The following is a 48762-nucleotide window of genomic DNA, read 5'->3' as shown; positions in this document are numbered from 1 at the left end:
ATCCGGCTACCTTGGAGCTTACGGCGCTGTTTCATCCACGCCAGCAGGACTGGAATGATCACTTTGAAATGCGCGGCCTGTTCGTCATTCCTAAAACAGCCGTGGGGCGCGTGACGGTGAACCTGCTGCAGTTTAATGCTCCGGAGCGGATCATCGAACGTGAATGGTTTATGGCTGCTGGGGCGTTCACTGATGTTGTTCAGTGATGCGAATTGATGGATTTTCCCCGTGACGGTGTGAACAGTGACTTGTGAACGCAGCAAATGCGGTTTGAATACCGAATGTTGCTGAATCTGTTGCCATTGAAAGCCAGATGGATGTTTTGTGTCCTGGCTGGCTGCCTTTCAAGCTTGCTCATGGCACAGGTGGAAACGGTGAAGCCCGCGACTCTCGTCATTGAGCCGGGGTTGGAGCAGGCGGTCAAATGGCCGTGGAAGGTGGAGCCTTCTGCGGCGGAGGCCTGGGGCCTTTCCATCGAAGAGCCTGTCGTCGATCCCGCAGGCAACCCCAGTGAGCCAGGGATGCCGAAAAAGGAGGGCGGAGCGGTGCCTGTCGCCAAGATTGTTCCCAAAGGGCCGCCTCCGGCGATGCTCGAACACGTGGTGGTGAAGGGTGATTCCCTTACCGTGATCGCTCGTGCCCACGGTGTGACGGTGGACCAGCTCAGGATTTTCAACGATCTGAAGAACGACCGAATAGTCCTCGGGAAGGTGGTGAAGGTTCCGGGGGCGGATGACATCAAAGCAATGATTGAGATTGCAGTTGCCGCTGAAAAAGCAGCGGCCAAGGACGCGCCCAAGGCGACGCCCAAGAAAGCACCTGCTCCGTTACGGGAGGTTGCGCCGGTGTTGATTGCGACCAAGCCCCACCGTGCGCTGCCGCCTGCGGCTTGGGGAGCCGCTTCGTTGGTGCTCATCCAATCCTTTCTGGATCGCCAAGGTTTCACCATCGGTCCGATAGATGGCACAGCGGGGCCGATGTATGATGCGGCGTACAAAGCTTTTGAGAAAGCACATCCCGGAGAGCTGCACACACCCGAAGGTCAGTCTTCGGCCGCTATGAAGGCCATCGGCGGGCCCTATGTTGAGTATGTGCTCAGCGCAGCCGACATGCGCTGGATCTCACCCCATCCTGGCAGCGCAGCCGGAGGCAAGGTGAAGGGGAAGTCCATGGGGCCGCTGCCTACTTTAGAGGAACTGACCCATGAGTCCTTTATGGCCTACCGTTCCGGTTGGGAGTTTGTGGCAGAACGATTTCATGCTGCCGAGTCCTTCCTGCGCAACATCAATCCCGGTGTCAAAAATGGCAATGTTCCTGGTGCGGTGTTTTTGGTGCCCAATGTGCTGCCGTTCGAAATTGAAAATGCGCTGGCGGAGCCTCTGCAGCCTGCCGCCGATCCTGCTGCACCCATCTCCGCCAGCATGTTGGGCGTCAGTCGGCTGGTCATTCGCCGTGGAGATGTCGTCATTGCCAGCATGCCCGTTTCATCAGCGCGCCCGGGATTGCGTGGGCGTAAAATTTGGAAGATCCTTGATGTGGTTGCGCGTCCGCGTCTTGCCAGCATGGGCGATGCCGCTGCACCCATGACTGTGCCTTACCGGCTTGCTGCCGGACCCAACAATCCGGTGGGCATTGTGTGGATCAATCTGGCCAAGAGTGGTGACCCGCAGCCTCTGCCCTATGGGCTGCATGGTACCAGCATCCCTGGTACGATGATGAAGCAGGAAAGCGTTGGCGGCTTTCGCATGACGAACTGGGACATCGCCCGTGCTGTGCGTCTGCTTCCGGTGGGCACCGAGTTGAAGTGGGAGTAGTTGTCTGCCTCTGATGCTATGATCCGTTGAAAACGGGTCTGCCGACGGCGGAGGGTGGTCTTGGTTTTGCAGGTTTGGTGCGAGTGGTATAACCGTGATGGCTTAGGCCAGAGTTTTTCCCGCAGATTCAGGAAACCCGCAGATTTTTTAAATGCCCTAGCTGAGTGCCGTTGATTCAGTCCCTTTTTTCAAGGGCGCGTGGTATAACTGTGATGCTTAGGCCAGAGTTTTTCCCGCAGATTCAGGAAACCCGCAGATTTTTTAAATGCCCTTAGCTGAGCGCCGTTGATTCAGAACCTTTTTTAAGGGCGCGTGGGATCACTTTTTGTGAGCTCGTCGTTTACGGATGGCGAGAACATCCCGAGCCATGCGGATCGAATCACGGATCAAATGCACGTGGCCGCCGGGGGTTTCATGCCAGGCGATGGATACCTCTTCAAATTCGCAGCCACTGTCATGCAGGGCGGCGAGCAGTTCGACATCAAAGGCAAAGCCAAGGATACGCAGGTTCGGCGCGATGCGCTGATAGGCTGAGCGCGGAACGAGTTTGAGCCCGCACTGGCTGTCATGGATGGGGATGTGGAGCAGGGTGGAGACGAGCGTGCCAAAAATACGGCCCATGAGCCGCCGCTTCCACTGTCGTTGCACCTTGGTGCTGGTCTGATCCCAGCGGGAGGCAAATATTGCTGTCAGTGGTGCTGGTTGCTGCCGGGCCTTGCGAATGAGATGGGCGACTTCGGTGGCGGAGCAGGAGCCGTCCGCATCCACGAAAGCGAGCCAGTCCACCGGCGGTGCTTGATCCCAGCCGGCATACACGGCTCCGCCTTTGCCCAGGTTCTGGGGCAGAAAGAGCGGTGGAAGGAGGTGCTCATATTGGTGGCAGAGCGGGGTGATGATGCCGCGCATGCGTGCAGCCTCTGCCGAGTCCGAGCCGTCTTCCACCACTTGGACGGTCACAGCACCGAGTTGATGCGTCACCTCGCACAGTTCCGTGAGGAACGGCCCAATGCGCCCGCTTTCCTGATAGCAGGGAATCACGAGATGGACGGTGGCTGGTGGCATGAAAGGACTGATGACAGATGTTCAGTGGAAACAACGGTCGGTAAAAGCTAAATCCATGCAGCCAAGGCATCTTTTGTTTAGTTGCGGAGCTCTGGTATTGCGGTGCTAGCGGGTTCTGTGTCTTTATCGGGCATTCATCATCCATGCGTTTTCTGCACTCAATTTTTGCGCTGCTGCTAGTGCTGCCTGCATGCAGTTCAACGAATCGCATGCTCAAAGCGAAGCCAGTCGCGCTGTCGCCGTTTTTTGAGCAGCCGTGGCGGGCCCAGGATGCGCGTGCACAACTGGGCTTTCAAAAAATCTGGACCACTCCTGAGCCGCAGGTGCTGGCGGAAGGAAAGGCGAAACGAAAGCTCTACATCGCTCCGGTCACGCTGCATTATCTGCGTCCGCTGAACCGGGCGTTTTCCTCCGGAGAGGTCGCATGGGGTGGGGTGCGGCGTCGGGAGGCCGATGTTGCCATGCGCTTGAGGGAGGATTTTGTGGAGGCTTTTCGTAGATCTCCAACGCCGCTGTACCAACTCGTGAATCAGCCGGGCAAGGATACGCTGACACTGCAACTGGCCATCATCGAACTCAATCCCACGAGCCCCAAGGGAAATGCGGTAGTAACCGTGCTGAAGTTCGTGGTCACACCGGTGATCGGACTGGCGGCTTATTTTACCAAAGGCAACATGGCCATTGAGGGCAGGGTGGTGGACTCCACATCAGGCCGCGCCTTCTTCCAGTTCGCTGACAACGAGGCCGACAAGATGACTTTCATCAACGTGCGGGATTATCAGCCCTACGGGCATGCAGTGAATACCATGCGGTACTGGGCCATGCAGTTTGAGCAGATGACGCGGTCTCCGCGTGGCTGGAAGGTGCAGGATTCGGGCGCCATCACGCTGCGACCCAATTGAGAGCCGTCTCTATTTCCTGCCGAACAGTCTGGAGAAGAAGCCGCGCTTGGGCTGCTCCGGTGGCGGAGGGGCGGGGGCCACTGGCTTCGCCTTGGCAATAACGACGGGGCGCGGCTCAGGGGCCGGCCCCTCGATGATCACGGTCATGCCCTGCGTGATCAGCTTCACCAGCCTCACGACATCCCAGTTGGCGGTACGCATGCAGCCATGGCTGGAGCTGCGGCCAATGCTCTGTGGCGAGTTGGTGCCGTGGATGCCGATGCCCGGGCGGTTCAGGCCGATCCACATCACGCCGACGGGATTGTTCGGGCCGATGGGGAGTTCGTAAAAGTTGCTGCTACGCACGCCGTACTCGAGCACGCTTTTGTCCCAGCGGAAGGTGGGCAGTTGAGTGATGCCAAGGATGCGCCAGGTGCCGGGAGGCGTGGCGAGGTGGCCGCTGCCGGGCGTGATGGGCAGGCTGGCGAGCAGTTTTTCTCCATCCCATACATCAAGCACCTTTTCGCGGGTGTCGATCTTGATGACACGCGTGAGAAATTCGGGCACCTCCGGCAGTTTCGGCACCTCAGCGAGTTCTTCGATGAGGAAGGGTTGCACGGCGGGTACCTTCACCACATCGCCCGGCTTGAGCGCGCCCAGCTTCATGGGACGGTTGATGAACTCCAGCAGATCCGGTGCGCTGTGAAAGCGCTCGGTCAGGAACTCCAGCAGCGAGTCATAGGGGAGGTACTTCTTTTTGCTCTGTGCGGAAGGCTGGTGAGGCAGGTCCCCGACGAACTTGAGGTCTTCTGCGCGGATGGTGTAGTTGGTGTAAACCTCCGGAACGCTGGACAGATCCACGGTGTGTGTCTCCATTTCGGTCTCAGGAAGTCCATGGGAGTGCTGGTAGCGCTTCAGTGCCTTGGTGGTGAACTCACCGGGGCGACCATCCAGTTTGCCCGGTCCGAAGAGCTGTGTGTCCAGAAAGATCTGCAGACGCAAGATGTCATCGATGGGCTCGGGTGCCTTCGGCAGGGGATCAGGAAGCACCGCCGATGCGGAGACGCAGGCAAGGAAGAGCAGGGGAAGAAGACGGGAAAGCGGAGGGTTCATGGGGAAATGAAAAGCCAATCGCACCTGCGATGGCTTTTTCCTGAATTTGAGCGTCGCAAAGAGAACGGGGACACACGATCCCGCAAGTAAAGATGCGCGCAAGAAAGATGCCATGGCTGGAATGCGAGAGTCGTTCGACAAGTGTATTACCCAAGATTCAGGGCCGCACCTGACCGCTGCCATCCACTAGGTATTTGTAGCTGCACAATTCTGCCAGGCCCATGGGCCCGCGCGCATGAAGCTTGTCCGTGGAGATGCCGATCTCGGCGCCGAAGCCGAACTCGCCGCCGTCGTTGAAGCGGGTGCTTGCATTATGCATGACCACGGCGCTGTCGATTTCGTGCTGGAAGCGTTCGGCGGTGGCGCGGTCTTTGGTGATGATGCTGTCGGTATGATGGGAGCCGTAGCGATTGATGTGCGCGATGGCTTCATCCAATCCGGTGACGGTTTTGGCAGAGAGGATGAGGTCGAGGTACTCGGTGCTCCAGTCTTCCTCAGTGGCGGGTGTGGCGGGCACGCCGAGGTGCTGCAGGGCGGTGGCATCTGCATGGATTTCGACGCCTGCTTCGAGAAGGCGCTGACCGACGAGCGGATAGAAAGTGGCGGCGAGATCCTCATGGACGAGGATGGTTTCGAGGGCATTGCAGACGCCGGGTTTCTGGCACTTGCTGTTGACGATGATGTTTGCTGCCATGTCGAGATCGGCATCCACATGGACATAGACGTGGCAGACGCCGTCGTAGTGCTTGATGACGGGCATGCGGGCGGTGGCGACGACTTTCTCGATGAGGCCTTTGCCACCGCGTGGGATGATGAGGTCGAGGTACTGATCCATCTGTGCCATGTGCTCGACGCTGGCGCGGTCGGTGAAGGGGATGAGCTGGACGCTGTCGGGTGGGAGTCCGGCGCGCTCGCCACCGGCCTGCAAGGCTGCGGCGAGGGCGCGGTTGCTGTCGATGGCCTCGCTGCCACCGCGCAGGATGGTGGCGTTGCCGGTTTTAAAGCAGAGGGATGCGGCGTCTGTGGTGACGTTTGGGCGTGACTCGAAGATGATGCCGATGACGCCGATGGGGACGCGGACTTTGCGAATGTGGAGGCCGTTGGGACGGGTCCAGTCGGTGAGCTTTTCGCCGACAGGGTCGGGGAGTAGAGCGACCTCGCGCACGGCATCGGCCACGGCTTGGAGGCGCTTTGGGTCGAGCGTGAGGCGGTCGATCATGGCCTTGCTGAGGCCGTTTTGCTCCGCACGAGCGAGGTCGAGGGCGTTGGCGGAGAGGATGGCTTCCTGCCGGGCCATGATTTCGTCGGCCATGGCGACGAGGATGGCGTTCTTCTGCTCGGTGGTCAGCTTGACGAGGGCATACGAGGCGGCACGGGCGCGGCGGCCCATGTCGAGGATGGTGGACTTGATTTCGGAATCGGTCATTGCAAAAAGGGGGCAACCGGAGAGGTTGCGCTATGGGTTTTACTTGGAAGGAACGGCTCCTTCGGGGATTTGGACGTTTTTGCCCTGCAGATGGCGGGCATTGAATGCGTTCATACGCTCGAAAAGCGGGCCGCTGAGGAAGACGTGGCCGCCATCGGTGCCGGTGAGAAGGGTGGAGGGGATGTGGTCCGCCTCTAGAGCGGCATCAAACTCCGTGGCCTGGGCGTAGGGAACGAGGGGGTCCTTGTCCCCATGGATGATGAGGAAGGGGGCGTCGTCCGGGGTGATGTAGGTGACGGGTGAGGCATTGCGTGCGACGTCCTGGCGGTCCTTGAGCGGGCCGCCAATGAGCTTGGCCATCGCGCCCTTGGGATCGTCAGGGTCGATGACGCTGCCTTTGCCACCGAAAGTGAGGAAATTGGACGGGCCGCAGAAGTCGAGCACGCAGGAGACGCGGCTGCTTTGGTCCAAATGTTGGCCGAGCGTGCCTTCGAGCTCCTTCACCCCGCCGGTGACGCCGAGCATGCTGACGAGGTGCCCGCCAGCGGAGATGCCAAAAACGGCGATTTTGTCCGGATCGAGGTTGTATTCCTGTGCATGGGCGCGCAGCCAGCGGATGGCGGCTTTGCAGTCATGAATCTGCGCGGGCCAAGGGGCCTGATCCGTGAGGCGGTAGTTGATGCTGGCCCCGGCGTAGGGCGTGCCGCCTTTGATGAGTTCCGCCAGCACATCCGCCTCGTCCTTGCTGCCAGTTTCCCAGCCGCCGCCGTGGATGTAAACGACCAGCGGGTGCGGTTTGTCTGCCTTGGCGTCAGGCAGGTAGAGGTCGAGCATTTGGCGCTGATTGCCTAAGCCGACGTAGTCGAGGTTCCGCACGGCATGGAAGCCGGCCGGGAGAGTCGAAGCGCCCTGACATTGGGTTAGAAGGGGAAAGCTGAGAGCTAGGAGGGCCAAATAGCGCATAATTTGGTCTCCTTTAGACCGGGGAAACTGGCAAAACAAGGCCGGTGAATGACTGCTGAGACAACTGCGTTGCCACCTTGACGCAAGCCTATCTAGAACTTACTGTCCTCACGATGAATTTCCACCCTCATGCTCACCTGTCAGTATTTCTGGCATGTGCCGTCTCATTTCTTGCTTTGACGACTGCATCTTCTGCGCTTTGGCCGTTTTCTGGCAAGAAGGATAAAGTGGTGCCTGTGAACAGCGAGCGTGAGTCGCAGGAGCTCGCCGCCTCCGCCATGCTGGCGCAAGCCCGTCAGGCGGAGAATGCAGGCAGAGTCGGTAAAGCCCAGGGCCTGTATCAGACTATTGTGAAGAGATACGCCTTCACCCCGAGCGCTGCGGAGGCTTCCTTCCAGAATGCCCTCATCATTCGCCAAAATGGCAAGATGGATGATGCATTTGACGCGTTCCAGACCTTCATTCTGTCCTACCGTGACAGCCCGCATTTCAGTGACGCCATTGAGAAACAGTATGAGATCGCCGAAGAGGCCAAAGGCGGCAAAAAGCAGCGTGGGATGCTGCTGATTAGCATGAAGATGAACTCGTCTGAGGTGATTAAATTCTACGAGAAGATCATCAAGAATGCACCCTTTGGCAAATTTGCACCCCTTGCCCAATTTAGCATCGCAGAAATTCAGCAGGACCTGAAGGAGAAGGACAAGGCCGTCGAAGCCTATAATAAAGTGGTGGAAAACTACCCCAACTCGTCGCAGGCGGCTGAAGCCCAGTTCCGCATTGGGTCCATTAGCAACATTGCTGCTCAGCGCAGCGAAGACGCCTCCAACCTCCTGGCTGCACGTGATGCGCTGCGCACCTACATCGCCACCAATCCTGCTGGCGAGCGCAAACAGGAGACCGAGATGATCCTGAATCAGGTCAACACGGCGGAAGCCAACCAGTCTCTCAACGTGGCCAAGTACTACCAGCGTGTCGGTAAAACCCCGGCGGCAGCGATTTATCTCAATGAGGCGCTTAAGTTTGGTTCTCCAGAGGTTTCGGCAGAAGCGCGCACGATGCTGGCTGAGCTCGCCGCCGCTGATCCTGAGGGTGTGTCGAATGCCAAGAAAGGTCCGGGTCAGGACTACACGGCACTGACTGCGGGGAACTTGAAGACGCGTGATGATTATGTTGGCCCGCTGGCGCCGGAGCTGGCCCGCCTGAGCCAGAAGCCGAGAATGCGTACGGGTGACGAAGGGTTTGTGCCCATTCCTTTGCAGGAGCCGACGCTCCCGCTCCGTCCCGGAGCCGCTGCGCCTGGAGCTGGATCCTTGCTGCCACCCGTGCTTGATACTGAAAAGCCTGCATTGCTGCCGGTGCCGCCTTCCCCAAGTGCACCCTCCATGTTGCAGCCGTCTCCGAGTTCAACTTTGCCTGTGCCGCCCGCTCCTTCCACGTCGAAGCCTGCGTCATAATTCTTGCGCTGGCATGGCAGCACGCCATTACTCAGCAGGGTCACTTCTTTAACTATTTGGATGAATTCGCTTTTTCTTCTGCTGGCATCTGGCTGCCTCATGCTCTCCGGCTGTGCGGGCTACACCTTGGGTGCTCAAAAACCCACCCATCTTCGCGCCATTACCAAGATCGCGGTGCCGACTTTTGAAAATCTCACGCTGGAGCCCCGTATTGCCTCGCTCGTGACGAATGCGGTCATCAAACAGCTGCAAAACCACGGCTCGTATCAGATCGTCGCCAAAAGCGAAGCTGAAGCGGTCTTGAAAGGGCAACTTGCGAGCATCGACCGCACCCAGTTTCGTTCCGACCTTAATAACGTCCTGCGCACCTCGCAGATCATGGGATCATTGACCTGTCTGTTTAGCATCACGGAAGTGGCATCAGGAAAGGTGCTCCATGCTGGCAACGCCAGCGCTGATTCTTACATCATCCTTGAGGCGAATCTGCAGCTCTCGGAAACCCAGCTTATCGAGGATGCAGCCCAGCGTCTGGCCAACAATCTAGCGGATCAGATTTCCGAAGGCTGGTAACCCTCTGTCCGCACCATGTCGTCGGATCCGGATTCAGCCGCAGAACAGTTTGAAGGTGCAGATGATGCGTTGATTGAGCCGGTGGTGGCCACGGGTCGCTTGACTCCGGGCCTGCATCTGGTGGCCACGCCCATCGGCAACATGCGCGACATTACCCAGCGTGCGCTCGACACCCTGCGCATTGCGGACTTGGTGGCCTGCGAGGACACGCGCCATTCAGGCATGCTGCTGAAGCACCATGACATTCGTGCGCGACTCATCAGCCTCAATGAGCACAATGAAGCGCACCGTATTCCCCAGTTGCTTGAGCACATGCGGCAGGGGGGCAGCGTGGCACTGATCTCAGATGCGGGCATGCCCACGGTGTCTGATCCCGGGCAGCGGCTGGTCGGGGCCATGGTTGCGGCTGGTCTGCATGTGGAGGGTATCCCTGGCCCCAGCGCCGTCATCACCGCGCTTGCTGCGTCTGGACTGCCCACGACTCCCTTCTATTTTGGCGGCTTTCTCCCTCACAAAAAAGGTGCGCGTGCTACCGTGCTGACAGCCGCTTTGCAGCGTGACTGCACCAGCATTTTCTTCGAAAGTCCCTACCGTCTTGTCGATACGCTGGCCATCCTGGCCGAGGCTGCGCCTGAGCATCGGGTGGTCGTGGCACGGGAGTTGACGAAAAAGTTTGAGGAATTCAAACGTGGTCCGGCAAGCATCCTGCTATCTCATTACCAAACCAAAACGCCCAAAGGAGAAATCACTCTCCTCATCGCGCCGGTCGATCCACCCAAGTGGTTGACCTGGTAACCCCATTCACTACCCAGCACACTCATGGAAGCCCTCGCCAACTGCGCCGTTCTCAACACCACCGACAGTCTCAAGCTCTCGATCACCAATCACCTGCGGTTTACACTGGGAGCCTACATTCAATCGGCCAGTGAGAATGACTGGTATGTGGCCACCTCGCTGGCTGTGCGGGATCGCGTCATGGAGCGCGCCACGCAGTCGCGTCATCAGCATCGTTCGCAGGGCGTCAGGCGCGTGCACTATCTCTCGCTGGAGTATCTCATGGGCCGTCTGCTGGAAAACAACCTGCGTAATGCAGGCATCTACGACACCACCAAGCAGGCGCTGTCTGAGATGGGCAAAGATCTCGACGCCTTGGTGCAAAAGGAGCCTGACATGGGCCTTGGCAACGGCGGTCTGGGCCGTCTCGCCGCTTGTTTCATGGACTCCCTCAGCACCATGGATCTGCCCGCCATCGGGTATGGCATTCATTACGAGTTTGGTTTGTTCCGCCAGGAGTTCGTCAACGGCAAGCAGGTCGAGCATCCGGATGCCTGGATGCGCGATGGCAGCCCGTGGAAGATTGCGCGGCCGTCCTATCGTCAATCCGTCAAGCTTTACGGCCATGTCATTCAAAAATTCGACGAATTTGGCCAGCCACATCATGAGTGGGTCGAAACCAAATGCCTGCTCGGCCTGCCGTGGGATATTCCTATTGTCGGCTATGACAGCAACACTGTGAACGTGCTGCGTCTCTGGCAGGCCCAGGCGGATGAAGACTTCAACTTCAAGATCTTCAACGAAGGCAGCTACATCGAGGCCCTGCGTGAAAAGGCCATCGCTGAAACCGTTTCCAAGGTGCTCTACCCGAATGACGCCACCGAGAGCGGCAAGGAACTGCGCCTGGTGCAGCAGTACTTCTTTGTGGCCTGCTCCCTCGCTGATATTGTACGACGCTTCAAAGGCGGCTACGACTTGCCTTGGAGCGAGTTCCCCGCCAAGGCCGCCGTTCAGCTCAATGACACGCATCCCGCCGTCGCCATTCCTGAACTCATGCGCATCCTCGTGGATGAAGAGAAACTCGAATGGAGCCAGGCTTGGGACATCTGTCAGAAGACTTTCTCCTACACCAATCACACGCTGCTTCCCGAAGCACTGGAGACCTGGAGCGCGGCGTTGTTTGAGCGCGTTCTTCCGCGTCACCTGCAGATCATCTTTGAAATCAACAAGCGCTTCCTCGAAGGTGATGTTGAGAAACGCTGGCCTGGAGATGGAGAAAAGAAGCGCAGTCTGTCTCTCATCGAAGATCATGGAGGCAAACACGTCCGCATGGCGCATCTGTCCGTGCTCGGCAGCCATGCGACCAACGGTGTGGCCGCGCTGCATACGCGCCTTCTTTGCGAGCGGTTGTTCCCGGACTTTTTTGAGCTCTATCCAGACCGCTTCCTCAATCTGACCAACGGGGTCACCTTCCGCCGCTGGCTCGACGTGTGCAATCCGCAGCTCTCCGCCCTCATCACGGAATCCATTGGGGCTGGCTGGTTGAAGGACTCCACCAAGCTGATCGCGCTGGATCGCTTTGCCGATGACGCCTCCTTCAAGGAAAAATTTCAGGCCATCAAGCGTGGGCACAAGGTGCACCTGGCCAAGATCATTCAGGACACCTGTGGGGTCAGTGTCAGCCCGGATGCGTTGTTCGATGTCCAGATCAAACGTCTGCACGAATACAAGCGGCAGCATCTTAACCTGCTGCACATCGTCACCCTGTATCGCAAGATCATTGCCGATCCGAACTTCGACATGGCCCCCCGTGTCTTCATTTTCGGTGCCAAGGCTGCTCCCGGCTACTACCTCGCCAAGAACATCATCCACGCCATCAATGCCCTCGCAAACAAGGTCAATCACGACCCTCGGGTGAATGGCAAACTGAAGGTCATCTACATCCCGAACTACGGAGTCTCACTTGCGGAGCGCATCATTCCTGCGGCGGATCTTTCCGAGCAGATCTCGACTGCGGGCAAGGAAGCCTCCGGCACGGGAAACATGAAGCTCGCCCTCAACGGTGCGCTGACCATCGGCACGCTGGATGGTGCCAATGTCGAAATTCTTGAAGAGGTGGGTCCGGACAATATCTTCATCTTCGGCATGACCGTCGAGCAAGTCACCGAGCTCTACGCCAAGGGCTATAATCCCTGGGACTTCTACCACGCCAGTGAAGAGCTGCGTCTCAGCATCGACTGGCTGGCATCTGACTATTTCACCGGCAACCAGGATGAATTCAAACCGCTGCGCGACAGCCTGCTGACCCATGGCGATCCCTTCCTCGTCATGGCTGATTACGACGCATACGCCGCCTGTCAGGCCGAAGTGGACAAGGCTTACCGCGACCAGCCCCTCTGGCAGAAGATGGCCATTCACAACACCGCCCGCATGGGCAAGTTCAGCAGCGACCGCACCATCCTCGAATACGCCAAAAAAGTCTGGAACCTCCCCCAGATCAGCGTCTGAAGAGATTGCTTGCCCGACGCGCCTTGTCTTCAAGGCGCTTGGGCATCACTTCTTCAGGCTTCACCTGATCAACAGCTGAAGCCTTACATTGCTTCATGCACCGCTTTGGCAGCGCGTGCGTAAGCTCCGCTGCTGCCGAGAGTGGCGACGACCTCCGCAAGCTCCTCTTGCAGTTGCTCGCGCTTGGCTGCGTTGTTGAGCAGTTCGAGGGTGGCTTGGGCGAGCGTTTCCGCGCTGAGGTCTCCCTGCACGAGTTCTTTCACCACTTCACGTTTGGCGAGGATGTTGACGATGCCTAGGTGCTTGATACGCACCACCAGCTTGGCGATGACGTAGGTGGGCCAGCTCACGTTGTAGATCAGCGTGTAGGGCATGCCAAAGCAGGCGGCTTCCAGTGTGGCGGTTCCTGAGGCGACGGCTCCGGCTTGAGCACGCTGCATCAGATCATAGACGGTGCCGGTTTCGATCCAGCGCTTCGCCTCGGGCATGCCGTGCTCGTCGGTCATGTTGCGCATGAATCCTGCCAGCGTTTCATTGGCTGCCGAAACGACAAAGCGGGCATTGGGCATGGCTGCCTTGATGATCTTGGCCGCGTCCATCATGATGGGAAACAAACGGCGCACTTCGTTGTGGCGGCTGCCGGGGAACCAGCCAACGAATCCGGGTTCGCGCTTCCATTCGCGTTTCAGCGTCACCACTCGGTCGACCATGGGGTGGCCGCTGAATTCGGTGGGCAGTCCGCTCTTCTCATAGAAGTCTTTTTCGAAGGGGAAGATGCAGATCATGAGATCGAGCACCTGCGCCATGGTCTTCACGCGGCCTTTCTTCCAAGCCCAGACCTGCGGACTGATGTAGTACAGAATGCGCCCCTTGTATCCGGCGGTGCGCAGGCTTTTGGCCAGGCGCAGATTGAATCCGGGATAATCCACGAGGATCACCGCTTCGGGTTTTTGATCGAGGATGGAGGCCAGCACGGCATCCATCTTCTCTTTGAAATAGCGGTACATCTTCACGACTTCCCACAGTCCGACGACGCCGGCGGTTTCGACCCAGTCCTCAATGCCTGCACCGCCGGCTTCCCGCATTTTCGGGCCGCCGAGGCCGATGACCTTCATGTCGGGCTCAAGGGTTCTCAATTCACGCAGGAGTCCCGCTGCATGGGTGTCGCCGCTGATCTCGCCTGCGATGATAAAAATCCGGTTCATGACGCGCCTAGAGCGGCGTTCTTTTCGATTTGATCCGTGATTTCCAATGCGATGCGCACGGCTTCGGCGCCTTCCTGGCCGGTGACGACCGGGCGGCGACCATGGCGGGCGCATTCGACGAAGGCGGTGAGCTCAAGTTTCAGCGGTTCATCCTTTTCCACTTCAACCGCTTCGCGCACGATCTGCATGCCGTCTTTGCGATAGATCCAGCCGCTCTGCTCCTGGTAATCCAGGCTTAGATAGCTCTCGCTCTGGAAGACGCGGATCTTGCGCATCTTCTCCGGGCTGATGCGGCTGGCGGTGATGTTGGCGATGCAGCCGTTGGCGAACTTGAGGCGCGCATTGGCGATGTCTTCGCGCTTGGTCAGCACGGGGATGCCGACGGCATCGATCTGAATGAGTTCAGATTTCACCAAGTGCAGTACGATTTCGATGTCGTGGATCATCAGATCCAGCACCACACCAATATCGATGCTGCGGTTCGGGAAGGGTGAGAGACGATGGGCTTCGATGAACTTCGGGTTGTCCATGCGCTGCTCAAGCTGCAGCAGCACCGGATTGAAGCGTTCGATGTGTCCCACTTGCAGGATCACACTTTTGTCCTTGGCGAGTTCGATCAAGGCCTGTGCTTCCGCGTAGGATTCGCTGATGGGCTTTTCCACGAGCACATGGACGCCGGCGTTCATGAGCGGTTCGGCGACTTTGCGGTGGAAGATGGTTGGCACGGCCACGGTGGCGGCATCCACCCGGCTGGCGAAGTCCGCGAGATCGCTGGCGGCCTGCGTGCCATACTGCGCTGCGAATTCTGCCGCACGTGCAGGATCGGCATCATACACCGCAGCAAAGGTGATCGCGCCTTCGCTTTTCGCGGCGATCTCCGCCATGATGCGTGCGTGGTTTTTGCCAATGGCGCCGACTCCGGCGACTCCGATGCGGAAAGGGGAACTCATGATGAGGTGTGAAAAAAGGGAAGGTTAGAATTTGCCAGGGAACTTCATGCCGGGTGGGAGCTTGGGCATTTTGCCACCGCCGCCACCTCCGAGCATTCCACCCAGACCTCCGAGTCCTCCCATCCCGCCACCTGCGCCGCCGCCTCCCATCATGCCGCCCATCATCTGGGCCATCATGCCCTTGTTGCTCATGAGCTTTTTCATCATTTCGAACTGCTTGAGGAGCTGGTTCATTTCCATCACGGGACGTCCTGCTCCGTTGCAGATGCGTTTGCGGCGCTGGCCGTTGATGATTTCCGGGCGCTGGCGTTCCTTGGGCGTCATCGAAAGGATGAGGGCCTCGACGTGTTTCATGCGGTCGTCAGCATCGGGGCCGACCATGTCCTTCATCTTGCCCATGCCGGGGAGCATGCCGAGGATGCCGCCGATGGGCCCGAGCTTCTTCATCATGCGCATTTGCGCGAGCATGTCGGTGAAATCGAACTTGTTCGACTGCATGCGGGCGGCCAGTTTCATGGCCTCCTTCTCGTCGATCTCTTCGGCGGCTTTCTCCACCAGGCCCACGACGTCTCCCATGCCGAGGATGCGCTGCGCCATGCGGTCGGGATGGAAAATTTCGAGCTGCTCGATCTTTTCACCCACGCCGAGGAACTTGACGGCACAGCCGGTGACCTGGCGCATCGACAGGAGGGCACCCCCACGGGCGTCGCCATCGAGCTTGGTCATGATCAGGCCCGTGATGCCGACGGCGGCATTGAATTTTTGCGCCACGCTCACGGCCTGCTGACCTGTGGCAGCGTCTGCCACCAGCAGGACTTCATTCGGCTCCACCACGGCGCGCACGCGCTTGAGTTCCGCGAGCAGGTCTTCATCGAGATCCTGACGACCGGCGGTGTCGAAGATGGCGACTCCGCTGCCTTGTTCCTTGAGCCAGACCATGGCGGCCTTGGCGGCCTTCACCGGATCTGTTTCACCTTCTGCAGGTGCAAACACGGGCACATTGAGCTGCTGGCCGAGCACCTGCAACTGCTTGATGGCGGCGGGGCGGTAGAGATCCAGCGCGAGGAGCAATGGGCGGCGGCCCTGTTTTTTGAGCCAGTTGGCCAGCTTGGCGGAGGTCGTCGTTTTACCGGCACCATTGAGGCCGGTCACAAGAATGCGCTGCGGGGGATCGACGTTCAGCGCGCTAGCATCGCTGCCCAGCAGCTTGACCAGCTCATCATGGAAAATTTTGACGATCTGCTGCCCGGGGGAAACCTTGAGCAGTACTTCTGCGCCGATCGACTGTTTGCTGACGGTCTCGACGAGATCTTTGGCGACCTTGAAGTCCACGTCTGCTTCGAGCAGGGCCATGCGGATTTCCTGCATGGCGTCCGTGACGTTGGATTCACTGATGCGGGCCTGGCCGCGCAGTTTCTTAAAGGCACTTTCGAGTTTTTCAGAGAGAGCGGAGAACATCGGGAGAAAGAATAGAGCCTAGGATAGTCGGCAGCAGGCCACTGAAGGCAACTGCGAAGGCGGGACGAATCAAGGCGGTGAAATGAAGGCTAGGGAGGGGGCATGTAAGCCGACTCAAGGTCGATCTTGAAGCGCCAGCTCACGACTTCGGGGGGCTGGGTGGCATCACGCTGAAAGCTGAGGCTGAGAGCGCAATCTTCCCGGCGCAGTTTGTAGGGGAACTGAAAGCGTACGACCATGGTGGCCGGGTCATAATCCACGGGCACGGTGCCGAGGCCGGCGATGCGCAGCTTGATGCTCTCCGGCATGATGGTGCCGATTTTTTTCAAATCAGCCTCGATCAGGGGGCGGCGATCGGTGATGACGGCATCCGGCTTGGGCTTGAACTGGATGAGCTGTTCGCCCTGGTCGTTTTTGGCGTCAGCGACGAGGAACTTATTGGAACCCACATCACCGCGACCGCGGAAGCTGGTGGCGAGCTTGAAATTGATGTCGTTGTCACCATGAACAATGTAGCGGCCAAGCTTCCCGTTTGGGGTGTCCCAGCTGACTTTCTGGCCGTTGACAGTGACGAGAGATTCGTAGCCGATTTGCAGTCCTGTCTCCATGATGGCATCGTCGAAACTGCCATAGGGATAGGCGAAGGAGAGGCATTTGATGTGCAGGTTTTGCTCCAAAAACTCGCGCGAGTCCTTGAGCTCACGCAAGACCCACTGCTGCTTATCAGCATCCGTCTTCAAGTTCTTTGGCGGGGTCTTGAGGCTGGCATGGGAGACACTGTGACTGCCGACTTCACAGCCGTGCTGCATCATCTCTTTGATCTGCTCCCAGCTCATCGAACGGCCAGCACCGCCGATATAGTTTTTGTAGAGGTAGATGGTGAAGGGGAAGCCGAACTCACGCAGCACCGGATAGGCATAGGTGTGCACACCCTCCCAGCCGTCATCCATGGTGATGACGATGGCTTCTTCGGGGATATTCTTCTCGCCACGCTTCCATGCCATCATTTCGCTGAATGAAATGACAGGGATCTTGGAGTCCTTGATGGCCTGCATCTGCGCCCGGAACTTGGGCTCGGCTATCAGCATGGGGCTGCCGCCGCGATCTTTGAAATCATGGTAGCCAAGGATGGAGACGACGGAGGATTTGTTGAGTTCAAAGGCAGGGCCTGCCGGGATTTCCGGCACAGGTGCCGCTGCCGCCAGCAGGGCGGTCTCCTGCAATTTCTTTTCGATCGCCTGTTCTTCGGGCGTCAGCGCAGGCTCCTCGGGGGTGGGTGAAGGCGGTTTCGGGGTCACGCCGCTTTGCTCGGCAAGGCGTTGCAGTTTGGCCTCGATTCGCTTGCAGGAAGGCAGTGTGCCTAAAGCGAGGACAACAAATATAAACGGAAGGACAAAACGCATGGCGCTAGGGATTGAGGGCGGGAGGTTTTGGCCGGGTGATGAGCAGGCTTTTCACGATGAGTTGCGGGCTGACTTTGTCACCGGCGCTGAGGCGCAGTGTCTCGCCGCGAAGATCACTGGTCAAGGTGAGGCTGCCGAGTCTCAGGATGCGGAAAGACTGGGCATCTTTGGTTGCACGCTCGACAGCCAGTTCTTTTTCGAGTGTCTGGCCGTTGCATTCGATCACGATTGTCAGCGGTTCCGTTAGTTCCGGACAGGCGTAATGCAGCAAGATGTCATACGTGCCAGCAGCGATGAATTCGATGCGCCACTCGATCTCACCGATGGTGGCGGTTTGCGCATCTGCCGGAGCTTTGGGTGTGACCTTCTGTGCTAGTGCGGGTGACAGCGCGATGAGGGCTTGTTTTTGCTCGATGGGCACCGGGGCTGGCATGGGGGCCGGCATGGGCATGGTGCCGGACTGCGCCTGCTGGGTGGCGATCAAATCCAGCACCCCGCCTGCACTGATGATTTGCTGGATGCGGGCGATTTCTGCGGTGTAGGGAGACTTGTCGGTGGCGGTGGCGGCCTGCCGTTGCAATTCGATGAGATACTTGCCAAGCAGAGGAATATGCCGTGCGCTCAGCTCCTTCTGGTAGATGCCCTCCATCTGCTCCAGGCGTGCACCCGCAGCAGGGGCGGCGGGGGCGGCGGGAGAAGGCGCGGGCTGCTGGGCTGTGGTAAGGCCAGCAAGCAGCAGCAGGCCTGCGGTGATCATAAGCAGGTGCTTCATGGTGCCTTCCCTTCATGACTCTCAGCGGAGAGCGCCCATGCGCCGGGCGCTGGCCGGCGTTTTTTGGCGGTGTTTTCAATGGCGCTCAGCGTGGAGAGAAAGGCACGCTCCATGGCGTTGTGCTGTTTCTCACGCGCAGGCGCCACCACGGCTGCCAGCCCGTGATTGACGAGCACGTTTTGATACAGGCCCACATTCGGCAAAAACAGCAGCGCGGCCATGGTGCCGTCTTTGTCGGGATCCGGGCGGATCAGCAGGCGGAGGGGTTTGTCGCGCAGATAACTGGCGGTGAATTCGCGTGCGGCACGACCCACGGCTGGCACATCCTCATCCTCGATGTCGAAATGCTTGGCGAAGCGTTTCACTTCAGGTGCGGTGTTTTCCTCCAGCGGCGCGCAGTCGATCCACAGCAGACGCACCATCATTGTGCGACCTTCGTAAACCACCTTGAAGCGTTCGCCGGAGAGTGGCTCTTCATCCGCGAGGCGGGCATCGCTGATGCTTTCAAAGCCACTGAAACCACCGCCGGTCGTCGTGATCGCGTTGACGCCCGAGCGTCCTGCTTTTTGATCTTCCAAACGCTTCATTCGGCGGATTTCGGCATCGATCTGTCCTTTCAGCGCGGGCTTGGTCACTGCGAGATCATTTAAATCGTCGAGATACTTGGCGGCTGCGGCTGTCCTTGCGGTACCGATGGCGTCTTTCAGAGTCGTGCTGGCCATCTGCATCGCTGTGGTGGAGCCGCTCTGCGTGGGTGGGGGCGTGCTGGTGGCGGTGGCGTCTGTGACGGGGACCAGCCGTAGATTGCGGATGCGGATGATGTTGGCCGGATATCCATTCGCAGCGGTGAAGCGCAGCGTGGCAGGATTGCGGCTGAAGGTCAGCGGCCCCACACGCACCGTGGTGAACGTGGTTTCATCCGTGCTGCGGGTGATTTCAAAAGTGCGGTGATTTTCTGCGGCGATGCCCAGCAGCGTGACTTCATCAAATCCAAACAAGGCGGTCTGCTGCGGCTGGAACTTGGAAGAGGCATAGATGCTGCCTGCGACGGGGGCGTCACTCATGTTGGCTTCAAATTCGATGTGGTAGCTGCCCGGTGTGAGGCGGAAATTCAGCCACTCCGCCCCGCTGCCGTTGGAGCGCCAGCCGCCGAGTGTTTCGCCTGAGGCCTGGGCGGATCCCATCATTCGGGCCTGGGTGAGGGGCAGGGGCGTGGCGAGACTGGATGCTGTGCCGGCGTACAGCGCCTGCAATTGTTCGCGGCGCATGCGGATGGCGCGTGCCTCCTCATAGTCACCCGCCGTGGCGACTTCGGTTTCCACCTTTGCCAGCGCGCGTTCGTACTGCTGGGTGAGCAGTTGAGAATCCGCCATGACCTGGCGCATGAATGCCAAGCGTGTGACGGTGAGTGCGGCCGGCTCCTGGGCGGGTGTTTGCGCCAGCAATACCGCGCAGGCATGCAGAACGAAAATCAGGGCTGGCAGGGAGCGTTTCATCGGGTGGCTGGCACGAGTTCCACGGCCAGCAGTTGCATGAGATTGTCGGTGACCAGCGCCTGTGCAGAGAGTGTCAGCGTGCCTGAGCCATCGCTAATTTTGAGCGTGCCTGCGCTGCGCTCCTCCGGGCCCTTGAGCGTGGTTTCGATGTTCGTGGTGAGGGTGAAGCGCGCTTCTTTGATCAGCAGCCTGCCACCTTCCGCAGTACCACAGCGGTAACGCAGCATGACCTCATACCCCCCAGGGGGCAGCGCGGGCAGCTTCCAGGTGGCGGAGGCTCCGACCTTGGACCATCCGGTGATGGCACCGCCATCGAGCCGCAGATCGCTCAAAGTGGCAGCGTCGAGCGGGAGCTTGATGCGGTCCGGCAGCAGCGAGGTCTTGAGTGTCTGCTCGCGTGTTTGCAGCAGCAGCAGCTCCTTGTCCAGCCGGGCCAGTTCGTTTTGCAAACGCTTACGTTCATCGCGTGCGGTGATGGCGTCGTCGTAATCACGCTCGGCGGCGAACTGTTTTTCCAGTGTGCCCAGCGTGGTGATCTGCTCTTTGACCGGCGCGAGGCTCTCTTCGATCAGCTCGCGCTCGTAGCTCAGCCGCAGCAGTGCGATGTCAGAACTTGCCCCCGGATCATCCGTGCGCTTCTCCGCCATCGGGGCCGACATGGCAAGCCCCGCGCCAACGAGTGCGCAAGCGAGAACGAAACCGGATTTCAAATGGATGAGAGGAGGGGGTGAAATAAGCTGCCTCATGCTAGCCTGTGCGCACCGTGAAACAAGCCCGAACTCAACGTCTCGGCATAGGTGTTTTATTCATAGCGCGGTACGCATAAATTCAGGCTGGCGGGATGTGACAGCCTCTGTCAGCATGCGCGCATGCGCTCCCTCCTTGCACTACTTCTTCTCACCCGCATGGCATTCACGGCCGAGCCGGATTTTCCGCTCACCGAAGACTCCAAACCGCAGCCTAATGTGCCGAAGGGAACGATGCTGAAGGACAGCTACCTTGCGAAAGACGGCAGCGTCTTCCCCGGCACTGAGCGTGAATACCAGATCTATCTGCCCGCCGGTTTCGACAAAGCCAAGCCCGCAGCTTTCATGGTCTTTCAGGACGGCGTCATTTACCAGACTCCCGTCGTCTTTGACAATCTCATTGCCAAACAGGACATCCCGCCGCTGGTCGGCATTTTCATCAAGCCGGGCGTGGTGCCTGCGGCGAATGACAAGGCTCTGCCGCGCTTCAACCGCAGCTTCGAGTACGACAGCATCACGCCCACCTATTCACAGTTTCTCCTCGATGAGTTCCTGCCTGCCATCATGACGAAGCATGGCATCCAGTTGAGCACAGATCCGAATCAGGCTGCGATCTCAGGCAACAGCAGCGGCGGCATCTGCGCCTTCATGGTGGCGTGGCATCGCCCAGACCGCTTCCGCCGCGTCTTCACCGGGGTGGGCACCTATGTGGGCATTCATGGGGCCGATCAGCTGGCCGTTTTGGTGCGCAAGTTCGAGCCCAAGCCGCTGCGGGTGTTTCTGCAATCCGGCACGGGTGACAACAATCTCTACTGCGGGGACTGGTGGATGGCGAACCAGACGATGGAGCGCAGTCTCTCCTGGGCTGGGTATGACGTGAGCCACGCCTGGGGCGAGGGTGGCCACAACGCCAAGCATGCCTCCCAAATTTTCCCTGATGTCCTCCGCTGGCTCTGGCGCGACTGGAAGACGGACATGGAGATCAAAGCGAATGCGAAAAGTGAGTCGAAGTGGAAGGGCTATGAGGTGGTGGGGGAAGGGGAGTTGAGGTCGCTTCAAATGCCAGTGGATTCGAAGCTTGAAGGTCACGGATCCGATTTTCACCGTTTGGCTGCTGCTAAAGACGGGGCAGTATTCGTCATTGCTGAAAATTCGTCATCGCTCTGGACTGTTTCAGCTACAGGAAACGCCACGATCATGGCAAATAGAGTGCTCAATTCCCACATTCAATTTGATTTGGGAATCAACGCAGAAGGCCAGCCTGTGGCTCTCTTTGCGGGACCTGAAGGATTTCGCTATCTCAAAGCCCTAAATACCGATGACAAGAAGAGGCGGCCCCAGCGTTTCTCCGGTGTCTCGAGTTTTGTCATGCGAAGTGATGGCAAAACTCTTGTGAGCGTTGAAGATAATTTCGCTGAAGGTGATCCTTTCTCACCCCACAAAGGCGCAGGCATCTTCATTCTCCCTGAGAAAGAAGAACCCGGTGGCGCAGGCTCGTTTGTGCATGCTGATAGCGTGCGTGCATTTGAGAAGCTCTGTTTGTCGCCAGACCAAACTGTGATCTATGCGAGTCAGAAAGAGAGTGGTGTTATTTTTTCCGCCCAAGTGATCGATGTAGAAGCTCCTTCGGGTGGTGATTCGTTCGCTGCAAAACCTGACACGGCAGGCGTGCCCGCTATTCATGCGCTTGAGCCATTTGGTGACTTGGAGGAAATACGAGGGCAGCAACTTAAAGTTGGTGGCCTCTGTGTGGACACCAACGGCTGGCTCTACGTTGCCACCTTACTCGGCATCCAAGTGCTCGATCAAGCCGGTCGGGTGAATTTCATCATCCCGACACCCAAGCCCCCGCAAGACGTGTGCTTTGGTGGCAAAGATCTCGGCGAGCTGTTTATCGCCTGCGGTGACGCGATCTACAAACGCAAGACGACTGCCCACGGCATCGTCAGCGGTCAGATGGCTCCGATGACGCCACCGAAGCCGAAGCTCTGATTGCGAGCGTAAGGCGGCAGGTTCTCCTTTCATGGGGGACTGGGCGAAAAACTGGTGGTGAGTTACTTCCGCCTCAAGCACATGTAGGCATGACATCCTTCGATTCATTGCGCAGCCTCCTTCAGCGTCGCCTCGACCTCATCGCCGATCATGCGTTTCGGGATCGTGATGCGGCGGCACACTTGGAGGCGTTAAAGCAGGTCTCGGAGGAACTCGGGGCTGAGCATCTCAAACTGCGCGCACAGCTCCCGCCTCGGCTCAATCATTTCCTCACCCAGGCCAGTTATTCGAAAGCCTTGGAATATCTCGATAGCTCAGAGGGTTGAGTACGTTGAAGACGGTTCACCATGAACCGATTCTTTGCTCTCACGACTCTGTTGTGCCTCGCTTTCGCCGTCACGGCCAGCGCTGGCGACAAACCCAACATCATCTTCATTCTCTGCGATGATCTTGGTTATGGCGATGTGAAATGCCTCAACCCCGACGGTAAAATCGCCACACCGAGCTTTGACCGTCTCGCCAAGGAGGGCATGATTTTCACGGATGCGCATTCCGGGTCCAGCGTTTGCACGCCCACACGCTATGGCGTGATGACGGGTCGTTATGCCTGGCGCTCGAAGCTGCAAAGCGGCGTGCTCGGAGGACTGAGTCCGCGTTTGATCGAGCAGGGGAGACAGACTGTGGCAAGCATGCTCAAAGCTCAAGGCTACTCCACGCATTGTGTGGGCAAATGGCACATGGGCATGGATTGGGAGCGCACAGGCCCCACGGAGGAACTGAACATCGAAAAGGCCGAGCAGGTGAACAACGTGGACTACACCAAGCCCATCACCAACGGCCCGAATAGTGTCGGCTTCGATACCTACTTTGGCATCAGCGCCTCGCTGGATATGGTGCCGTATTGTTTCATCGAAAACGATCACGTGGTGGCCAATCCCACGGAGACAATGAAACTCGTCATGAACAAAGGCGGACCTGTGAGCTACACCCGCGAAGGCCCCGGCTCCCCCGGCTTCCGTGGCGAAGATGTGCTGCCCACCTTCACACGTGAGGCGAAAAAAGTCATCGCGGCGAAAGCAAAAGAAGGCGCGCCCTTCTTCCTCTACATGCCGCTGAACTCCCCCCACACACCTATCCTGCCCAGCGAAAAGTGGCAGGGCAAAAGTGGCATCAATGCTTACGCTGATTTTGTGATGGAAACGGACGATGCCATTGGTCAGATCATGCGCGCTACGGAAGAGGCAGGAATCGCGAAGGACACGCTCTTCATTGTCACCAGCGACAACGGTTGTTCCCCGAGCGCCGACTACCCCAAGCTGATCGCCGCAGGGCACAACCCCAGCTACAACATGCGCGGCCACAAGGCGGACATTTTTGACGGCGGTCACCGCGTGCCCTTTATTGTGCGCTGGCCTGCGAAGGTGAAGGGGGGGCAGACTTCTGCTCAAATCGTGTGTCTCACGGATTTTATGGCTACAGCTGCTGACGCCGTCGATGCAAAGCTGCCCGAGACCGCTGCCGAAGACAGCTTCAGCATTCTGCCCGCGCTGCTGGGTGAGTCCGGCAAGCCAGTGCGTCAGAGTGTGATCCACCACTCGATTAATGGTTCCTTTGCTTTGCGTGAAGGCGACTGGAAGCTCGAACTCTGCGCCGGTTCCGGCGGCTGGAGCGACCCACGGCCCGGCAGCCCTGGTGAAAAAGGCCTGCCCGACACGCAGCTCTACAACCTCAAGACAGACATCTCCGAGAAGGACAACGTGCAGGCCGGGCACCCTGAGATCGTCGCCAAGATGACCGCCGAACTTGAGCAGATCGTCACTAGCGGCCGCAGCTCTTCCGGCGCAGCGCAGCAGAACGCGGTGCCGGTCGTCCTCCGCAAGCCCACACCTGCCGCCAAGCCCAAAGGGAAGAAGAAAGTGAAGTGATCCACCGGCCCGCCTGCCGTGCTGAAATCGCGGCACTTTTTTTCGTGCTTTCCCAAACCTTCCCGCTAACCTCGCGACTCGCTTCCCAAACCAAGCAATTACCATGAGCTATTCCTCACCCAAACTTCACAATGCAATGTGGCCCGGACTCGTCGGCAAAGGCGATGGCGAAGGCCAGGAACCACCGATCAGCCTCGAAAAGATGCTGGACCTGACCGCCGCAGCCAATGTGAACGGCCAGAAGTTTGAAGGCATCGACTACTTCCTCTTCCTCCCGCACACCAATCCTGAGGCCAGTGATGACGAGATCAAGAAGATCGCCGATCTCATCGCCGGCAAGGGATTCAGCGTGGGCTCCCTCGTGGCTCCTGTGTGGCCCGGGACTGTCGGTGACTCCGCCATGGGCGACGACGCGCAGCAGGAGAAATTTCTCAGCGCTGTGAAAATGGCCTGCCGCATCGCCAAGATTTTCAACAACCACGGCGTGCGCAAATATGGCGTCATCCGCATCGACTCCGCTGAGTTCGGTGTGTCCAAGTGGCGTGAGAATTCGAAGGCTGGCACCGCCCGCATCGTGGACACCTTCAAGAAGGCAGCGCAGATCGCCGCGGACAGCGGTGAGCGTCTGGCCGCCGAAGGCGAAATCTGCTGGGCCGGTATGCACTCGTGGAAGGACATGCTCGACGTCCTCGAAGGCGTGGGCATGCCCAACGCGCTTGGCTTCCAGGCCGACCTCGCCCACACCTATCTCTACACCCTCGGCTACAATGCTCCTGAGCATGCTCTTCTCAAAGAAGGCTACAGCGAAGCTGAGTTCTGGGCCGCCTATGAGAAGATGACCGACGCGCTGCGCCCTTGGACCATCGACTTCCACGTCGCTCAAAACGACGGTACCGTGCACGGTGCTGGCGCGCACGACAAGACTGGCAAGCATTGCCGCGCTGACGATCCGAACGGCAAGCTCGACATCACCAAGGCCTCCGGCTACTGGCTCAAAGATGCCGCCGCCCGTGGCATCCAGCACATCTGCTGGGATGGTTGCATGTTCCCGAACGCCGTGCTCGAAACGCCGGACACCTGGAACAACATCCTCGCAGCGATGATCAAAGTCCGCGACGCCCACGGCTGGTAACAGCCCGTCCGTCAGATCGATTCTTCAGCGCCGCAGAGGAAACTCTGCGGCGTTTTCATTTCCGCCCATTTCGCATGCATCGTCTCCTTGTCTTGTTCGTGACGCTCGCCTCCTGTGCGCGCATGCCTGCTCCTGTGACGCTGCCCTCTGAAATCACGGCGGTCCTGCCGTCAAACTGCAGGCAGGTGCTCTACGTGACTGCGGTAGATCCGCAGGCGACGGCGGCGGAACTCAGAATGCTCGTGCGCACCCCGACCCATGACTGGCAGGCTACCGGCACCGCCATTCCAGTCCGCATCGGTCGCAACGGCATGGCATGGGGCCATGGCGAGTTCGGCCTGTCCGCTCCGGCTGGCTGGCGCATGAAAAAGGAAGGGGATAGCTGTGCTCCCGCCGGAGTCTTTCGCGTCACCCAGGCATTTGGCTCCGAGCCGTCGCATGCCTGGATCAAGCTGCCCTACATCCACTGCACCGAGCATCATTGGGGCATCGATGATGTTCGCTCGCAGCACTACAACCAGATCGTGGATGATCGCACAGTGACCCCTGATTGGACGGGTCCTGAAACCATGGTTCCCCGCATTGGCTGCTACAAACTGGGGGCTGTCATTGCGCACAATCCAGACAACCAACCGGGCCTTGGTTCCTGCATCTTCATGCACATCTGGCTGGGCGAAAACGTGCCTACGGCGGGCTGCACCGCCATGTCTGAGGCGAACCTGCGCAAGGTTCTCGCGTGGCTGGATCCTGCGACGGAGCCATGTCTCGTGCAAATGGTCCCGGGGCGCTGAAAAGGAAATGCCATAGCATATCTGGAGCTCCCCTCTTTTGAACTGCGGTGCGCAGAGAGGCGGGGAGGCTAGCCAGAATCGAAACCAACTCAGCGATGCTCAATCACATCGCTGCTTTTGAAGCGGACCTTGGGCAGCGCGGCATAGCGGTCATCTGCATGACGATAGCCTGCAGGACAGAGCACGGTCGTGGTAAATCCCTGAGCTTCGAGACCGAGAACTTCGTCGTATTTTGCGGGCACAAAACCCTCCATCGGGCAGGTGTCGATGCCTAGCAGAGCAGCCGCTGCCATGAACTGGCCGAGCGCGATGTAGGCCTGCATCATGGCCCACTCCTTGGTCATGTATCCCTGCTCCAGCGTGCCGGTGAGCATCTTGCGGAAGCCAACCAGTGCATCGGGCGTGCCGCCACGCACTTCGGCGATGCGCATGAGGTTGGCATCAATTTCGACTTCGGACATCGCGCGCTTCGTGGCCATGACGACCAAGTGCGAGCAGTCCACCACCTGGCGCTGACGCCATGAATGACCAATCAACTCCTCACGCAGTTCCTTGTCCTGAATGATGATGAATTTCCACGGCTGCAGACCGTAGCTCGATGGTGTGAGAACGAGCGACTCCTCCAGCGCAGCCCAAGTGTCAGCAGGGATCTTCTTTGTGGAATCGAAGACCTTGGTGGCGTAGCGCCAGTTGAGGGCGGAGAGGAGTTCTGCGGGGGTCATGCGGTGGAAGACTATGAAGTTACAAGTCTAAGGTTTAAAGTTTAAAGTTGGCTCGTTGACGGATGGTGGCGCGCGAACAAAATGCACCCATCACTCCGCAGATCGTGGCGTACGTATTGTAGTACCGGCTTCAGCCGGTTCTGAATTGCAGGCGCAGAAAGGAACGAGCAATACATGCACTCTGGTGCGAAATGCCTGCCTCACTCCAGCTCCGGCGGTAAATTGCCATAGTTCCATGGCAGGCTGAAAGGCGGAGCCTTCAGCGGCTCGGGCTTGGGTTCGGCGGTCATTTGTTTGGCCAGTTCGATGCCTTTCTTCGCCATCTGCGTTCCAGCGGTGATTTCGAGATTGGAATAAGAGGTGAGGCGTGTTTCATACCCGCCGCCGTGCGGACCAAAGGCCTCCTCGGTGGGGACGTAGCCGACGATGCCGTTGGAAAGTTCACAGGGAAAGGTGAAGGCATGCGGGCTCCCTTTTTTGATGTCGAGCCCGTACTGCACGAAGTATTCAGCGGGATTGGAAACAAAGCACACTGGGCCCACCTTGATGCACTGCACTTCGCAATCGACGAGGGGCTGCTTCTTGTTGAGGTGGTCAAGCATGAGGATCTCCTTGGAAAAAAGGAAGTCGGTGGCGTCTCCAGCGACTCGCGGTTTGCTCACGAGATCGAGACTTTTCTCCACCCGCTGCGGCGATGGCGGACGACGTTTGATTTTCAGAACTTCCTGGCGTGTTTCAATGGGAGCCGCTGTGATCTTGGGCTGCGTGAGTAAAACACGGATCGCTTCAGCTCCCACACTTCCGCCGACACGCTGGCTCCACTCCTCGGGCTTCGGGTTTTGATAGGGGCTGAGGTTGTCCACCTGCGTGATGTCGCCGCAGGCCCCCTGCATGAAGACCACCGGTGCATGCGTGCCGAGTCCGCCCTGAATGGTTTTTTCGAGGTATTGAATCCAGTTGGCCGAAATGCCGCCGGGGTTGGTGGTCGCATGGCAGGCATAGTTCACCACCACGCCCACCATCTGGCCCTGCATGTCCCAAGCACCGATGACACCCACCTGCGGATCAATGGGCCCCGCGTATTCCAAGATCTCCGGATTACCAGGACGCGGATGGCTCCAGCTCTGGCCGTTCTTCATGCGCAGGCGGCGATTGAAAGCCACCTTGTCCTCATGGCCAAAACCACAGCCCAGTTGTACCGGCACTTTGTTTTGGTTCGCCAGGACGACCCCTGTCACAATCTCACGCGTCAGTCGCAGCAGGTAGCCGGGGTCTGCGCAGGAGGATTGTTCATACGCGAGCTTCTTCACGAGGTCAGAGGCGCCGTCATATTCACCGGGCATGACCATGCCGACGGGGCCGGAGCTGTGCGAATGCGAGGCGCAGATCAGCACGGCGTCCCCGGTGATGCCGGTGGCTTTTTCGATTTGAGCACGGGCGTCCAGCACAACCTGCCGCGGCACCACAAGCGCGTCGAGGCCGATGACCACGGCGGTCTTTTTTCCATCATCAAACAGGGCCACCCGCACCTTGCAGGCGTCGTGAAAGGTCCGGTGGAAGCTTTTGCCATAGCCGCCGGGCTGCTCCATGCCGATGTCTGGAGTGATGTCCCGCACCGCAAATCCGGCCTTGATGCTGGAGGTGGGGGCAGGGGGCAGAGCATGAAGCGTCAGGCTGGACAGACCGACAAGGAAGGGGAGAAAGCGAAGGCGCATGGGGTGAAGTACGCACGTGCCTGGCATGTTTGAATATAAAAAACTTACAATACATCTTGGTGCGGATAATGCATTATAACGTGCTCCTATCTACCGTCGCGCCGTTCTTTTCCCTAGTGCTCGTGAATGCCACCTATTACATTGCCAAAGGCCAGAAGACACTCGGTCCCTGTTCCAAAGATGATCTGCGCAATTTTCTCGCCTACGGATCGATCCGCGACAATGACTTGGTGAAGCGTGGGGACGAGGAGCAGTGGCGTCCCGTTTCGACCCTGCTGGAACTGCATGCCCAGGGGCAGGTCGTCGCTGACGGTCTCACGGTCCTTCCCACACGCCGCCGGGTGGCACGCTACCGTGACTACAATCGTGTGCCCTACAACCAGCGCGGGGGTACGGTTCTGCGGCGCATGATCCTGGGTTTCTTATTTTTCCCGCCCCTGCTGTGGTGGGCGGCGGTGTCCTTGTATTCAGATCATATTTTCCGGCAGAAGAAGGATGAGAACGGCTACCTCGTGGTATGGGGCCGCTGGGTGGAGGTGCTGGTGACGACCATGATCATCGTGAACGCCATTGCGTGGTGGATGGCCATCTCCTATACCTCCTGGCTGCTTGGGCCGGGCCTTGCGGAGCTGATGAAGGGTTTGGGTGAAGGGGGGGACGTGATCAAGGGGATGATCAATGACATGTCCAGGAAGTAACAAAAAATCGCCCGACAGAAACCTGCCGGGCGATTCGATGGATGGACAGTCCGCTAAAGCGAGACGGCGTTAGATGTTTGCAGCGCTGTAATCCCAGCCCTGGCGGTAGGCCGCGCGGGTGATGAGCTTGTTGGCTTCCGCGTTGTCGGACTCCTGCTTGGCGGCATCCCAGTTGATGACTTTGTCGGGATTGGCGATGGCGAGGTTGCCGAGGAGGCAGAGCTTGGTCAGCGGCACGGAGTAGTCGAAATTGCTGCCGCAGATCTTGTCCTGCTCAATGGCGCGGATGAGTTCGAGCTGCGGTTCGCCTTCGGCGAGCGCGGGTTCCAGCTTCGCCACAGGGGGCTTGCCACCGAGGAATTCGGTCATCTTGGCGTTCGGGATCAGACGTGGGCTGCCGCAATAGTCGTCGGTGTTGAGGATCACGCCGGCATCACCACGTAGGAGGAAGCCGCCTTTGATCTTGTCCCAGTCGCGGTCGGCATCGAGTTCTGCCGGACGCTCAGGCTTCAGGCTGCCTTCATACCAGTGCAGTTTGACCTCGCCGTATTTCTCCGTCTTGAAGTAGAACACCACGTGGGAGGACTTCGGCCAGCTCACGTCGGTGAGTTCCTGGCATTCGGCTTCCATTTTGTAGGGTTCGCCGAGGCCGCAGGCCCAGAAAGGACCGTCGAGAAGATGGCAGCCCATGTCGCCCATGGCACCTGCGCCGTATTCGCGGTGGCCGCGCCAGGCGAAGGGATGGAGACCGTCGGTATAGGGGACGGAAGGGCAGGCGGCCAGCCAGGAGTCCCAGTTGAACAGATCCTCAGCGGTTTCGACCATCATGTCTTTGCCGTCCGGGCCTTTCTTCTTCTCTTTGATCTTCGGCACTGTGCCATGGATGTACTTGTCCTTGGCTGCATTGCCCTGTGGCCAGATGGGGCGGTTGGTCCAGACGTGGATTTCTTGGACGTTGCCCACGATGCCTTCGCTGACCCACTGCTTGAGGAAGCGGATGCCTTTGCCGGTGTGGCCTTGGTTGCCCATGTTGGTCTTCACGCCTTTTTTCTTGGCGGCTTCGTGAAGTTGATTGGCTTCCCAGATGCGGTTCACCAGGGGCTTCTGCACGCAGACGTGCTTGCCGCGCTTGATGGCTTCCATCGCTGCAGGGTAGTGAGCGTGGTCAGGAGTGGAAACGGTGACCATGTCGATCTTGTCACCCATCGTTTCAAACATCTCACGGAAGTTCTCGAACATCTTCGCGTCCGGGTATTTCTGCTGTGCCTGCTTGAGGCGTTCACGGTCCACGTCGCAAATGGCGACAATGTTGGCTCCCTTGGCGGAGATACCCACATCAGAGGCACCTTTGCCGCCTGCGCCACCGATGCCGGCGACATTGATTTTTTTGACGACACCTTCCTGACCAATCAGCAGATTGGGGAGAAAGATGCTGCCCGCAGTTGCGGCAGTGTTGCGGAGGAAAGTACGGCGGTTGGGGAAAAGCGAGGGCTTCATATGGATGGATTGGGGCCGCAAAGATAGCGGATTGCCTCAGAACTACGCAATGGGAATGTCAGCTCCCGAAAAAAACGTACTTACAAGCGGAGAAATGTGTCCGGGGCATTGTTTGTGCTTGGCGCAAAGCGGGTTTACGTTTTAAAAGGCTTCATGGACTTCGCTAAATTTGCTTCTGATCTCTCTGGATGGGTCTGGGGCGTGCCCCTCATCATTTTGCTGTTTGGCACGCATTTGTTCCTGACACTCCGCACCGGCTTCATCCAGCGCTTCCTGCCTCGGGCGATCAAGATTTCCTTTTCGCGTGAAAAAGCAGGGGAGGGGGATGTGTCGCAGTTCGGCGCACTCATGACAGCCCTCGCCGCTACCATTGGCACCGGCAATATCATTGGTGTGGCGGGTGCCGTGACCATGGGCGGTCCGGGCGCAGTGCTGTGGATGTGGCTGACTGGCGTCTTTGGCATTGCCACGAAATATTCGGAAGCCGTGCTGGCTGTGAAATATCGCGTCACCATGCCGGACGGCAGCATGGCCGGTGGACCCATGTATGCGCTGGAGCGGGGTCTCGGGCAGAAGTGGCTGGGCATCGTGTTCGCTGTTTTCACCTGCATCGCCGCCTTTGGCATCGGCAACATGACTCAGGCCAACAGCATTGTTGAAATGCTCATTGAGCAGGTGAAGCCGGAATCCGTCACCAACCTGCGCTGGATTGTCGGTGGTGTGATGGCGGCTTTGACCGCCGCAGTCATTCTCGGTGGCGTGAAGAGCATTGCAAAGGTGTGCGGCATTCTCGTCCCATTCATGGCGGTGGGCTACATCATCGGCTGCACGCTGATTTTGATCAAAAACTATGCCGCATTGCCACAGGCTTTTGCGGACATCTGGAACGGTGCCTGGAGCGGTCAGGCGGCCGCTGGCGGCTTCATCGGTGCCACGTTGAAGCAGGTGGCGCAGGCGGGGATCGCCCGCGGTTTGTTCTCGAATGAGTCGGGTCTCGGCTCCGCCCCCATCGTGGCGGCGGCGGCGAAGACACCCAATCCGGTCCGCCAGGCGCTCGTCAGCAGCACGGCCACCTTCTGGGACACAGTCGTGATCTGCCTCATGACCGGTCTGGTCATCGTTAGCAGTGGTCACTGGAAGGAAGGGTTGCCAAAAGCAGCTCTCACCAGCGCGGCGTTCAACGAACTGCATTCGATCGGGCCCTACATTCTCCTGATCGGCATGATGACCTTCGTGTTCTCCACCATCCTCGGCTGGGGCTACTACGGCGAAAAGGCGGCTGAGTATCTGTTCGGCACGCGCGCGGTGAAGCCCTACCGTATTCTGTGGGTGCTGGCGGTGCTGTTTGGCTCCGTGCAGCCAGCTCAGGCCGTCTGGGACTTTGCCGATGCCGCCAACGGCCTCATGGCCCTGCCAAACCTGATCTGCCTCATCTGCCTCAGCGGGGTGATCGTGGCCGAAACCAAGGCCTATAAACACGAGCTGACCGGCAAGGACTGAAAAAGTCTGCTGTCCTACTTGCAAGAACCGCGGTCGCCTCTATTCTCTCAGCCCGCCACTCACTGCCTCATGGTGTAATGGTAACACAGCAGATTCTGAATCTGTCATTCAAGGTTCGAGTCCTTGTGAGGCAACCACTCCTGCCACAGGCAGAGGTACCCAAAAAAAACGGCACAGGCATCTCAAAAGACGCACCGTGCCGTTTCGTTAAACAATAGGAGGAACAACTCAGGCCTTGGCCTGCGCTGCTGCAAGGATCGCTGAGTCCAGGCGTGCCAGGCGATGGGCGCTGGAGGCGGATTCAATGCCTTCGAGGGCGCGATAGGTCTTGCCCACTTTCTTCACGAGACCGCAGTTGGTCAGCTTGAGAATCTTCTCATACGAACGCAGGCGGAGCATCTCTTCGCCACCACTGACAGCATTTTTCAGCTTCAATCCTTCAAACACTTTCGAAAAGAGGGCTTTAAACTCAAAGGTTTCGCCCGTGGACAGTACGTTCACCAGTTCATCGGTGACGTGATCAACTACCCGGCGGGAAAAAGGCGCTTTTTTAGTGACTGCTTTTGTTGTGACCATCTATCCCTGTACCACAAAAAAGGCGTTCTGTCTCAGAAACCCTTCGCAAATGTCACATTTCTGCGTCGTAATGCCACATTAGGCTGCTAGATACATCTCTTTGCAAGGTCGGCTAAGTTTTTTGAAAGAATATTCAGCTCTTAAGGCGGCCGATTTGTTTTTCTGCGGCCAGGAGCGCCTCAGACTCACCGGACCCCGACCTCGTGTGTAGCGTGCGCCTTTGCCGGCATTATGCTGCGAGATCCGACGCTCAAGATCATTGGTGATACCGCAGTAGAGCGTCCCGTCTTTGCACAGCAGGACATAGAGGTGCCACTTTTTCGCGAGCTTGGCTTTGGCAGCTTTAGCTTTGGCGGCCTTGGTCTTGGCTGCGGGCAGTTTTTTTTTCTTCGGCACCGGCCATCATAGCCGGATCGGCGAGAAATCAAAACAGCTCAGTGATGGTCGAACCTTCGGTCAGTGCGATAGGCCGCCCATCCGCCGAGTGGTAACTGATCTCGCGGTAATCGTATCCCAGTGCCGAGTAGATGCTGGCATGAATGTCTGCCGGCGTGACAGGGCGGTCTTTGGGGTAGGCCCCGCTGGCATCCGAACTGCCGATCACCTGGCCGCCGCGCACGCCGCCGCCGGCGAGCACCACGCTGTAGCAGCCCGGCCAGTGGTCACGACCAGCCTCGTTGTTGATCTTCGGCGTGCGGCCAAACTCGCCCATCCAGACGACCAGCGTGGTTTCCAGCAGGCCGCGTTCTTCCAGATCGTCGAGCAGCGCGGAGTAAGCCTGCTCCATCGGTGGCACCAGGCGGTTCTTGAGGCCGTTGAAGTTGTCCTTGTGAGTGTCCCAGGTGATGGAGGGTCCGTTCACTGTGGTGACAAACCGCGTGCCGGATTCGACCAGACGCCGCGCGAGGAGGTGAGACTGGCCCCAGCTGTGCCGGCCATAACGCTCGCGTACCTTGGCTGGCTCCTTGGAGAGATCGAAGGCGTCTGCTGCCTTGCCAGATTGCAGCATCGTGGCGGCCTGCTCATTGAAAATGTCCATTTGGGCCGTATGACTGGTGGCGATGGGACGTGCGGCGGCACTCATCTGATTCAGCAGCGCGAGGCGTTCTTGAAGGCGCGCTGGGGTCAGGCTGGCATCCAGCCCCATGTTCCTCACGCGAAAGGCGGCGGCATTGGGATCATCATCGAGCACATAGGGGTCGAAGCGCGTGCCTAGGCAGCCGCCAAACTGGCCGGGCGTCAGATACACCTTGCTGTCGCAATGCGGAAACGGCGTGATGACATACGGCGGCACTCCTTTGCTGAAGCCATCGCGCTGTGCCAGCCAGCCAACGAGCGTGCCGACACCAGGCAGATCAGTCGGGCTGGGTGTGATGAGCGTGCTGTCCACACGATACGGACGCCCCGTGGTCGCCCAGTGCATGCCACCATTGTGACTGCTGTGCCCGTGATGGACGGAACGGATCAGCGCGAGCTTGTCCATGCGCTTCGCCATCTGCGGCAGCAGCTCCGTCACATGAATGCCCGGAACATTGCTGCGGATCGTTTTGAATTCGCCACGAATCTCCGAGGGGCCATCCGGCTTGGGATCCCATAGGTCGATGTGACTCGGGGCGCCGCCATTGAAGATCATGATCACCGACTTGGCCTTGCCGAGTCCGATGCTGGTCTTGCCAGAGGTCGCGCCCAGTGCGGCGAGCTGATTCAATCCCAAGCCCAGCATCCCCATGCCACCGGCATGGAGCAGGCTGCGTCGCGAAAGGCGAATATCTGGAACGGGAGAGCTCACGATGTGAAGAAACTACGGGGATAGGAGCACGATCTTGCGAGAGGTGAGAAGACAGACCCTTTGCTACATTCACACCCGCCACTTCAAGTCCACCTTCACGCCATTCCAGTCATGCTCGGGCAGATGCGTGTGCGTGGTGAAACTACCGCCCGTGGGACTGAGCCGGGCCATGGTCCAGCCGGTGGTGCTGTCCTTGGGATTGGCCACATAGGAGGTTGCCGGTGTGTTGAGGATATGAATGTCGCGATGATGAAAGTAATTTCGGTGATGGATGTGCCCATGGACATAGGCTTTGACGTGAGGCCGTGAAGCAAGGACTTCCCACAGCGGCTCCGAGTCTTCCAATCCACCGGGGAAATGTTTTTCCTCCCCACCGAGGCGCGGGTTGTGATGGGCAAAAATCAAGGCGGGTTTGTCTGCGTGCGAATCCAGCATTTTTGACAGCCAGTCACGCTGTTCCTGCCCCAGCAAACCCTGGACAACCATCGTGGCCTTGAGGGTATCGAGCAGAAACAGATTGGCACTGGCCGTCTGCACGACGCCGACGTGCTTCGATGCAACGGGCGCGTTTGCCGACTTCTCTGCGCTCAGGACTTTGTAGAAGGCATCGCGGTCATCATGATTGCCCATGGAGAGATGAACCGGAATGCCGGCCTCCCGCAGCGGCGCAATCAATTTCGCAAAGTGGGTGTAGTCCGCAGCTTGGCCGTTACTGAGAGCCAGATCACCATTGATGATCACGACGGCGGGTTGCTTGGGCAGTCCCACAAGGTAGGCCACCGTCTCGCGCAGATGAGTCGGGATCGGCGAATTCTCTGGGTGCTTGCCACCGATGTGCGTGTCGTTCAGGATCGCGATCAGGCTTTCATCCACCTCGGCGGCAAATGCTTCCCGTTGCGTGAAAATAGCAGCGGCCCCCATCTGGGCGATAAATTGTCGGCGTGAAGTGAGATGAATTGGCATGGCTTGCTATACGCGCTGTCGCGCTCGCGTATTGCTCCGCCTATGGACCGCCGCGATTTTATCAAGACCACCAGCGCCGCCGCTGCAATGACGAGTGTTCGCACCGTGCTCTCAGCACCTGCCGCCAAGCGTCAGCCCGAAGTGATCAAAACCGAAAACGCAAAGCCCGGCGCGAGTTTCCAGCTCACGCGCATGCGCCCGGACAGTGCCAAATCCTACCGCACCTCGCTCATCGAAGGCTACTGCTCACGGCAATCCGTCAAGGCAGGCGAGAAGCTCGACATCTTCGTCAGCACCAAGCCGGTGGCAAAGTTCACCATCGACTTCTTTCGCATGGGCTACTACGACGGCGCTGGCTCGCGGTTGATGACCACGCTAGGCCCCTTCGAGGGCAAAGAGCAGCCCGTGCCGGAAATGGCCGACAAGCGCCTCCGCGAATGCCAGTGGGAAGCCACCACCACGCTCACCATCCCCGCCGACTGGCCCAGCGGCGTGTATCTCGGGAGACTTTCCACCGTCGCTGAAGCCGCCGACAAGCCCTACTGGCAGAGCTACCTCATCTTCATCGTCACCGATGACCGCCCCGCCGACATCCTCTTCCAATGCAGCGACAACACCTGGCAGGCCTACAACCGCTGGCCGGTCAATGAATCCCTCTACACCGATCCCCGTGCCGCGCACGCACCCGGAGTCAGCGTGAGCTTTGACCGGCCCTACGGCAAGTATGTGCAGATCTTCGACAACCCGCTGAGCATGGGCAGCGGCGAGTTCCTGCTGTGGGAATACCCGTTGTGCTACTGGCTGGAAAAGGAAGGCTACGACGTCACCTACTGCTCGAACGTGGACAACCTGAATCCCGCCAACCTTGCACGCGTCAAAACGATGATCAGCATTGGTCACGACGAATACTGGGACCTGCGCCAATACGCCAACGTCAAGCAGGCCATCGTCGATGGTCTCAGCGTCCTCTGGCTATCCGCCAATGACGTGTACATGGTCACACCTTTCACGCCGAATGCGAAAGGTGCAGTGAACCGCCGCCTTACCCGCGAAACCTGCTTCGGCGAATTCCGCGAGGAGGAAAAGGAGGCTTATTCCAAAGTCCTCGGCCCCTTTGACAACCCTGGTCCTGACGAGCGCGACATCATCGGCGCACGCACCATCGTCCCCTTCAACGGCGGAGGCGACTGGACCTGCGCCAAGCCCGATCACTGGCTCTTCGAGGGCACCGGCATGAAGCAGGGCGACAGCATCCCCGGCCTCGTCGGCTGGGAATTCCATGGCGATCCCGACACCGCCCGCGCAGGCCTCGATGTCGTCGCCGAAGGCAATGTCTGGGCCGGCGGCACCCGCCTCGGCAAATACGCAGCCACTCTTTTCGAAGGCCCCAAGAAAAACATCGTCTTCAACGCCACCACCATCTTCTGGAGCCAGGGCCTTAGCGACCCTCCCGGCCACATGATCCCCTGGAGCCACTACTCACGCCCCCATGGCCCGGACGCACGCGTGCAGCGCATCACGAAGAATGCTTTGAAGAGGGCGCTGGCATGAAATGGGAGATCGCCATTGCGAGAGCGCTCGAAATGGCCGTCTGGTCTTTGGCGCCTGTCGCGGCGCTGGGTGCTCATCAGGCAGTCCGACAGAGAGTTTTATTTCTACACCGGCATCAGTTAGTTCTGGCCAATTCAGATGATCGCACGCTTTGGGCGGACAGCATTTGGAGGCTGGTGGAGGAACGATATGGACTTCTATGCATGGCTGCAGTTTTGATCCCTGTTATATGTAGCTTCGTTCAGCACCTAGGACTTCGCGGATGGTGGCGTACTGGCATAGGTTTCGTGGTCTGCGCACCAGCGCTGTGGTATGCCAGCATTGCTTTGCAGCTGTTTGGGAAGGTGGTCGCACCCGCGCCTTGATGGTGTTGTCGGCGTTAAGCCGAATCACTCAAACACAATCAAACTCCGCGCCACCTCACCCCTCTGCAGCGCATCATACGCCTCATTGATCCCCTCCAGCGGATAGCGCTTTGTCACCAGTTCATCCAGCATCAGCCTCCCGGACTGATGCATGTCAATGAGCCGCAGCAACTCCGTGCGCGGCTGGGTGCTGCCGTAGAGGCTGCCGCGCAGAGTTTTCTCGGCATAGACGAGCTGATTCACATTGATGGAGGCGCGATCTGCTGCGCTGGTGATGCCGACCATCACGCACATGCCGCCCTTCTTCGTCGCATCAAAGGCCTGCTCGGCGGTTTTGCCTGAGCCATAGGCTTCGAAGGCGTAGTCCACGCCTTTGCCATCGGTGAGGTCTTTGATGGCCTGCACGGGATCACCAGCGTTGGCATCCACGTAATGCGTCGCGCCGAACTGGCGGGCGTCGCCTTCTTTGCGGCTGAATTTGTCCACGGCGATGATCTGCCGCGCTCCGGCCATCCGGGCGCCTTGCACGATGTTCAAGCCGATGCCGCCGCAGCCGATCACCGCCACGGTGCTGTTCGGCTGCATTTGGGCCGCACGCTCCACTGCACCGATGCCGGTGATGACGCCGCAGCCGATGAGCGCCGCTTTCTCAAACGAGAACTCCTTGGGGATCTTCACCACCGAGGCCTGCGGCATGGTGGCGAGGGAGGAGAAGGCGGAGACGCCGGCGTAGTGGCGGATGCTCTCGCCAGCAGAGTTTTGAAAACGTGTGGTGCCATCGGGCATGAGGCCGGTAAAGCGCATCGCGGTGCCCATGTCACAAAGCGCCGGGCGTCCGCTGCTGCAGTACTCGCATTTCCCGCAGGAGCCGCGCCAGACGAGGATCACATGGTCCCCTACTTCCACCGAGGTGACACCTTCGCCCACGGCTTCAATCACCCCGCTGCCCTCATGGCCGAGGATGATCGGCATCGGCATGGAAAGGTCGCCCTTCATCACATGCAGGTCACTGTGGCACACGCCTGCGGCCTTCATCCGCACCGTCACTTCACCTTGCTGCGGGGGCAGTACTCGCACTTCTTCAATGCGCAGAGGCTTTTTCGCTTCATACAAAACGGCGGCTGGGGCGAGGGTGGACATGGCGGGATGAGAGAGCATACAGGCGCACGGGCAAGCGATACGTTGGTGGAGTTGAGTGGTGGTAGAACAGCTTGCTTTGGCTTTTGCCCCGTCTGAAAGTGTCAAGCCCGCGCGCCACTTATTGGTGGCGCGCCTTCAGTCATTAAAACCCTATGAAACGTACTCTCTGCCTGCTCGCCGGACTACTCACCCTCTCTCTGCTCCCGGCATCTGCTGCCGATGGAGCTACCTATCCGGCCAAAGCGCCTGTCCTTAAATATGAGGTGCCGGCCAAGTGGACGACCGAGGTGGACCCTGCGGATGGCAGCATCTCCATCAATTCCGATGACGAGCGCGTTTCCATCAATTTCGGCGAAACCGAGGCTGAGGCCTCGATGGAGGTGTTTAAAATCATGCTGCCAGCCATGGTTGAAGAATTCAAGGATGCCAAGGAAGTGGAAGCCGCAAAGGAGCACACTTCGGACGGCCTTACCGGCTACACTGCCACCTATACCGGAACGATTGAGGACAGCCCGGTGGTGATCATCATGGTTCTTTTCAAAGCTGGCAAGGACCGCTCGATCATCGCGAATTTCATCTTGGATAATCCAGCCTCGCTGCCGAAAGAGCAGGGTGAAAAATTTGAGGCCTTCATGAAGTCGCTGAAAGGCGTCGAGAAGTGACTAGTCAGGGCTGAGGAACTGTCAATAATGGGGGGAATCAGGCGCTGAATTGCGGTCTGTCGTCCTTGCAGCATGAGCGCTGGCAGATCATTCATCACTCCACTCCCCGGTTGCAGGTATCGCCGGTCTCGCTGAGATAGCGTCCGCATGTTTTCCAACCGCAAGACATTCCTCCACCTCGGCGCTCTGGCGCTGCTGGGCGTGACCGGTCTCCGGGCACAGGCTCCGGCAGCACCGGCGCCGCCGGTCTCCGCGCCTGCTGCTGAAACATTGCCCGAATTGCCGGCACTGCAGGCAGCGGCGCGCGCCGTCGAGGCAAAGCTGCCGTCGGCCGTTGTGCCGCCCCAGACCTATTTTGATCTTTCGCCCGTGCAGCGGGATCGCTGGCGGAAGTTTCTCCCGCAGACGCTCCTGAAGCTCACGCGGCGTGAACGTGTGCAGATCGTGGTGCTGGGAGATGCGATCATGGATGGTGCGCAGGCCGAGCCAGGCGTGGATCCAGTGCTGAAAAGCTTTGCGGGTGTGTTTGCGAAAAAGCTGGCTGCGCAGTTTTACTACACCGGCGGCGTGCGGGTGGTGCGGCCTGGTGGCAAATTGCGCGCCAAGGAATCCATGGTCATAGGGCCGGAGATTTTGATCCAGCCAGTGTATACGTCCAGCATCATTTCGGCCGCTTCGGCGCTTTCCACGGTAGGCTTTCAAGGAAAGCCGGATGTGGTGTTGTTAGCGCAGGGCTTGGAAGACGGGCTTGCGGGAGTGTCTGCGGCGGATGTGATGGTGGCTTTTCGCAGTCTGTTGGACACCGCGCGCGGAAAAAACCTTGAAGTCATCGTCGCTGGACCGATCCCCCAGGCGGCAGACCCGGAGGAGGCCAGTTTGGCGCTTACCCGTGGACCTTCCAGCGTGCTGCGTGAGGCCAGTGCCAAGGCGGAAGTCCTTTTCTCGGACCTGGGCGATTTGTCGCGGCTGCTGGAAACACCTCCCGGAACAAAAGGAGCGGGCCAAATTTTCCCGGCGCTGATGCAGGAGTATCAAAGCCTCCTGAACCTCCTCCCGTCCCAACGGGTGATGACACCAACGACTGGCATGCACGCGGAAATGGGACGCATCTTGTTTCAGGATCTGATGCAGGGCGCACCTTCAGTCCCATGGCAGATCAGCGCAGCCAAGGCGACGCTGGTGGGGGAGGGACAGCTGGCCTTGGAGTTTGAAGTTGCCAACACCCGGCGCGATAGCCTGACCGTGACGCTGCTGCCGCTGGTGCCCGCAGGACTCAAGCCCAAGGACACGAATCCCGAACTCCCGCTAGAGGCCGGCGCGAAACAGACGGTGAAGTTGAACTACACCCTCACTGCCACCCGCGATCTGCCGCTGACCGATGGCAAAATGCGCCTGCCAATTCTGGTGGTTGCGGGCAAAGAGTCGCGTATCGAGGACATCGTGGTGCCGCTGCGTCCGTTCAGCATGACTTGGAATGCACGCACGGCATTCAATCAAGAAGCGGAGTACTCGCCTCAACTCGAAATCGAAAACAGCATGGGTTCCAAGCTCTCCGCCACCTGGGAATCAAACTGGGGTGGGAAGGCTCAAACAGGTAAAGTCGAGCTGGACGTCAGCGGTTCGGAGGTGCTCAAGCTGGCTCTGCCACTGCCCGTAGATGGGAAGGCACCGTTGCGCCAGGTGCTGCCATTGAAGGTGGCTTTGAGTGCCAATGGGGTAAAGCAGAGCTTTGACCGCAACCTTGAAATCACGCGCAACATGGGACTCAAAGAAGCCGTGCCCCTGACTGCGGCGGACGGCCAGCAGAGCGCCGTGACCCTGCGGGCGGATGCTGACAGCATGAAGCTGTTTTTCACGCTCGACCTGACCGGCGTCAGTCTCACCGATGACAGCGGCGGCAATGCCTTTGAGCTGCTGCTGAACCTCGACGCACGCAGCTATGGCGAACGCTTGACTCCGGGCGCCACGGCAGCGCTGCGCATCACCGGCAAAGCGGCCGATGGTGCTGCGGTGATTGATCCGATTGCGCCCTGGGCCTTTGGCAGCGGCTATGCCGCGGTGTTCGAAGCGAAAGAAATTCAGGCAGAACTCAGCAGTTCCGCAGGTGGCGGCCGCAGGCTCACGATCTCACTGCCGAAAAGCTATCTCTACCGCCACGAATGGGCCCTGGGCAATGGCAACAGCGAGCTGGGCCTGAACCTGCGCTTCAACGGCGGCGGACGTGACTATTTTCTCACCCGCAGCAGGCATCACGGTGATGACGCGGAGAGCTTGAGCGTCTTGGAATTGACTGACAAACCCACGCAGCGCTGGACAGTGCGCGTGGAGTAGAAGAAAAACAAACATGGCTGAAGAAAGAGCGAGTAAAAAATTGTGGGACCGTGCTGCGTGGAAAGACGCGAGCTTTTTCCTGACCTACCTGCGTCCGCACTACAACGTCTTCATCCCGGCGCTCATCGCGCTGGCGATCACAGGCGGCATGACAATCGTCTTCATCAAAGAACTGGCCGGCGTGGCAGGGCGGGGGATCGGTGGTGCTACCGGACCTGAATGGATGGCTGAACTCAACCGCAGCGCCTGGTTTTTGGTAGGCATCGTGGCGGTACAGGCTGTGATTGCCTTCTTCCGCATCCTGCTCTTTGCCAAAGCTTCCGAGCGCGCTCTCGCAGCCCTGCGGCTGGACACCTTCAGTCGCATCATTCGTCTGCCGATGACGACGCTGAACCAGCGCCGCGTCGGCGAACTGGCTTCACGCCTGGCCAATGATGTCGAGGCCATGCGCGAGACGCTGGTGGTCACGATCCCGATGCTGATCCGCCACACGGTGATGCTGACGCTCTGTCTGGTGCTGATCCTGAACATGTCGGTGAAACTCTCGCTGTTCATGGTGGGCACGATCCCCGTGGTGATCGTGATGATCGCCATTTTCGGCTCACGCATTCGCAAGCTGACCAAGCGCGCGCAGGACAACCTCGCCTCCTCACAGGTCGTGGTGGACGAAAGCCTGCAAAGCATCGTCAGCGTGAAAGCCTTCCGCAATGAGGCCTATGAACTGGCCCGCTATGACAAGAACCTCAGCGAATACCTGCGCACCGTGCTGCGTGCGGCGATTCCACGCGCTTCGTTCATCGCATTCATCATCTTCGCCTTCAGCGTGGCCTTGATCCTCGTGACGTGGTTCGCCATGCGCATGCTGAACGACGGAGGTATCGGCAAGGAGGAGCTGACACAGTTTGCCGGTCTCAGCGGCATGATCGCAGCCTCGTTCGTGCAATTTCCCGAACTGATCACCCAGCTCCAGCGTTCTCTCGGAGCCACCGAGCGCGTGCGTGAAATCCTGCGAGATCAAATCGAGCCGGATGACACCGTCGGAGCCTCAAAGATGCGCTTCAAAGGCGAGATCGACATACACGATGTCAGCTTTGCCTACCCCACCCGCCCTGAAGCCGTGGTGCTGCGTGATTTTAATCTGCAGGCAAAGGCCGGGCAGCGCATCGCACTCGTCGGTCCCAGCGGTTCGGGCAAATCCACCAGCGTGTCTTTGCTCTTCCGTTTTTATGATCCGACCACCGGCGAAATTCGCATCGACGGTCAGCCAATTCGCGAAATGTCGCTCACCACGCTGCGCCGCAATCTCGCCCTGGTGCCTCAGGAGGTTCTTTTGTTTGGCGGCAGCATCAAAGAAAACATCGCCTACGGCAAACCCGAGGCCACCGAAGAGGAGATCATCAGCGCCGCGAAAAAAGCCAACGCGCATGATTTCATCGCAGGCCTCACCGAAGGTTATCAGACCCTTGTGGGAGATCGCGGCACCCAGCTTTCGGGTGGCCAGCGCCAGCGCATTGCCATTGCCCGCGCCATTCTCGCCGATCCGGCCATCCTGATTCTCGATGAAGCCACCAGCAGCCTGGATGCCGAAAGCGAACGCCTCGTGCAGGACGCACTCGACAAGCTGATGGAAAACCGCACCAGCATCATCATCGCCCACCGCCTCAGCACCGTGCGCCGCTGTGATCAGATTCTCGTCATGTCCAGCGGTGCCATTCTCGAACGCGGCACCCACGATGAACTGGTGGCGAAGCCGGGCAGTTTGTACGGCTCGCTGGCGAAGCTGCAGTTGGAGTAGCACACCGAAAACTTGGTGTGAGACGCTTGGCTTGGTTCAGGCAGGTGCAAGATCAGCCTGAACCCAAGAAGCCATGCTCTCAGCACGCTTCGCCTGACGTAGCAGATCCCTGGTGTTTTCTCATTGGCCCTGACTCTCTATTTCTAACTCTTCAGCAGTAATTTCGACAGCTCCATGCTTTAGAAATTGGGTGCAAACCGCATCAAAAAGAATTTGGGTTTCCTTCCGACCATTTAAAATAAAAACTGCAATCTGATTCAGGGCTTCGAAGTCAAAAGCGATTGGAACATTGGCTCCTGATCTATCATCAAAGACATCTGCCTGGCATTGATCCAGTTCCACTCGAAATCCATCCAGAGTGAGGTCTTCCGTGACCTTGAAGTAATCCGAGCACGGCAGCTTATAAAATTTTGCAGTATGACTCATTGTGATTCAATTTTGCCAGCAAAAGGCATCCCCCAATCCTTTTCACATCTCACCTCTTAACTCCGGAACACCATCGCCGGCTCCAGCTTGCTTACACGCCAGATGCCCATCAGAGCCGCCAGCGTGCAGATGCCCAGAACCACAGCCAGTGCGGCAAAGGGGACAAACTGAGGCATGTAGAAAGGCGGCTGCTCGTTTTTCATCGCTCCTATGGCAAACCCCGCCGTCCCGAGCAAACCAATGCCATAGCCAATGAACCCCACCGTGAACGCCTGGGCAATGAGCATCAGGCACAACGTGCCATTCGACGCACCCATCGCCTTCAGCGCACCGAGATGCCGCATGTTTTCCAGCACGAATGAATAAAACGTCTGGCAGCTCACCGCCATGCCGACGAGCAGGCCGATGATGACCGTGGTGCCAAATGAAATCGGAATGCCCGTGTTCTTCACATACCACCACACCGTCGAGACATTGAAGTTGTCCGTCTTGTCACCGCCGCGTTGGTCCCAGAACTCACCAAAGCCAGCTTCACGGTTCACGAACGCCTTCAGGCCCGTCTTGCGCTGGATGTCCGCCACCGCCTGATCCAGGCTCACGCCCTCGCGTGGGGCGCAGATCACCGCCTGCAGCATCTTGCGCTGGGACGGCACATACTGCAGCGCCCGCTCGTAGGTGGTCCAAACATAAGGACCGCCGGTGAAAGACGTCGCAGCATCGGCGATCCCCACCACACGCGCTTCCTGGTCATTGATCTCAAACATGTCGCCGACCTTCACCGTGTCACCGCGTTTCTGCGCCAGACGTGTCACACCCAGATCATCAATGATCACCGAATGCGGCAGCCGCAGTTTCATCAGATCACCCTCCAGCATCTTCGCCGGCGCTCCTGCGAGCGTGTTGGCATCAATGCCGATGAGTTGTATCATCTTGAAGCTCCCATTCTCCAACCTCACGCGCTGGATCCCTGTGTAGATCGGCGCAGCCCAGGCCACGCTGCTCAAGCTGCGCACACGGGCCACATCGGTGTCCAGCAGCGGATTCGTCTCATTGACTTGCTCCACCTTTTCCTCCACCACCCAGATCGGAGCGGGGACATTTTTCAGGGTCGATTTCGTCCAGCTCATCAGCCCGCAAAACACCGCCGTCTGCTGCGTCATTAAAAATGTCGCCACCGCGAGACCTGCCACCAGCATCAGGTACTTCGCCGTGTCACCAAACAGCATTTTGAGAGCAAGGCGGAGCATGAGCGGGATAAATCAAAAAAGGTTCATCTAAAGCAAGGTCACCCCCTCAGCTCGTGCGGCAGCGCACAAAGCACTGTCGGAGGAGAGCAATGAGCATTGCAGGCGCAATGTCAGTTCCAGATATGCCGCGTCGTACGAACTGAGCGAATGTTTTGTCGCGAGTCGCTGGATCTCAACAATGTGTGCCGTTGACTCTTCATTCATTCGCACTGGATAACCGTGAATGCAGGTGATTGCCTGGTCTCGTTCGCTCGGGTCCAGCTTCTTCCGCCGCTCACGCACCAGCAGAACATTGAGAGTCTCCAGCAGCCACAGCGGCGGCACATATACGACATCACCGTTGCCAATGTGATGCAGGAATGCTTCCGCCACCCTCTCGTCGTGGCCGGGAAGCACCGTTCCCAGAGCCGCATTCGCATCCGCCACCAAGGTCATCATGCGCGTCTTCCCGCCTCAAGATAATCATGTGCTGTCCAATCATCGGCAGTGTACTTGGCGGCGAGTTGTGCTTTTAACCGCCGCGCCTGCTCGATCTTCTCCCGCACCGGCTGCTCGGGCATGTTTGCACGCTCAGGAGTGATCCGGGCTCGTACATGCCCCTCTTTTGTGAGACAAACCTGCTCCCCCTCCATCACCTTGCGCAGGTAGGAGGCGGCGTTCAGCAAAAAGTCGGCAACGGAGGCGTTCACGATAGCAATCATGCGGGAAATCCGCTGCATTTGCAACGCGCTTTCTACTGAGTTCAGCGCCCGCCACCAAACAGACCGCCGAGTCCGCTGCTGATCACACTGGTCAGTACGCTTTGAATCTGGCCGCCATTGGGATTGTTTTCGTGGATCTGTCCCTGCGGCGTCAGTTTGTCGATGATCTGCGGTAGGAACTGCGTCAGCAGTGGCAGCACCGTATGCACATGCATGCCCACTTTGCCTCCGAGTGCCTGCAGATTCTCCGTCCCGACGGCGGCCTGCACCTGATCCGCATTGATCGGCAGGTTCGTTCCCGTTCCGACCCACGAGGAAAAAATCTCACCCATGCCAGCCTTCTCAAACTGGGCCATCATTCCATTCAAGCCACCCGCTTCATTAAGCAGCCCGGAGAGCATCGCTGCAGGGTCCATTTTGGCAGAGCCGCCGAGCATGCTGCCCAGCGCGTTTTTGGCGAGTGAATCGAAGAGTCCCATGGTGGCTGCGAGTGTGGGGGGAGGGGGGCGGAAAGTCAAGGCTGCGCCGTCAAGAGGTCCAGAAGTCAGGTGTCGTGATCCCGCTAAGCTCGACACTTGCCCCCCTTGACGGCGCAGCCGCCTTGACCACTCCGCGCCTTGACCTCCCACACCCACCCGCTACTCTCTCCACCCCCCCCAACCTTTTTACCCTAGAACCCCAACCATGAGCCAGACCCACGAATTCCAGGCCGAAGTCAAACAAGTCCTCGATATCGTCATTCACAGCCTTTACACCGACCGCGAGATCTTCATTCGCGAACTGGTGTCCAATGCTGCCGATGCGATGGAAAAAATGCGCCTCACCCAGCTCACGGAAAACGACGTGTTCGACGCCTCCGCCGCGCTGGAAGTCACCATCACCACGGATGAAGCCGCCCGCACGCTGACCATCGCCGATCACGGCATCGGCATGACCCGCGCTGAACTGGTCGAAAACCTTGGCACCATTGCCCATTCCGGCTCCAAGGCCTTCGCCGCTGCTTTGAAAAACGCGGGCAAGCAAAACGATGCCTCGCTCATCGGTCAGTTCGGCGTGGGTTTCTACTCCGCCTTCATGGTGGCCGACAAAGTCGAAGTCCACACGCACTCCTGGCGCAACGACGGCGAGCACCTCGTCTGGACCAGCGATGGCAGCACCAGCTACACCATTGATGAATCCGCCGATGAAGCGCGCGGTTGCAAAATCGTGCTGCATCTGAAGGAAGACGCCGCCGAGTTCGCCACGAAGCATCGCGTGAAGCAGATCTTGGAGAAGTATTCGAATTTTGTAACCTTCCCGGTCATCCTCGACACCGAGCGCGTGAACACCGTTGAGGCTCTGTGGTTGAAGTCGAAAGACGGTATCACTGATGAGCAATACACGGAGTTCTACCGCTTCGCCGCGCACGCCTTTGATGATCCCAGCTACCGCCTGCACTTCCAGGCCGAGTCGCCGATCGCCATCAATGCGCTGCTCTTCACCCCGACGCAGAACATGGAATCCTACGGCATGGGCCAGATGGAGCCCAATGTCGGCCTCTACTGCAAGAAGGTGCTCATCGATCCGAAGCCGAAGAAGCTGCTGCCTGAGTGGATGCGCTTCGTCCGTGGCGTCATCGACAGCGAAGACCTGCCGCTGAACATCTCCCGCGAGTCCATGCAGGACAGCGCCCTCGTGCGCAAGCTTGGCGATGTCGTCGCCAAGCGCCTGCTCAAGCACCTCGACAAAGAGGCCATCGAAGACCCGAAGAAGTACGATACGTTTTATGCGAGCTTCAGCCGCTTTTTCAAAGAAGGCATCGCCACCGATCACACCAATCGGGACGCCATCGCCAAGCTGCTCCGCTTTGAATCCAGCATGACCGAGCCCGGCGAGACCGTCAGCCTCACCGAATACGTGAAGCGCATGAAGGAGGAGCAGAAGGAGATCTATTACCAGGTGTCTACCTCCCGCAGCACCATCGAAAGCGGCCCCTACGTTGCTGCTTTCAAGGCCAAGGGCTTTGAAGTGCTCTACATGTTTGAGCACATCGACGAATACGTCATCTCCAGCCTCAGCAAGTTCGAGGACAAGGACCTCAAGTCCGTCAATGCCCCCGATATCGATCTCGGTGAGTCCTCTGCTGAAGGCGAAAGCCTCGCTGAAGGCGATGCCACTTCGCTTTGCGACTGGATGAAGGAACACCTCGTCTCTCAGGTCGAAACCGTCCGCACCGGCAAGCGCCTCGTCGGCAGCCCCGCCCTCGTGCTGACCCCTGAAGGCGAAATGAGCCCGCAGATTCGCCAGATGATGAAGGCGATGGGCAAAGACGGCGACATGCCTGGCTCGAAGGTCATCTTCGAAATCAATCCACGCAATCAGCTCGTCCGCAACCTCGCGACCCTCCGCGAAAAAGATCCTGAAACTGCCGGCCTCATCGCCGAGCAGATGCTGGACAACGCGTTGCTTTCCGCCGGTCTGCTGGACGAGCCACAGCGCATCATCGAGCGTACGCAGAAGCTGATGGAAAAGCTCTCCGCGTAAGCAGCCTCAAAAGCACAAGCGCCTGACAGAAGGGGATCATATGGATCCCCTTCTGAATTTCCGGGGGCGCTGCGCAGTTCAATAATCACGCCGTGCCCGACAGGTCTGTCATGGAGTGGTGGGCCC

The 48762-nt window shown here is 58.7% G+C and carries 42 protein-coding genes, 1 tRNA gene and 1 pseudogene; 20 read left to right on the top strand and 24 right to left on the bottom strand.

The features are described 5' to 3' along the window. Together PSV43_RS09285 and PSV43_RS09280 are read left to right on the top strand one after the other, a co-directional pair. Positions 1 to 206 (top strand): annotated as a pseudogene (locus tag PSV43_RS09285) (HNH endonuclease); the annotation flags it as partial. A gap of 150 nt (positions 207 to 356) precedes the next feature. Next, positions 357 to 1814: a LysM peptidoglycan-binding domain-containing protein gene (locus PSV43_RS09280; RefSeq protein ID WP_300196034.1), complete on the top strand. Its 1458-nt coding sequence runs from the start codon at positions 357 to 359 to the stop codon at positions 1812 to 1814. Between the two features lie 318 nt (positions 1815 to 2132). Here the strand turns inward: PSV43_RS09280 and PSV43_RS09275 are convergent, their stop codons facing one another. After that, complete coding sequence (locus tag PSV43_RS09275) at positions 2133 to 2876, bottom strand: glycosyltransferase (protein ID WP_300196031.1); 744 nt, start codon at positions 2874 to 2876, stop codon at positions 2133 to 2135. 143 nt (positions 2877 to 3019) lie between these two features. Between PSV43_RS09275 and PSV43_RS09270 the strand changes: the two genes are divergently transcribed. After that, positions 3020 to 3778, top strand: a complete 759-nt coding sequence (locus PSV43_RS09270) for a DUF3313 family protein (RefSeq protein WP_300196028.1) — start codon at positions 3020 to 3022, stop codon at positions 3776 to 3778. 9 nt (positions 3779 to 3787) lie between these two features. Here the strand turns inward: PSV43_RS09270 and PSV43_RS09265 are convergent, their stop codons facing one another. The 3 genes from PSV43_RS09265 to PSV43_RS09255 form a co-directional block, all read right to left on the bottom strand. Then, a complete protein-coding gene (locus tag PSV43_RS09265; RefSeq protein ID WP_300196025.1) occupies positions 3788 to 4870 on the bottom strand; it encodes a L,D-transpeptidase family protein in 1083 nt (360 codons plus the stop codon). Between the two features lie 157 nt (positions 4871 to 5027). Next, entirely contained in the window at positions 5028 to 6296 is a 1269-nt protein-coding gene (locus tag PSV43_RS09260; RefSeq protein WP_300196022.1) for a glutamate-5-semialdehyde dehydrogenase, read from the bottom strand. 39 nt (positions 6297 to 6335) lie between these two features. Continuing rightward, positions 6336 to 7172: an alpha/beta hydrolase gene (locus PSV43_RS09255; protein ID WP_300196019.1), complete on the bottom strand. Its 837-nt coding sequence runs from the start codon at positions 7170 to 7172 to the stop codon at positions 6336 to 6338. 263 nt (positions 7173 to 7435) lie between these two features. Between PSV43_RS09255 and PSV43_RS09250 the strand changes: the two genes are divergently transcribed. Genes PSV43_RS09250 through PSV43_RS09235 form a run of 4 tightly spaced genes read left to right on the top strand, consistent with a single transcriptional unit; the run spans position 7436 to position 12565 of the window. After that, positions 7436 to 8713 (top strand): tetratricopeptide repeat protein, encoded by a 1278-nt coding sequence (locus PSV43_RS09250; protein ID WP_300196016.1) that lies wholly within the window; start codon positions 7436 to 7438, stop codon positions 8711 to 8713. A gap of 60 nt (positions 8714 to 8773) precedes the next feature. Further along, a complete protein-coding gene (gene lptE / locus PSV43_RS09245) occupies positions 8774 to 9283 on the top strand; it encodes an LPS assembly lipoprotein LptE (RefSeq protein WP_300196013.1) in 510 nt (169 codons plus the stop codon). Between the two features lie 15 nt (positions 9284 to 9298). Continuing rightward, on the top strand, positions 9299 to 10078 hold the full coding sequence (gene rsmI, locus PSV43_RS09240; protein ID WP_300196010.1) for a 16S rRNA (cytidine(1402)-2'-O)-methyltransferase: 780 nt from the start codon (positions 9299 to 9301) through the stop codon (positions 10076 to 10078). A gap of 24 nt (positions 10079 to 10102) precedes the next feature. Next, complete coding sequence (locus tag PSV43_RS09235) at positions 10103 to 12565, top strand: glycogen/starch/alpha-glucan phosphorylase (RefSeq protein ID WP_300196008.1); 2463 nt, start codon at positions 10103 to 10105, stop codon at positions 12563 to 12565. An 83-nt stretch (positions 12566 to 12648) separates the two neighbouring features. Here the strand turns inward: PSV43_RS09235 and lpxB are convergent, their stop codons facing one another. The 7 genes from lpxB to PSV43_RS09200 all read right to left on the bottom strand — a co-directional run bounded on the left by lpxB (position 12649) and on the right by PSV43_RS09200 (position 20508). Beyond that, positions 12649 to 13770, bottom strand: coding sequence for a lipid-A-disaccharide synthase (lpxB, locus tag PSV43_RS09230; RefSeq protein ID WP_300196005.1), 1122 nt, complete (start codon positions 13768 to 13770; stop codon positions 12649 to 12651). Then, on the bottom strand, positions 13767 to 14720 hold the full coding sequence (locus PSV43_RS09225) for a Gfo/Idh/MocA family oxidoreductase (protein WP_300196002.1): 954 nt from the start codon (positions 14718 to 14720) through the stop codon (positions 13767 to 13769). Before PSV43_RS09225 ends, lpxB begins: the two co-directional genes overlap by 4 nt. A 24-nt stretch (positions 14721 to 14744) precedes the next feature. Further along, positions 14745 to 16178: a signal recognition particle protein gene (gene ffh / locus PSV43_RS09220; protein ID WP_300195999.1), complete on the bottom strand. Its 1434-nt coding sequence runs from the start codon at positions 16176 to 16178 to the stop codon at positions 14745 to 14747. Positions 16179 to 16267: 89 nt separating this feature from the next. Continuing rightward, positions 16268 to 17581 carry a polysaccharide deacetylase family protein gene (locus PSV43_RS09215; RefSeq protein ID WP_300195996.1) on the bottom strand — a complete coding sequence of 438 codons (1314 nt, stop codon included), beginning with the start codon at positions 17579 to 17581 and terminating at the stop codon, positions 16268 to 16270. A 4-nt stretch (positions 17582 to 17585) separates the two neighbouring features. Next, entirely contained in the window at positions 17586 to 18353 is a 768-nt protein-coding gene (locus PSV43_RS09210; RefSeq protein ID WP_300195993.1) for a hypothetical protein, read from the bottom strand. After that, a complete protein-coding gene (locus PSV43_RS09205) occupies positions 18350 to 19849 on the bottom strand; it encodes a hypothetical protein (protein WP_300195990.1) in 1500 nt (499 codons plus the stop codon). The genes PSV43_RS09210 and PSV43_RS09205 overlap by 4 nt, the downstream gene beginning before the upstream one ends. Next, positions 19846 to 20508, bottom strand: a complete 663-nt coding sequence (locus PSV43_RS09200) for a hypothetical protein (protein WP_300195987.1) — start codon at positions 20506 to 20508, stop codon at positions 19846 to 19848. Before PSV43_RS09200 ends, PSV43_RS09205 begins: the two co-directional genes overlap by 4 nt. Positions 20509 to 20754: 246 nt before the next feature. On the opposite strand from PSV43_RS09200, the gene PSV43_RS09195 reads away from it, so the two are divergent. The 5 genes from PSV43_RS09195 to PSV43_RS09175 all read left to right on the top strand — a co-directional run bounded on the left by PSV43_RS09195 (position 20755) and on the right by PSV43_RS09175 (position 26435). Then, the gene (locus PSV43_RS09195; protein ID WP_300195984.1) at positions 20755 to 22587 is read left to right on the top strand and encodes an alpha/beta hydrolase-fold protein; all 1833 of its coding nucleotides are present in this window, start codon (positions 20755 to 20757) and stop codon (positions 22585 to 22587) included. 89 nt (positions 22588 to 22676) lie between these two features. Continuing rightward, entirely contained in the window at positions 22677 to 22913 is a 237-nt protein-coding gene (locus tag PSV43_RS09190) for a hypothetical protein (RefSeq protein WP_300195981.1), read from the top strand. Positions 22914 to 22934: 21 nt separating this feature from the next. Continuing rightward, complete coding sequence (locus PSV43_RS09185; RefSeq protein WP_300195978.1) at positions 22935 to 24512, top strand: arylsulfatase; 1578 nt, start codon at positions 22935 to 22937, stop codon at positions 24510 to 24512. Positions 24513 to 24615: 103 nt separating this feature from the next. Beyond that, on the top strand, positions 24616 to 25644 hold the full coding sequence (locus PSV43_RS09180; RefSeq protein ID WP_300195975.1) for a TIM barrel protein: 1029 nt from the start codon (positions 24616 to 24618) through the stop codon (positions 25642 to 25644). A 74-nt stretch (positions 25645 to 25718) separates the two neighbouring features. Next, positions 25719 to 26435, top strand: a complete 717-nt coding sequence (locus tag PSV43_RS09175; RefSeq protein ID WP_300195972.1) for a L,D-transpeptidase family protein — start codon at positions 25719 to 25721, stop codon at positions 26433 to 26435. Between the two features lie 89 nt (positions 26436 to 26524). On the opposite strand, the gene PSV43_RS09170 is transcribed toward PSV43_RS09175, so the two are convergent. Then, positions 26525 to 27157 carry an NAD(P)H-dependent oxidoreductase gene (locus PSV43_RS09170; protein ID WP_300195969.1) on the bottom strand — a complete coding sequence of 211 codons (633 nt, stop codon included), beginning with the start codon at positions 27155 to 27157 and terminating at the stop codon, positions 26525 to 26527. A gap of 200 nt (positions 27158 to 27357) precedes the next feature. Then, positions 27358 to 28872 carry a hypothetical protein gene (locus tag PSV43_RS09165; protein WP_300195966.1) on the bottom strand — a complete coding sequence of 505 codons (1515 nt, stop codon included), beginning with the start codon at positions 28870 to 28872 and terminating at the stop codon, positions 27358 to 27360. Positions 28873 to 28952: 80 nt separating this feature from the next. On the opposite strand from PSV43_RS09165, the gene PSV43_RS09160 reads away from it, so the two are divergent. Further along, positions 28953 to 29570: a DUF4339 domain-containing protein gene (locus tag PSV43_RS09160; protein WP_300195963.1), complete on the top strand. Its 618-nt coding sequence runs from the start codon at positions 28953 to 28955 to the stop codon at positions 29568 to 29570. 69 nt (positions 29571 to 29639) lie between these two features. Here the strand turns inward: PSV43_RS09160 and PSV43_RS09155 are convergent, their stop codons facing one another. Continuing rightward, positions 29640 to 31067, bottom strand: coding sequence for a Gfo/Idh/MocA family oxidoreductase (locus PSV43_RS09155; protein WP_300195960.1), 1428 nt, complete (start codon positions 31065 to 31067; stop codon positions 29640 to 29642). A 153-nt stretch (positions 31068 to 31220) separates the two neighbouring features. Between PSV43_RS09155 and PSV43_RS09150 the strand changes: the two genes are divergently transcribed. Together PSV43_RS09150 and PSV43_RS09145 are read left to right on the top strand one after the other, a co-directional pair. Further along, positions 31221 to 32567 carry a sodium:alanine symporter family protein gene (locus tag PSV43_RS09150; protein ID WP_300195957.1) on the top strand — a complete coding sequence of 449 codons (1347 nt, stop codon included), beginning with the start codon at positions 31221 to 31223 and terminating at the stop codon, positions 32565 to 32567. Between the two features lie 63 nt (positions 32568 to 32630). Next, positions 32631 to 32704 (top strand) — tRNA-Gln (locus PSV43_RS09145). 91 nt (positions 32705 to 32795) lie between these two features. Here the strand turns inward: PSV43_RS09145 and PSV43_RS09140 are convergent. From PSV43_RS09140 to PSV43_RS09125, 4 genes are all read right to left on the bottom strand, one after another. Continuing rightward, on the bottom strand, positions 32796 to 33143 hold the full coding sequence (locus PSV43_RS09140) for a hypothetical protein (RefSeq protein WP_300195954.1): 348 nt from the start codon (positions 33141 to 33143) through the stop codon (positions 32796 to 32798). A gap of 78 nt (positions 33144 to 33221) precedes the next feature. Continuing rightward, positions 33222 to 33539, bottom strand: a complete 318-nt coding sequence (locus PSV43_RS09135; protein WP_300195951.1) for a GIY-YIG nuclease family protein — start codon at positions 33537 to 33539, stop codon at positions 33222 to 33224. Between the two features lie 28 nt (positions 33540 to 33567). Beyond that, on the bottom strand, positions 33568 to 34932 hold the full coding sequence (locus PSV43_RS09130; RefSeq protein WP_300195948.1) for a DUF1501 domain-containing protein: 1365 nt from the start codon (positions 34930 to 34932) through the stop codon (positions 33568 to 33570). 69 nt (positions 34933 to 35001) lie between these two features. Beyond that, positions 35002 to 35895 carry a metallophosphoesterase gene (locus PSV43_RS09125; protein WP_300195946.1) on the bottom strand — a complete coding sequence of 298 codons (894 nt, stop codon included), beginning with the start codon at positions 35893 to 35895 and terminating at the stop codon, positions 35002 to 35004. Between the two features lie 42 nt (positions 35896 to 35937). Between PSV43_RS09125 and PSV43_RS09120 the strand changes: the two genes are divergently transcribed. Beyond that, entirely contained in the window at positions 35938 to 37446 is a 1509-nt protein-coding gene (locus PSV43_RS09120; RefSeq protein ID WP_300195943.1) for a N,N-dimethylformamidase beta subunit family domain-containing protein, read from the top strand. Between the two features lie 389 nt (positions 37447 to 37835). Here PSV43_RS09120 and PSV43_RS09115 read toward each other — a convergent pair whose 3' ends face one another. Next, entirely contained in the window at positions 37836 to 38951 is a 1116-nt protein-coding gene (locus PSV43_RS09115) for a Zn-dependent alcohol dehydrogenase (protein ID WP_300195941.1), read from the bottom strand. Between the two features lie 152 nt (positions 38952 to 39103). Between PSV43_RS09115 and PSV43_RS09110 the strand changes: the two genes are divergently transcribed. From PSV43_RS09110 to PSV43_RS09100, 3 genes are all read left to right on the top strand, one after another. After that, positions 39104 to 39613 (top strand): hypothetical protein, encoded by a 510-nt coding sequence (locus tag PSV43_RS09110; protein WP_300195938.1) that lies wholly within the window; start codon positions 39104 to 39106, stop codon positions 39611 to 39613. A gap of 147 nt (positions 39614 to 39760) precedes the next feature. Beyond that, positions 39761 to 41944, top strand: coding sequence for a hypothetical protein (locus tag PSV43_RS09105; protein ID WP_300195935.1), 2184 nt, complete (start codon positions 39761 to 39763; stop codon positions 41942 to 41944). 13 nt (positions 41945 to 41957) lie between these two features. Then, a complete protein-coding gene (locus PSV43_RS09100) occupies positions 41958 to 43739 on the top strand; it encodes an ABC transporter transmembrane domain-containing protein (protein WP_300195932.1) in 1782 nt (593 codons plus the stop codon). Between the two features lie 120 nt (positions 43740 to 43859). On the opposite strand, the gene PSV43_RS09095 is transcribed toward PSV43_RS09100, so the two are convergent. The 5 genes from PSV43_RS09095 to PSV43_RS09075 are packed head-to-tail and all read right to left on the bottom strand — an operon-like array spanning position 43860 to position 46592. Further along, positions 43860 to 44165, bottom strand: a complete 306-nt coding sequence (locus PSV43_RS09095) for a hypothetical protein (protein ID WP_300195929.1) — start codon at positions 44163 to 44165, stop codon at positions 43860 to 43862. A gap of 56 nt (positions 44166 to 44221) precedes the next feature. Next, on the bottom strand, positions 44222 to 45412 hold the full coding sequence (locus tag PSV43_RS09090; RefSeq protein WP_300195926.1) for an ABC transporter permease: 1191 nt from the start codon (positions 45410 to 45412) through the stop codon (positions 44222 to 44224). Positions 45413 to 45439: 27 nt separating this feature from the next. Next, positions 45440 to 45850, bottom strand: a complete 411-nt coding sequence (locus PSV43_RS09085; protein ID WP_300195924.1) for a type II toxin-antitoxin system VapC family toxin — start codon at positions 45848 to 45850, stop codon at positions 45440 to 45442. Then, entirely contained in the window at positions 45847 to 46113 is a 267-nt protein-coding gene (locus PSV43_RS09080; RefSeq protein ID WP_300195921.1) for a hypothetical protein, read from the bottom strand. The genes PSV43_RS09085 and PSV43_RS09080 overlap by 4 nt, the downstream gene beginning before the upstream one ends. Before the next feature lie 41 nt (positions 46114 to 46154). After that, positions 46155 to 46592 (bottom strand): YidB family protein, encoded by a 438-nt coding sequence (locus PSV43_RS09075; RefSeq protein ID WP_300195918.1) that lies wholly within the window; start codon positions 46590 to 46592, stop codon positions 46155 to 46157. Positions 46593 to 46797: 205 nt separating this feature from the next. Here PSV43_RS09075 and htpG point away from each other — a divergent pair, with 205 nt between their 5' ends. Beyond that, positions 46798 to 48636 (top strand): molecular chaperone HtpG, encoded by a 1839-nt coding sequence (gene htpG, locus PSV43_RS09070; protein WP_300195915.1) that lies wholly within the window; start codon positions 46798 to 46800, stop codon positions 48634 to 48636. Positions 48637 to 48762 lie beyond the last annotated feature (126 nt).

Source organism: Prosthecobacter sp., from assembly GCF_029946185.1.
In the GTDB taxonomy this organism is placed as follows: domain Bacteria; phylum Verrucomicrobiota; class Verrucomicrobiia; order Verrucomicrobiales; family Verrucomicrobiaceae; genus Prosthecobacter.
This window is presented reverse-complemented; position numbering and strand designations above follow the sequence as displayed.

Excerpts from the sequence above, each read along its gene's own strand:
- PSV43_RS09100 (WP_300195932.1), top strand. The coding sequence starts at position 41,958 with ATGGCTGAAGAAAGAGCGAGTAAAAAATTGTGGGACCGTGCTGCGTGG.
- PSV43_RS09120 (WP_300195943.1), top strand. The coding sequence starts at position 35,938 with ATGGACCGCCGCGATTTTATCAAGACCACCAGCGCCGCCGCTGCAATG.
- ffh (WP_300195999.1), bottom strand. The coding sequence starts at position 16,178 with ATGTTCTCCGCTCTCTCTGAAAAACTCGAAAGTGCCTTTAAGAAACTG.
- PSV43_RS09115 (WP_300195941.1), bottom strand. The coding sequence starts at position 38,951 with ATGTCCACCCTCGCCCCAGCCGCCGTTTTGTATGAAGCGAAAAAGCCT.
- PSV43_RS09270 (WP_300196028.1), top strand. The coding sequence starts at position 3,020 with ATGCGTTTTCTGCACTCAATTTTTGCGCTGCTGCTAGTGCTGCCTGCA.
- PSV43_RS09085 (WP_300195924.1), bottom strand. The coding sequence starts at position 45,850 with ATGATGACCTTGGTGGCGGATGCGAATGCGGCTCTGGGAACGGTGCTT.
- PSV43_RS09185 (WP_300195978.1), top strand. The coding sequence starts at position 22,935 with ATGAACCGATTCTTTGCTCTCACGACTCTGTTGTGCCTCGCTTTCGCC.
- lptE (WP_300196013.1), top strand. The coding sequence starts at position 8,774 with ATGAATTCGCTTTTTCTTCTGCTGGCATCTGGCTGCCTCATGCTCTCC.
- PSV43_RS09165 (WP_300195966.1), bottom strand. The coding sequence starts at position 28,872 with ATGCGCCTTCGCTTTCTCCCCTTCCTTGTCGGTCTGTCCAGCCTGACG.
- PSV43_RS09180 (WP_300195975.1), top strand. The coding sequence starts at position 24,616 with ATGAGCTATTCCTCACCCAAACTTCACAATGCAATGTGGCCCGGACTC.
- PSV43_RS09175 (WP_300195972.1), top strand. The coding sequence starts at position 25,719 with ATGCATCGTCTCCTTGTCTTGTTCGTGACGCTCGCCTCCTGTGCGCGC.
- PSV43_RS09125 (WP_300195946.1), bottom strand. The coding sequence starts at position 35,895 with ATGCCAATTCATCTCACTTCACGCCGACAATTTATCGCCCAGATGGGG.
- PSV43_RS09235 (WP_300196008.1), top strand. The coding sequence starts at position 10,103 with ATGGAAGCCCTCGCCAACTGCGCCGTTCTCAACACCACCGACAGTCTC.
- PSV43_RS09200 (WP_300195987.1), bottom strand. The coding sequence starts at position 20,508 with ATGTCGGCCCCGATGGCGGAGAAGCGCACGGATGATCCGGGGGCAAGT.
- PSV43_RS09190 (WP_300195981.1), top strand. The coding sequence starts at position 22,677 with ATGACATCCTTCGATTCATTGCGCAGCCTCCTTCAGCGTCGCCTCGAC.
- PSV43_RS09215 (WP_300195996.1), bottom strand. The coding sequence starts at position 17,581 with ATGCGTTTTGTCCTTCCGTTTATATTTGTTGTCCTCGCTTTAGGCACA.
- PSV43_RS09210 (WP_300195993.1), bottom strand. The coding sequence starts at position 18,353 with ATGAAGCACCTGCTTATGATCACCGCAGGCCTGCTGCTGCTTGCTGGC.
- htpG (WP_300195915.1), top strand. The coding sequence starts at position 46,798 with ATGAGCCAGACCCACGAATTCCAGGCCGAAGTCAAACAAGTCCTCGAT.
- PSV43_RS09265 (WP_300196025.1), bottom strand. The coding sequence starts at position 4,870 with ATGAACCCTCCGCTTTCCCGTCTTCTTCCCCTGCTCTTCCTTGCCTGC.
- PSV43_RS09080 (WP_300195921.1), bottom strand. The coding sequence starts at position 46,113 with ATGATTGCTATCGTGAACGCCTCCGTTGCCGACTTTTTGCTGAACGCC.
- PSV43_RS09280 (WP_300196034.1), top strand. The coding sequence starts at position 357 with ATGGCACAGGTGGAAACGGTGAAGCCCGCGACTCTCGTCATTGAGCCG.
- PSV43_RS09275 (WP_300196031.1), bottom strand. The coding sequence starts at position 2,876 with ATGCCACCAGCCACCGTCCATCTCGTGATTCCCTGCTATCAGGAAAGC.
- lpxB (WP_300196005.1), bottom strand. The coding sequence starts at position 13,770 with ATGAACCGGATTTTTATCATCGCAGGCGAGATCAGCGGCGACACCCAT.
- PSV43_RS09260 (WP_300196022.1), bottom strand. The coding sequence starts at position 6,296 with ATGACCGATTCCGAAATCAAGTCCACCATCCTCGACATGGGCCGCCGC.
- PSV43_RS09195 (WP_300195984.1), top strand. The coding sequence starts at position 20,755 with ATGGCATTCACGGCCGAGCCGGATTTTCCGCTCACCGAAGACTCCAAA.
- PSV43_RS09075 (WP_300195918.1), bottom strand. The coding sequence starts at position 46,592 with ATGGGACTCTTCGATTCACTCGCCAAAAACGCGCTGGGCAGCATGCTC.
- PSV43_RS09105 (WP_300195935.1), top strand. The coding sequence starts at position 39,761 with ATGTTTTCCAACCGCAAGACATTCCTCCACCTCGGCGCTCTGGCGCTG.
- rsmI (WP_300196010.1), top strand. The coding sequence starts at position 9,299 with ATGTCGTCGGATCCGGATTCAGCCGCAGAACAGTTTGAAGGTGCAGAT.
- PSV43_RS09095 (WP_300195929.1), bottom strand. The coding sequence starts at position 44,165 with ATGAGTCATACTGCAAAATTTTATAAGCTGCCGTGCTCGGATTACTTC.
- PSV43_RS09150 (WP_300195957.1), top strand. The coding sequence starts at position 31,221 with ATGGACTTCGCTAAATTTGCTTCTGATCTCTCTGGATGGGTCTGGGGC.
- PSV43_RS09090 (WP_300195926.1), bottom strand. The coding sequence starts at position 45,412 with ATGCTCCGCCTTGCTCTCAAAATGCTGTTTGGTGACACGGCGAAGTAC.
- PSV43_RS09140 (WP_300195954.1), bottom strand. The coding sequence starts at position 33,143 with ATGGTCACAACAAAAGCAGTCACTAAAAAAGCGCCTTTTTCCCGCCGG.
- PSV43_RS09170 (WP_300195969.1), bottom strand. The coding sequence starts at position 27,157 with ATGACCCCCGCAGAACTCCTCTCCGCCCTCAACTGGCGCTACGCCACC.
- PSV43_RS09110 (WP_300195938.1), top strand. The coding sequence starts at position 39,104 with ATGAAACGTACTCTCTGCCTGCTCGCCGGACTACTCACCCTCTCTCTG.
- PSV43_RS09225 (WP_300196002.1), bottom strand. The coding sequence starts at position 14,720 with ATGAGTTCCCCTTTCCGCATCGGAGTCGCCGGAGTCGGCGCCATTGGC.
- PSV43_RS09155 (WP_300195960.1), bottom strand. The coding sequence starts at position 31,067 with ATGAAGCCCTCGCTTTTCCCCAACCGCCGTACTTTCCTCCGCAACACT.
- PSV43_RS09205 (WP_300195990.1), bottom strand. The coding sequence starts at position 19,849 with ATGAAACGCTCCCTGCCAGCCCTGATTTTCGTTCTGCATGCCTGCGCG.